Annotated in this window: 43 protein-coding genes and 1 tRNA gene (1 of these 44 running past the window's edge); 12 read left to right on the top strand and 32 right to left on the bottom strand. The window is 37.4% G+C overall.

The features are described 5' to 3' along the window. Nucleotides 1-916: 916 nt before the first annotated feature. The 3 genes from PALPR_RS03035 to gcvT all read left to right on the top strand — a co-directional run bounded on the left by PALPR_RS03035 (nucleotide 917) and on the right by gcvT (nucleotide 4,333). Nucleotides 917-1,654, top strand: a complete 738-nt coding sequence (locus PALPR_RS03035; RefSeq protein WP_013444141.1) for a DUF6261 family protein — start codon at nucleotides 917-919, stop codon at nucleotides 1,652-1,654. Between the two features lie 284 nt (nucleotides 1,655-1,938). Then, a complete protein-coding gene (pepT, locus tag PALPR_RS03025; RefSeq protein WP_013444140.1) occupies nucleotides 1,939-3,162 on the top strand; it encodes a peptidase T in 1,224 nt (407 codons plus the stop codon). Nucleotides 3,163-3,262: 100 nt separating this feature from the next. Next, on the top strand, nucleotides 3,263-4,333 hold the full coding sequence (gcvT, locus tag PALPR_RS03020; RefSeq protein WP_013444139.1) for a glycine cleavage system aminomethyltransferase GcvT: 1,071 nt from the start codon (nucleotides 3,263-3,265) through the stop codon (nucleotides 4,331-4,333). A 77-nt stretch (nucleotides 4,334-4,410) separates the two neighbouring features. Here the strand turns inward: gcvT and PALPR_RS03015 are convergent, their stop codons facing one another. Next, the gene (locus tag PALPR_RS03015) at nucleotides 4,411-6,711 is read right to left on the bottom strand and encodes an NADP-dependent malic enzyme (protein ID WP_013444138.1); all 2,301 of its coding nucleotides are present in this window, start codon (nucleotides 6,709-6,711) and stop codon (nucleotides 4,411-4,413) included. A gap of 115 nt (nucleotides 6,712-6,826) precedes the next feature. Continuing rightward, complete coding sequence (locus tag PALPR_RS03010) at nucleotides 6,827-7,471, bottom strand: M15 family metallopeptidase (RefSeq protein WP_013444137.1); 645 nt, start codon at nucleotides 7,469-7,471, stop codon at nucleotides 6,827-6,829. Between the two features lie 300 nt (nucleotides 7,472-7,771). On the opposite strand from PALPR_RS03010, the gene recF reads away from it, so the two are divergent. Both recF and PALPR_RS03000 read left to right on the top strand, forming a co-directional pair. Continuing rightward, a complete protein-coding gene (gene recF, locus PALPR_RS03005; RefSeq protein ID WP_013444136.1) occupies nucleotides 7,772-8,863 on the top strand; it encodes a DNA replication/repair protein RecF in 1,092 nt (363 codons plus the stop codon). A gap of 308 nt (nucleotides 8,864-9,171) precedes the next feature. Then, complete coding sequence (locus PALPR_RS03000; protein ID WP_013444135.1) at nucleotides 9,172-11,727, top strand: adenosylcobalamin-dependent ribonucleoside-diphosphate reductase; 2,556 nt, start codon at nucleotides 9,172-9,174, stop codon at nucleotides 11,725-11,727. A gap of 68 nt (nucleotides 11,728-11,795) precedes the next feature. On the opposite strand, the gene PALPR_RS02995 is transcribed toward PALPR_RS03000, so the two are convergent. From PALPR_RS02995 to PALPR_RS02980, 4 genes are all read right to left on the bottom strand, one after another. After that, nucleotides 11,796-12,815, bottom strand: coding sequence for a glycosyltransferase family 2 protein (locus tag PALPR_RS02995; protein ID WP_013444134.1), 1,020 nt, complete (start codon nucleotides 12,813-12,815; stop codon nucleotides 11,796-11,798). Between the two features lie 34 nt (nucleotides 12,816-12,849). Next, a complete protein-coding gene (locus PALPR_RS02990; RefSeq protein WP_013444133.1) occupies nucleotides 12,850-13,716 on the bottom strand; it encodes a lysophospholipid acyltransferase family protein in 867 nt (288 codons plus the stop codon). 167 nt (nucleotides 13,717-13,883) lie between these two features. Beyond that, a complete protein-coding gene (locus PALPR_RS02985; protein ID WP_013444132.1) occupies nucleotides 13,884-14,216 on the bottom strand; it encodes a hypothetical protein in 333 nt (110 codons plus the stop codon). A 179-nt stretch (nucleotides 14,217-14,395) separates the two neighbouring features. After that, a tRNA-Pro gene (locus tag PALPR_RS02980) sits at nucleotides 14,396-14,470 on the bottom strand. A gap of 140 nt (nucleotides 14,471-14,610) precedes the next feature. On the opposite strand from PALPR_RS02980, the gene hemW reads away from it, so the two are divergent. The 3 genes from hemW to PALPR_RS02965 are packed head-to-tail and all read left to right on the top strand — an operon-like array spanning nucleotide 14,611 to nucleotide 20,159. Continuing rightward, nucleotides 14,611-15,738, top strand: a complete 1,128-nt coding sequence (gene hemW, locus PALPR_RS02975; RefSeq protein ID WP_013444131.1) for a radical SAM family heme chaperone HemW — start codon at nucleotides 14,611-14,613, stop codon at nucleotides 15,736-15,738. 48 nt (nucleotides 15,739-15,786) lie between these two features. Beyond that, a complete protein-coding gene (locus PALPR_RS02970; RefSeq protein ID WP_013444130.1) occupies nucleotides 15,787-18,102 on the top strand; it encodes a transglycosylase domain-containing protein in 2,316 nt (771 codons plus the stop codon). Between the two features lie 23 nt (nucleotides 18,103-18,125). Next, nucleotides 18,126-20,159: a tetratricopeptide repeat protein gene (locus PALPR_RS02965; protein ID WP_013444129.1), complete on the top strand. Its 2,034-nt coding sequence runs from the start codon at nucleotides 18,126-18,128 to the stop codon at nucleotides 20,157-20,159. Nucleotides 20,160-20,188: 29 nt separating this feature from the next. Here PALPR_RS02965 and PALPR_RS02960 read toward each other — a convergent pair whose 3' ends face one another. Further along, nucleotides 20,189-21,115: a hydrogen peroxide-inducible genes activator gene (locus PALPR_RS02960; protein WP_013444128.1), complete on the bottom strand. Its 927-nt coding sequence runs from the start codon at nucleotides 21,113-21,115 to the stop codon at nucleotides 20,189-20,191. A gap of 156 nt (nucleotides 21,116-21,271) precedes the next feature. On the opposite strand from PALPR_RS02960, the gene PALPR_RS02955 reads away from it, so the two are divergent. Further along, entirely contained in the window at nucleotides 21,272-22,126 is an 855-nt protein-coding gene (locus PALPR_RS02955; protein ID WP_013444127.1) for a TraB/GumN family protein, read from the top strand. Nucleotides 22,127-22,165: 39 nt separating this feature from the next. Here PALPR_RS02955 and PALPR_RS02950 read toward each other — a convergent pair whose 3' ends face one another. The 10 genes from PALPR_RS02950 to PALPR_RS02905 form a co-directional block, all read right to left on the bottom strand. Continuing rightward, a complete protein-coding gene (locus PALPR_RS02950; RefSeq protein WP_013444126.1) occupies nucleotides 22,166-23,029 on the bottom strand; it encodes a bifunctional methionine sulfoxide reductase B/A protein in 864 nt (287 codons plus the stop codon). Between the two features lie 203 nt (nucleotides 23,030-23,232). After that, on the bottom strand, nucleotides 23,233-23,700 hold the full coding sequence (locus PALPR_RS02945) for a DUF4293 domain-containing protein (protein ID WP_013444125.1): 468 nt from the start codon (nucleotides 23,698-23,700) through the stop codon (nucleotides 23,233-23,235). A 2-nt stretch (nucleotides 23,701-23,702) separates the two neighbouring features. Then, nucleotides 23,703-24,731, bottom strand: a complete 1,029-nt coding sequence (locus PALPR_RS02940) for a Gfo/Idh/MocA family protein (RefSeq protein ID WP_013444124.1) — start codon at nucleotides 24,729-24,731, stop codon at nucleotides 23,703-23,705. A 25-nt stretch (nucleotides 24,732-24,756) separates the two neighbouring features. After that, a complete protein-coding gene (locus PALPR_RS02935; protein WP_013444123.1) occupies nucleotides 24,757-25,338 on the bottom strand; it encodes an acyltransferase in 582 nt (193 codons plus the stop codon). Nucleotides 25,339-25,437: 99 nt separating this feature from the next. After that, nucleotides 25,438-26,577, bottom strand: coding sequence for a DegT/DnrJ/EryC1/StrS family aminotransferase (locus PALPR_RS02930; protein WP_013444122.1), 1,140 nt, complete (start codon nucleotides 26,575-26,577; stop codon nucleotides 25,438-25,440). A gap of 30 nt (nucleotides 26,578-26,607) precedes the next feature. Continuing rightward, entirely contained in the window at nucleotides 26,608-27,600 is a 993-nt protein-coding gene (locus PALPR_RS02925) for a CdaR family protein (RefSeq protein ID WP_013444121.1), read from the bottom strand. Nucleotides 27,601-27,609: 9 nt separating this feature from the next. Beyond that, the gene (yajC, locus tag PALPR_RS02920) at nucleotides 27,610-27,930 is read right to left on the bottom strand and encodes a preprotein translocase subunit YajC (RefSeq protein ID WP_013444120.1); all 321 of its coding nucleotides are present in this window, start codon (nucleotides 27,928-27,930) and stop codon (nucleotides 27,610-27,612) included. Nucleotides 27,931-27,971: 41 nt separating this feature from the next. Next, on the bottom strand, nucleotides 27,972-28,922 hold the full coding sequence (nusB, locus tag PALPR_RS02915) for a transcription antitermination factor NusB (protein WP_013444119.1): 951 nt from the start codon (nucleotides 28,920-28,922) through the stop codon (nucleotides 27,972-27,974). A 182-nt stretch (nucleotides 28,923-29,104) separates the two neighbouring features. Further along, nucleotides 29,105-29,500, bottom strand: coding sequence for a phosphoribosyltransferase (locus tag PALPR_RS02910; protein WP_013444118.1), 396 nt, complete (start codon nucleotides 29,498-29,500; stop codon nucleotides 29,105-29,107). An 85-nt stretch (nucleotides 29,501-29,585) separates the two neighbouring features. Then, entirely contained in the window at nucleotides 29,586-30,095 is a 510-nt protein-coding gene (locus tag PALPR_RS02905) for a hypothetical protein (RefSeq protein ID WP_013444117.1), read from the bottom strand. A gap of 467 nt (nucleotides 30,096-30,562) precedes the next feature. Here PALPR_RS02905 and PALPR_RS02900 point away from each other — a divergent pair, with 467 nt between their 5' ends. Together PALPR_RS02900 and PALPR_RS02895 are read left to right on the top strand one after the other, a co-directional pair. Next, entirely contained in the window at nucleotides 30,563-30,937 is a 375-nt protein-coding gene (locus tag PALPR_RS02900; RefSeq protein ID WP_013444116.1) for a DUF3276 family protein, read from the top strand. Between the two features lie 100 nt (nucleotides 30,938-31,037). Further along, nucleotides 31,038-32,054: a threonine aldolase family protein gene (locus PALPR_RS02895; RefSeq protein WP_013444115.1), complete on the top strand. Its 1,017-nt coding sequence runs from the start codon at nucleotides 31,038-31,040 to the stop codon at nucleotides 32,052-32,054. A 36-nt stretch (nucleotides 32,055-32,090) separates the two neighbouring features. Here the strand turns inward: PALPR_RS02895 and PALPR_RS02890 are convergent, their stop codons facing one another. The 11 genes from PALPR_RS02890 to PALPR_RS02840 form a co-directional block, all read right to left on the bottom strand. After that, the gene (locus PALPR_RS02890; protein ID WP_013444114.1) at nucleotides 32,091-32,921 is read right to left on the bottom strand and encodes a GNAT family N-acetyltransferase; all 831 of its coding nucleotides are present in this window, start codon (nucleotides 32,919-32,921) and stop codon (nucleotides 32,091-32,093) included. Nucleotides 32,922-33,012: 91 nt separating this feature from the next. Next, the gene (ybaK, locus tag PALPR_RS02885; protein ID WP_013444113.1) at nucleotides 33,013-33,489 is read right to left on the bottom strand and encodes a Cys-tRNA(Pro) deacylase; all 477 of its coding nucleotides are present in this window, start codon (nucleotides 33,487-33,489) and stop codon (nucleotides 33,013-33,015) included. 5 nt (nucleotides 33,490-33,494) lie between these two features. Beyond that, nucleotides 33,495-34,895, bottom strand: a complete 1,401-nt coding sequence (locus tag PALPR_RS02880; protein ID WP_013444112.1) for a hypothetical protein — start codon at nucleotides 34,893-34,895, stop codon at nucleotides 33,495-33,497. A gap of 365 nt (nucleotides 34,896-35,260) precedes the next feature. Next, nucleotides 35,261-35,947, bottom strand: a complete 687-nt coding sequence (locus tag PALPR_RS02875) for a hypothetical protein (protein ID WP_013444111.1) — start codon at nucleotides 35,945-35,947, stop codon at nucleotides 35,261-35,263. A 52-nt stretch (nucleotides 35,948-35,999) separates the two neighbouring features. Continuing rightward, nucleotides 36,000-36,674 carry a hypothetical protein gene (locus tag PALPR_RS02870; protein WP_013444110.1) on the bottom strand — a complete coding sequence of 225 codons (675 nt, stop codon included), beginning with the start codon at nucleotides 36,672-36,674 and terminating at the stop codon, nucleotides 36,000-36,002. 65 nt (nucleotides 36,675-36,739) lie between these two features. After that, nucleotides 36,740-39,232 (bottom strand): alpha-L-arabinofuranosidase C-terminal domain-containing protein, encoded by a 2,493-nt coding sequence (locus PALPR_RS02865; protein ID WP_013444109.1) that lies wholly within the window; start codon nucleotides 39,230-39,232, stop codon nucleotides 36,740-36,742. 103 nt (nucleotides 39,233-39,335) lie between these two features. Beyond that, on the bottom strand, nucleotides 39,336-39,749 hold the full coding sequence (locus tag PALPR_RS02860) for a hypothetical protein (RefSeq protein ID WP_013444108.1): 414 nt from the start codon (nucleotides 39,747-39,749) through the stop codon (nucleotides 39,336-39,338). A 551-nt stretch (nucleotides 39,750-40,300) separates the two neighbouring features. After that, nucleotides 40,301-42,442, bottom strand: coding sequence for an alpha-L-arabinofuranosidase C-terminal domain-containing protein (locus PALPR_RS02855; protein WP_013444107.1), 2,142 nt, complete (start codon nucleotides 42,440-42,442; stop codon nucleotides 40,301-40,303). 92 nt (nucleotides 42,443-42,534) lie between these two features. Then, complete coding sequence (locus tag PALPR_RS02850; RefSeq protein WP_013444106.1) at nucleotides 42,535-45,135, bottom strand: hypothetical protein; 2,601 nt, start codon at nucleotides 45,133-45,135, stop codon at nucleotides 42,535-42,537. A gap of 27 nt (nucleotides 45,136-45,162) precedes the next feature. Then, nucleotides 45,163-46,359, bottom strand: coding sequence for a thioredoxin family protein (locus PALPR_RS02845; RefSeq protein ID WP_013444105.1), 1,197 nt, complete (start codon nucleotides 46,357-46,359; stop codon nucleotides 45,163-45,165). Nucleotides 46,360-46,921: 562 nt separating this feature from the next. After that, complete coding sequence (locus PALPR_RS02840; protein WP_013444104.1) at nucleotides 46,922-50,674, bottom strand: beta-galactosidase small subunit-related protein; 3,753 nt, start codon at nucleotides 50,672-50,674, stop codon at nucleotides 46,922-46,924. Nucleotides 50,675-50,990: 316 nt separating this feature from the next. Here PALPR_RS02840 and PALPR_RS16150 point away from each other — a divergent pair, with 316 nt between their 5' ends. Then, on the top strand, nucleotides 50,991-51,047 hold the full coding sequence (locus tag PALPR_RS16150) for a hypothetical protein (protein WP_419185428.1): 57 nt from the start codon (nucleotides 50,991-50,993) through the stop codon (nucleotides 51,045-51,047). A 459-nt stretch (nucleotides 51,048-51,506) separates the two neighbouring features. Here the strand turns inward: PALPR_RS16150 and PALPR_RS02835 are convergent, their stop codons facing one another. The 4 genes in view from PALPR_RS02835 to PALPR_RS02820 are tightly spaced (at most 8 nt apart) and all read right to left on the bottom strand, a layout consistent with a single transcriptional unit that may run on beyond the window. Continuing rightward, the gene (locus PALPR_RS02835) at nucleotides 51,507-53,333 is read right to left on the bottom strand and encodes a radical SAM protein (protein WP_013444103.1); all 1,827 of its coding nucleotides are present in this window, start codon (nucleotides 53,331-53,333) and stop codon (nucleotides 51,507-51,509) included. An 8-nt stretch (nucleotides 53,334-53,341) separates the two neighbouring features. Continuing rightward, the gene (locus tag PALPR_RS02830) at nucleotides 53,342-54,829 is read right to left on the bottom strand and encodes a hypothetical protein (RefSeq protein WP_013444102.1); all 1,488 of its coding nucleotides are present in this window, start codon (nucleotides 54,827-54,829) and stop codon (nucleotides 53,342-53,344) included. A 6-nt stretch (nucleotides 54,830-54,835) separates the two neighbouring features. Then, the gene (locus PALPR_RS02825; RefSeq protein WP_013444101.1) at nucleotides 54,836-56,389 is read right to left on the bottom strand and encodes an ATP-binding protein; all 1,554 of its coding nucleotides are present in this window, start codon (nucleotides 56,387-56,389) and stop codon (nucleotides 54,836-54,838) included. Then, nucleotides 56,382-57,671, bottom strand: partial view of an ATP-binding protein gene (locus PALPR_RS02820; RefSeq protein WP_013444100.1) — the 3' portion only. Its footprint extends 378 nt past the window's final position; the window shows 1,290 of its 1,668 coding nt (coding positions 379-1,668); its start codon lies beyond the right edge, outside the window — the gene reads right to left on this strand; it ends in the stop codon at nucleotides 56,382-56,384. The genes PALPR_RS02825 and PALPR_RS02820 overlap by 8 nt, the downstream gene beginning before the upstream one ends.

Genomic DNA, 57,671 nt, shown 5'->3' with positions numbered 1-57,671 from the left:
CCTAAATCCCCTGAAGGGGACTTAAAGAGTGGTATGCGAGATTTATACTGGTTGTGCGTACCACATTTTAGGAGTCAAAAGTAACTTTAAGCCCCTTTAGGCTTCGGCGTGAGCTCAGTCGAACGGGGTTTGGGGCGGGTAAATAAACATTGAAGAAACTCCACAACCGGGTCACGCGAACCAGCGGTCATGACCAAAGGGAATAATTTCAATCGCGCATGTTTATATTTCAATTTCCGCGATTAGAAATCGCGAGACCCAAATTATTCCCTCTTTGCCCGCTGTTTCGCAAGACTCCATCCCTCCCATTTCCCCAAACTAAACAATTTATTATCCTATTCATTTTTTGGACAGTTCGCCGCATGTCTCTACCATCAATAAAGCGATACCTGTTAATGGATTTTAATTAATAAAAATAAACTATAATAAGCATACATGCATATATTTAAACTTATATATTTGCATAGTTAACTTTAGAGGCTAAGTGAACTTATATACAACGCATTAAATAGTTTTGGAGAAAGCTATTTTTACAGGTTTTATCAATGTTTTGAGCATTTCGGAGAGGCTTTTGGGTAGATAAACAATGCCTTTTTTGGTGCTGCAAAACTGCAGGAACACTTCCGGCACGCCTGAAAGCTTGCAGTAGTTTTGTAATAGAGTGTCCGGCACACCTTAAACCCTGCTGCAGTTTTACAACAGTGCTTCCGGTGTCCCCGAAAGAGTCCCGCAGTTTTGCGACAAGACATACGGCACGCCTGAAACCTTGCCGCAGTTTTGCAACGTTACTTCCGGCACGCCGGATGTGTTCCCGCCTTTCTGCACTGCGTGAATACGCCAACTGACTTGTAATTCGTAACTCGTAACTCGTAACTATCCTGCTAACCCTAATTGTAAATTAAAAATAAATGAATCTATGAAGAAAATTAAAACAGTGGATTTCTCTGATTTCCAAAACAACGAACATGGTCAGTTTCATTCGGTAATAAGAGATGAAATATCGGCTCAAGATCCAAACAGACTGGGAATAATGAAGTTCTTTCCGTCCTATGTGGCTGATGTGACTACCGAACTGGCTTCTATCGAGGTGGAGCAAGGCAGCCAGCACACCATAGGGATAGGCAAAGCAGATTTGCTTCGGGATCAACTTTATCGGTCGTTTGTATTGCAAATTCGGTCGGGTCTTATCGATTACGATCCTGCCATTCAGGCTGCTGCCGAACGTATTATCCGCATCGTCGATCAGATTGGCGATATGCGTCGGGAACCATACAACAAAGAAAGCGAAACCTTAGCCAGTTTGACTAACCAGATGAGAAACAATTATGCATCTGATGTAGCCTTATGCTCGGCTACCGATAAGTTGAATAAACTGGTTGATGCCAATAATTCATTTATTGCCAACTTTGGTACACGCACTGCCGAAGTAGCATCGCGCATCAGTGGCGATGTACGGGCAGCACGAGTTGCCACCGATGGAGACTACAAAAACATTGTCAGTGTTATCAATGCCTTGGTTCTGCTCAATGGCGAAGATCTATACAGTTCGTTTATCGACAAGGTGAACTATCAGATAGATTATTATAAAAATACCATCAACGCTCGTCGTAGCAAAGGCAAGGACGAAAGCAAGAGTACTCCTCCTACGGCTTAATTAAGAAAATAAGTTGGTGAATAATAACTCCCGCAAATGACACAAATACAGGCAAGCATTATGCTCTGATTTGGTTCATTTGCGGGAGTTTTTGTTTAGAGAGCGAATAACTGCTTCTAGCGATTTGTCGTATCAAAAAACCGGTTGTCTTAATTACCACCAAGACAGGTCGCAACCTACCCCTACCCGCCATAAACATTCTGTCAATAAAAAACGTCTCAAAACTGAATTTGTATACCATTTTTTGAGTATTTTTGCGTCGAAATTTAAAAATGAATATCATGATGAATATTACCGATCGTTTTTTGAAATACGTTGGTTTTACTACTACTTCCGACGAAAATACCAATATGACCCCCAGTACACCTGGACAAATGATTTTTGCAAAACATTTGGTAGAAGAACTTACTTCTATTGGATTGAAGGATGTTGATCTGGATAAAAACGGTTATGTAACAGCTACTTTACCGGCTAATACCGACAAAGATATACCTACTATCGGCTTTATTGCACACATGGATACTAGTCCGGATATGAGCGGGCGTCATGTAAAGGCAAGAGTGGTTCGTAATTACGATGGAAGCGATATTGTTTTGAATCAGGAAAAGAATATCGTTTTTGAAACTGAGAAATATCCCGAGATACTTCAGTATAAAGGGCAGGACATTGTGGTGACTGACGGTACTACCCTGCTTGGAGCCGACGATAAAGCCGGACTAGCCGAAATAGTTACGGCTATGGAATACCTGATAGCACATCCCGAAATTAAGCACGGCAAAATCAGAGTCGGCTTTACCCCCGATGAAGAAATCGGTCAGGGTGCCGATCATTTTGATGTGGCAAAATTTAATGCCGACTGGGCATACACGATGGATGGCGGTGAAATTGGCGAACTGGAGTTTGAGAACTTCAATGCGGCCGGAGCTAAGGTTTATTTTACCGGAACAAATGTTCATCCGGGATATGCGTACCATAAAATGATAAATTCTATGCGTATAGCTCAGCAATTTATTGGTATGATTCCACGTCATGAAACTCCGGAACATACGCAGGGTTACGAAGGTTTTTATCACCTAACCAACATTGAAGGAACAGTTGAAAAAACAACGCTGAGTTATATTATTCGCGACCATGATCGCGATAGGTTCGAACGTCGAAAAAAAGAAATACAACATTTGGTCAATAAGATTAATGCTGAGTTTGGTGAAGGTACTGCTACCATCGAGATTAAAGATCAGTATTTCAATATGCGTGAAAAAATTGAGCCGGTTATGCACGTGGTCGATTTGGCTTTTGAAGCAATGGAAGCTGTTGGCGTTAAGCCCAACGTCAAACCTATTCGTGGTGGAACCGATGGCTCGCGATTATCATACATGGGTCTTCCCTGCCCCAACATTTTTGCAGGCGGACATAATTTCCACGGACGATTTGAATATGTACCCGTTCAATCTATGGAAAAAGCCATGCAGGTGGTGGTAAAAATAGTAGAAATACTGGCGAATAAATAAAAGCTCCCTAAATTCCCCGAAGGGGACTTAAAATGAATATAAATAATTAAATAACAACAATACTAACCAAATCCTTTTTATGCGGTTTGGGGTCATGATTATGAAAACAACTCCATTTACAAACAAACACATTGCTCTGGGAGCAAAAATGCACGAATTTGCAGGTTATAATATGCCGATTGAATACAGCGGAATAACCGATGAACACATGACGGTTCGTAACGGTGTAGGAGTCTTTGATGTGTCTCACATGGGTGAATTTTGGGTAAAAGGTCCTAATGCATTGGCTTTTCTCCAGAAAGTAACTTCAAACGATGTTTCCGTGTTGCCACTCGGTAAGGCGCAGTATTCTTGCTTCCCTAATGGTAAAGGGGGTATCGTTGACGACTTATTGGTTTATCATTTCGAAGAAAACAAATACCTGTTGGTGGTAAATGCCTCTAATATCGAAAAAGACTGGAATTGGTGTGTTGAGAATAACACCGAAGGTGCAGAACTTGAAAATGCTTCCGATTGGATGGCGCAGCTGGCTGTGCAAGGTCCTAAAGCAACAGAAATGTTGCAGAAGCTGACCGGCACTGATCTTTCGCAGATTCCTTATTACGGCTTTGCAGTTGGTGATTTTGCAGGTGTCGAAAACGTTATTCTTTCTAACACAGGTTATACCGGTGCGGGAGGTTTCGAATTATATTTTTATCCTGAACATGGGGATAAAATTTGGGATGCACTTTTCGCTACTGGTGCCGAATTCGGAATTAAACCAATCGGCTTGGGAGCGCGTGATTCGTTGCGCCTCGAAAAGGGTTTTTGCTTGTATGGAAATGATATTGATGATACCACATCGCCTATCGAAGCCGGCTTAGGTTGGATTACCAAGTTTGCTGACGGAAAAAACTTTATTGACCGTTCGTTGCTTGAAAAGCAAAAAGCCGAAGGCGTAAGCCGTAAGTTGGTACGTTTTGAATTAAAAGAACGTGGCATTCCCCGTCATGAATATAGCATTGTAAATGAAACTGGAGATGTTATAGGAGTAGTAACTTCGGGAACTATGCTGCCTGATACCAAAAAAGGAATCGGAATGGGTTATGTTCAGGCTGCCTACAGCAAACCAGGTTCTGTGGTTTACATTCAGATAAGAAATAAAAATCTGGAAGCAATAGTAGTAAAATAAGAGCTTGAAGCAAAATAAATAAAAAAGGTCATTAACGATTGAGTTAATGACCTTTTTCTATTTATTGAGGACGCTGATTACAAATTGATTTTCGTATCAGAGTTTACTTTGATTTCTTCAACTATGGCATCAAGTACCGCAATGGCAGTCATGTTTACGATGTCACGCACTGAACTTTCAACATCCAAAATATGAACCGGTTTGTTCAATCCCATTTGAATTGGTCCGATTGATTCGGCCAGACCCATTTCAATCAACATTTTATAAGCAGTGTTGGCTGAGCTTAAGTTAGGGAAAATCAATGTATTTACATTTTTACCGGCTAATTTTGAGAATGGGAACTTTTTGTCGCGAAGTTCTTTGTTCAAAGCAAAAGTTACCTGCATTTCTCCATCAACAAGCATTTCCGGATACTCTGTATGCAAAGTTTCTACTACCTGATGTACACTGGCCGGACTTCCTTGCTTGTCTGATCCAAAGTTCGAATAAGACAACATTGCCATTACTGGTTCGTGTGCAAAGAATTTTACGGTTTCGTGTGTCAGTTTAGCAATATCAATCAATGCTTCAGTCGATGGGTGACGATTAAACAATGTATCTGCCAGGAAGAAAGTTCCTTTCTTGGTATTCATGATTTGCATGGCAGCCATATGTTTCAAACCAGGACGTAAACCAATTACATCTTTAGCAGCCTGAACTGAGTCGGCATATTTAGTATACACACCGGTAATCAGCGCATCGGCCTCTCCGGTTTCCACCATCATCATACCAAAGTAGTTTCTTTCGTACATTTTCTCGTAAGCTTCGTCGAAAGTCATACCTTCGCGACTTCTTTTCTCTGAAAGTTTTTTAGCGTATATATTCCTGCGTTTTTCTTCTCTGTCGTGACGAAGATTGATAATTTCAATTCCGGTTAAGTCAATGTCATTTTCTGCAGCAATATTGGCTATTTTTTCTTCATTTCCGATCAAAATAGGGAAACAGATACCTTCAGCATAAGCCGATTCGGCTGCCTTAATCATATTTAGGTGATTGGATTCGGAGAATACAACACGTTTGGGATTTTGTTTCGCAGTTTCGTAGAAGTGACGTAGCATCTTGTTGTCGTTGCCCATCAATCCGCGAAGTTTATCGCAATATGCGTTCCAATCGGTAATGTCTTTGCGGGCTACTCCTGATTCCATAGCAGCTTTAGCTACAGCAGGAGCCACAATGGTCAACAAGCGTGGGTCAAGTGGTTTTGGAATAATATAGTCGCGTCCAAATGTAATACGTTTCAGATTATAAGCCGCATTTACAACATCAGGAACCGGTTTCTTTGTCAATTCTGCAATAGCACGAACAGCTGCCACTTTCATTTCCTCGTTAATACATTTGGCGCGTACATCCAAAGCTCCACGGAAAATGTAAGGGAATCCTAATACGTTATTGATTTGGTTAGGATGATCAGAACGTCCGGTAGCAAAAATAATGTCTTTACGTGCAGATAAAGCATCTTCATAAGATATTTCAGGATTAGGGTTAGCAAGTGCAAATACAATCGGATTAGCGTTCATAGATCGAACCATATCGATAGATAAAACTCCGGCTATAGATAATCCCAAAAATACGTCAGAGTCTTTTACAGCTTCGGCCAGTGTTGTGATAGTTCTGTCAGTCGCAAATGGTTTCTTTCTTGAATTTAAGTCGGTGCGTTGTTTGTTAATAACACCTTTAGAATCCACCATAACGATGTTCTCTAATTTAGCACCAAGCATCATATACAGTTGAGTACATGAATTGGCGGCAGCTCCTGCACCATTTACCACAATTTTTACATCTTCTATTTTCTTTCCAACCAATTCAAGAGCATTGATTAACCCGGCGGCAGATATAATAGCCGTACCGTGTTGGTCGTCGTGCATCAACGGAATGTCCAACTCAGCTTTCAAGCGCTCTTCAATTTCAAAACATTCTGGAGCCTTAATATCCTCAAGATTAATACCTCCAAAAGTCGGTGCAATGGCTTTCACTACCTGAATAAATTTCTCAGGATCTTTTTCATTTACCTCAATGTCAAAAACATCAATACCTGCAAAAATTTTAAACAATAAACCTTTTCCTTCCATTACCGGTTTTCCGGCCAGCGCACCTATATCTCCTAATCCTAGTACTGCTGTACCGTTAGAAATAACGGCTACTAAATTACCTTTTGAAGTGTAATCATAGGCTGTACTTTCATCTTTTTCAATTTCTAAACATGGCTCAGCAACTCCCGGAGAGTAAGCCAATGATAAATCACGTTGAGAACTGTAGGGTTTGGTAGGAACTACCTCGATTTTCCCAGGCTTCCCCTGAGAGTGATAGAGAAGAGCATCTTCTCTGGTTAACTTTGCCATAATTTTAATTCTAATGTGAGTTGTATATTATATTTGTATATATTTTTTTAATTTATCGCAAAAATACAAATTATTATGTCAATATGAAAGAAAATGTCGAAATATTCTTACAATATTATTTTAACTCGAAATGGTGGTCGTCATACTTTGCTGTAAAAGTGTGACCCCAGCGAAACCCTAGTTTTTTAAATTGCTGAACTACTGGATGATTGCTATAAAAAGTTCCGGGAACCTTAGCATCGTACTTTGCTCCTATAGGTCTGTCAATACGGTTTTTCTGACTCTTTTTCCAACGTTGAGGATTAAAGAAAGGATTAATATCAATAGCTAGTCCTTGAGCATGTTTAGAATAACTTACATTTCGGTAACAAAAACTATAAGTATTGTTTGCCTGCATTGATGCGTTATCATCCCAATTGTATTTTACTATCGGAATTACTCGCGCTACCGGAAATTTATTCTGTAGGATAAAACTAAATATTACTTTTATTTCAGGAGATATTTTTTTATTTGTGAGTACTTGCCCTCTATGGATTTTACCATCGGTTGAGTAGTATTGCACATCAATTAACTCCAGTTGATTAAGAACAGATTTCGGAGCTTTCGATCCCGAGATTGCCTCCTCCAGCGAGTAGTGGCAGTCAACTATAATCGCCTCACTTATTATATGCTTGTTGCTGGTGGTATTTGTTTTTCTTTCCGGATTACAAGATGTGAAAACGATAATAATAAAAATTGAAAGCCTGAAATATTTTATCATGTTGGTAGATAAACAATTATTTCTAACTAAACTATGCAGGTCTAAACTTCGTCGTTATATACTATGCGAATTAATGCAAAATATTGACTTGTAAATATCTGTTATTTAGTCGTTTGAATAGTGTTTTTTGTGATTTTTTCTGTTCTACGCAAAGTTACAATAATTAAAATCAATCATGATAAACATAGCGAACTTATTTTGCCTGAATCACTTAGTTTAACGTTTTGAAACGAAAAAAAAGAATTGGACATGATTATATTTTACGTACATTTGTATTAAAATAAACACCTCCACCACTTCATGCGTCTCAATTCTCTATCCATACTCAATTACAAGAATATCCGCGAAGCTGAATTGGTTTTTTCGCCTAACATAAATTGTTTTATCGGAAATAATGGTATGGGAAAAACCAATATTCTGGATGCAATTTATTTTTTATCGTTTTGCAAAAGTCATTCTAACTCTATCGATTCTCAAAATATCTTGCATGGTGCCGAATTTTGTCTACTTCAGGGGAAATATACTTTGGGCGATCAAACCGAAGATATTTACTGTGGTATGAAGATGCGTCAGAAAAAACAATTCAAGCGCAATAAAAAAGAATACGAACGTCTGTCGGATCATATCGGATTGTTGCCGTTGGTATTGGTTTCACCCGATGATTCGGAGTTGATCCAGGGAGGCAGTGAAGAGCGTCGCAAATTCATTGATGGGGTTATATCTCAATACAATAAAACCTACCTGAATAATTTACTTCAATACAACAATGCGTTGAAACAACGAAATGCATTGTTGAAATCGGAAAAACCTGTAGATGATTCTTTACTTGACATCTGGGAAGAGCAAATGGCTGCTTTTGGTAATTATATATATGAGCAACGCAAACTGTTTATTGATGAGTTCATCCCTGTTTTTCAAAATTATTATTCGTATATATCCGTTGGAAACGAACAGATAAGTCTTTCATATCACTCGCAACATCATGATCGGGATATAAAAACTAAAATGCTGGCCACACGCGATCGTGATCGAATACTTGGTTATTCTACTCAGGGAATTCATAAAGATGATCTTGAAATGTTATTGGGAGATTACCCAATTAAGCGAGTTGGCTCACAGGGACAAAACAAAACATATCTTATATCATTAAAACTAGCACAGTTTGATTTTTTAAAACGAACACACAATCTATCCCCTCTTTTGTTGCTAGATGATATATTTGATAAGCTCGATTCTGTTCGCGTAAAAAAGATAATTGAGCTGGTATCAGGCGATACGTTTGGTCAAATATTTATTACTGATACCAACCGGGAGCATCTGGATCTACTTCTTCTTCAGTTAGAGCAAGATGCAACTATTTTCACTGTTGAAAATGGTGAAATATCTTGCTAACTCTCCTTTATTCATTTCATCATAACTTCTGTATTGGAATTTACAAATGTTTTATTTGTTTTCCGAATAATTCTTCTGGTTTACTTATTAAATTTCATTTTTGGAAATATTTCGTTGTTTTGAATTTTTTATAGTCTTTATATACAGAATGATACAAAATATTTTGGAAAACTTTTTATTTTGTTCAATAAAAATTGATATATATTATTGGAATTATAAAAATAAATGCCTAACATTGTAGTCCGATTTCATCGGAACAAATTACGATCTCAAAACACTTATACTAATCTTTTTAGAAAACTTTTATCGTGGAAACAAAAACATTCACTGCAGAAGAAATAAAAGAGTCAACTCTCAAATATTTCAAAGGAGATGACCTCGCTACTAAAGTATGGGCAACTAAGTATGCACTCAAAGATTCATTCGGTAACACTTATGAATTAAATCCTGACGATATGCATCGTCGATTGGCCAAAGAAATTGCCCGGATTGAAAAGAAATATCCAAATCCTCTTTCAGAAGATGAACTTTTCGAATTATTTCGTGACTTTAAATATATTGTACCGCAAGGTAGCCCAATGACGGGTATTGGAAATGATTTTCAGGTAGCATCGCTATCCAATTGCTTCGTTATTGGATTTGATGGAGATTCTGACTCATACGGTGCTATCATAAAAATAGACGAAGAACAAGTGCAACTCATGAAGCGTCGTGGTGGAGTTGGTCATGACCTCTCTCACATACGTCCTAAAGGTTCGCCTGTAAAGAACTCGGCACTGACTTCTACCGGTATCGTACCGTTTATGGAACGTTATTCAAATTCTACGCGCGAAGTTGCGCAAGATGGACGACGTGGTGCACTTATGCTTAGTGTTTCAATAAAACACCCTGATTCAGAGACTTTTATTGATGCTAAAATGGAATCAGGAAAAGTAACCGGAGCTAACATATCTGTGAAGCTGCACGATGACTTCATGAAGGCTGCCATAAACAACGAAACTTACACACAGCAATATCCTGTAACATCCGAAAATCCTTGGTTTACTAAAAATGTAGATGCCAACGCTATCTGGAAAAAAATTGTACACAATGCGTGGCAATCGGCTGAACCCGGAATCTTGTTTTGGGATACTATTACGCGTGAATCTGTTCCAGACTGCTATGCCGATTTAGGCTATAGAACAGTATCTACAAATCCTTGTGGCGAGATCCCGCTTTGTCCTTACGATAGTTGTCGCTTATTGGCCATTAATTTGTATTCGTACATTAACAATCCATTTACTCCGCAAGCATCGTTCGATTTCGAGTTATTCCATAAACATGTTGGGTTGGCTCAACGCATTATGGATGATATTATTGACCTTGAAATGGAGAAAATTGATAAAATTATCGCCAAGATAGAGTCAGATCCTGAAGATGAGGAAATAAAAAATACTGAATTCCAGCTTTGGGAAAAAATTAAAACAAAAACATCTCAGGGGCGCAGAACTGGCGTTGGAACAACAGCGGAAGGTGATATGCTGGCAGCTTTAGGTTTCCGTTACGGAACAGAAGAAGCAACAGATTTTTCTGAGAAGGTACATAAAGCTGTTGCATTAGCTGCTTACAGATCGTCGGTAACGATGGCGCAGGAACGTGGAGCTTTTTCTGTTTATGATGCTAAACGAGAAGAAAACAATCCTTACATTCAACGTTTACGTGAGGCTGATCCGCAACTTTATGAAGATATGGCTAAGTATGGTCGTCGTAATATTGCTTGTTTGACGATTGCTCCTACCGGCACCACCAGTATAATGACTCAAACGACTTCCGGAGTAGAACCTGTATTTATGCCTGTGTACACCAGAAGAAGAAAAGTAAATCCAAACGATAAAAATGTTCGTGTAGATTTTATTGATGAAAACGGAGATTCTTGGGAAGAATATGTTGTATTTCATCATAAATTTGTTACCTGGATGGAGGCAAACAATTACTCCACAACCAAACGCTATACTAAAGAAGAGGTTGACGAAATTGTAGCGAAGTCACCATATTATAAAGCAACTGCTAATGATGTAGATTGGCTCAAGAAAGTTCAAATGCAGGGACGTATTCAGAAATGGGTTGATCACTCAATTAGTGTTACTATTAATCTACCCGCTGATGCAACTGAAGAACTGGTAGGAAAACTGTATGAAGAAGCATGGCGTTGTGGTTGTAAAGGAGTAACTGTTTATAGAGATGGGTCTCGTGCCGGTGTTCTTATTGCAGTTGATGAGAAAAAAGAAGAAAAGAAGGAAGAAAGAAAAGAAAATTGTTTCTGCTACGAAGGTGACCTTGTAGTAAGACCAAAAGAGCTTAATTGCGATATCGTTCGTTTCCAAAATGCTAAAGATAAGTGGATTGCCTTTGTAGGTTTATCCAGCAATGGTCGTCCATACGAAATTTTTACCGGTTTAGCAGATGATGAAGAAGGTATTTTACTTCCAAAAACAGTTACGGAAGGAAAAATCATAAAAACAGTAGATGAAAACGGTAACAAGCGGTATGACTTTCAATTTGTGAATAAGCGTGGATATAAAACTACAGTTGAAGGTTTATCTCATAAATTTGATAAAGAATTCTGGAATTACGCTAAACTCATCTCGGGTGTATTGCGTTACGGAATGCCTATTGATCAGGTTATTAAACTGGTTTCAGGTTTACAACTGGATAGTGAATCTATTAATACGTGGAAAGTCGGGGTAGAACGTGCTTTGAAGAAATATATCCCGGATGGCACTCAAATTAAAGAACAACCATGTCCTGAATGTGGACAGAAAACGCTGGTATATCAGGAAGGATGCCTGAAATGTAGCAGTTGTGGTTACTCAAAATGCGGTTGATATTTAGAGATTAATACAAAAAAAACGAGCTGTTAGGCTCGTTTTTTTTTGTATTCTGTATAAGCATTTTATTTTAATAGGGAGTTATAAGTTTTCCGACCTTTAAAGAAATATTCAATTACAATACTTTCTTGTAAAATGTCAGTATAGTTATCTGAAGTTGAATATAATATATTTTCTTTTCGTTTGCTTTCGAAATTAGGCTTCATTTGTTTAAAGTCAGATCGGGCTTTGAGAATGCTTCTGGCATTTTTTGGTTTTCTAGTAATAAAAAATTGAACAGCAGCAACATAATCAAATATTGTTCTCCAGAACATAGTGTCATCCAATAGTTTTGTGGGTAAGTTCTTATAAAGCATCAAGAGGTTATTCCTGAAATTCAAATAGGTTTTAAAAGGGCTTTCTACATTTAAAGTTCCACCTCCGACATGATAAACCACACTTTCCGGAATACACACCAGACGATATCCCCTACTCTTAAATCGCCAGCAAAGATCAATCTCTTCCATATGCGCAAAGAAATCATTATCCAACCCTCCTACTTTCCAAAAAATCTTTGATCGAACTACGAGACATGCACCGGTTGCCCAAAAGATGTCGGTAATTGTATCGTGCTGACCGTTGTCTTTTTCAGCAGTTCCTAAAACTCTGCCACGGCAAAATGGAAATCCAAACTTGTCTATAAAACCTCCTGCGGCACCGGCATGTTCAAAGTATTCCCGATTAAAATATGAGCGAATCTTGGGCTGACAGGCTACTACATCGGTATGTTCATTCAGATACGATATCATTGGTTCTAACCAACCCGGTGTAACTTCAACATCGGAATTTAGCAACACATAATAGTCCGCATCTATTTGACTTAAAGCTCTGTTATATCCTTCGGCAAAACCATAATTCTTATCCAAAACTATCGTTTTTATTTCAGGAAATTTATTCTTCAGCACAAGTAAAGAGGAGTCTGTCGAAGCATTATCAGCCACAATGATTTCAGCTCCTGAAAGTTGAGTGTTTTCAATGAGTGTAGGCAGAAACTGCTGCAGATATTTTTCTCCATTCCAGTTGAGAATGACAATAGCCGTAGTCATAAAATTACTTGTGGGTTTTTGTGTTGTTTTTCGTTTAGCTTCGGGTGTATTTCCAGCGTTTGTGAGACCAAAGCCAATATTGAGGTTTAGCTTCAATCGTTTTTTGAAGCATTTTCATGTATTTCTCGGTTATTTCAAATTCAGCCGTTTTAGCCGATTCCATTTCCAAAGGAATCATTTCACACTGATAGTAACCTCTTTTAATGCATTTTGTTTCGGCATAAAAGACAGCGTAATCAAATTTTCTGGCTAGTTGCTCCGTACCGGTTAATGCAGGAGTATCCTGATGTAGGAATTGAGTCCAATGATGTATTTTTTGAGCAGCCGGTGTCTGATCTGAAATCATAAAGTAAATACCTTTATCAGCGTCAGATTGAAGTTTGATCATTGTTCGGAGTAAATTACGCTTTTCTACATTTATTCCTCCAAACTTAGACCTGAGATTGTATATAAACTTATCAAATTTCTTGTTTGATAATTCTTTGTAAATCTGACATGCATTTATCTTTTCAGAAACAAACAAAGGGAAGTTTACGCCCCATTCCCAATTTCCGTAATGAGCCGTCATCACTAGTATTCCTTTTCCTTTAGCGTGTTCTTTTAGTAGCCCTTCGATATTTACAAAAGCAAATCTTCGCTTTATTTCGGCTTCACTGATATTGATTTCGTAGATGGTTTCAATGAATAGATCACAGAAAAAACGATAGAACCGTCGTTCAGTTTTCCGGAGTTCTTTTTTTGTTTTGTCTGGAAATGATTTTTCGAGATTACGGCGAACAACAGCTCTTCTGTACCGAATTAGATAATAAACAATAGGATAGCCTATGTCTGAGAGAATGTATAGTACTCTCAGAGGAAGCAGAGTGATAATCCACGCCAATGCATATAAGATATTGAACATATGAGCTTTTTCCTACAAAAATACAGTTCCAGTTTGTTAAAAATTACTGACATATTATCCATAAATTGAAGAAAACACCAAGGTGGTTTTTACAAATCCCGGTGTTTTCTTTAATTTATCGTTGTTGGTTTTCAGATTTTTCTATACTAAGCAACCTTTACATTTTGTTACTTTTCTTCGGTGTATATACCGAGCGATTTTCCATATTCATATTCTCCATCCAATATTAACTGAATGTCATCTTCACTCAGTTGCATCTTATCTTTCTTAGCACATTTCTGAATGTATTTGAACATTTCTTCTTCATCGATACTTGCCTCTTCTGTAGAGTCTTCGTCAATCAGGCCATTCTCATCGTAATATTCATATACCACATCCAACACATATTCAATTTTTTCATCATTGATTCTGGCTTTGTCTTCAGCTGGTATATAATTAAGAATAAATTTTACGGCGTCATCTTCATCGTAAACTAATAAGTCGTCTTCTTGTGTTTTCATAATGGTGTGCGTGTTAAGTTAGAATTCAATGAGTTTTATTTATAGTTCAAAGATAGATTATTTTTTATTATACAGGTTTCTTATTCTCCTTTTTTTGAGAATTTAAACATTTGTCGTTGAAAAATATCAATTACATACAAAAAGGACTTACCGAAAGATTCGATAAGTCCTTTTGTGTGTCGGGGTAGCGGGATTCGAACCCACGACCCCCTGCTCCCAAAGCAGGTGCGCTAACCGGACTGCGCTACACCCCGTTGCTATTCCATTTCCGAATTGCGAGTGCAAAGGTACGCTCTTTTTCGGATTATGCAAACTATTTGTTGTATTTTTGTAATAAAAATTTCGGAAAATTTGTCCGATATCAGGCAAATTACTGAAAAATAAAAACTTAAAAATGGCAGGCATTTACATTCATATTCCATTTTGTTCAAAAAGATGTACCTATTGCGACTTCTATACAGAAGTTGCACCAGATTTAATCCCTGATTTGGTCAAACATCTCGTTAAAGAAATCAATATTCGTAAAGATTATTTGAAAAATGAAACGATAAGCACGATTTATTTTGGCGGAGGTACACCAAGTATTTTGTCGCGAGAGCAGTTTTCCGAGATATTGGATGGTATTTTCGCAGTTTACACCGTTGAGGAGAATGCCGAAATAACATTCGAGGCAAACCCCGATGATTTGACCGTGGATTTTTTTGATTCGATAAAATATTTACCGTTTAATCGTATTAGTATTGGTATACAATCATTCGATGATAATGATTTAAAGCGAATAAACCGAAGACATACAGCAGATCAGGCAATAAAAGCAGTTAAAAATGCTCAAAATGCAGGTTTTGACAATATCAGCATTGATTTGATCTACGGACTGCCACTTCAAAGTATTGAGGATTGGGAAAAACAACTAGATATTGCACTAAGCCTTAATATTCAGCATGTTTCGGCTTATGGGTTAACGTACGAAGAAGGAACTGCTCTATGGAAACAGCGTGAGAAAGGCTTAGTAAAACCAATAATTGACGAAACAATGAATGAAATGTATTTATTGTTGGTTAAGAAAATGAAAGAAAAAGGTTTTGAAGCCTATGAAATATCTAACTTTGCCCTCGATGGATTTCGCTCAAAGCATAATTCATCTTACTGGAAACAAAATTCGTATCTGGGAATCGGCCCTTCAGCACATTCTTATGATTTGGTTTCCCGTCAGTGGAATGTAGCCTCAATAAAAGCTTATATAGCTGCTTTAGAGAATAATACTCCCTACTTTGAAAAAGAAGAACTGACTTTATACGACAGGTATAATGACTATGTGATGGTGTCACTTCGAACATCAGATGGATTGGATTTTGATTTCTTGTCAAGTGAATTTGGGCAAAATCTTGCAAGTTATTTTCTGGATAATATTCGGATTTATATTGAAAACAATTCTGTGATTCAGAGTGACGGGAAATACTCATTAACCCCTCAGGGAATAATGATTTCTAATCAGATTTTAATACAACTAATAAAGGTGTAAATTACAGAAAAAAATGTACTTTTGTGGCTTTAATATTACAACGTTATTATGGAAAAAATAAATCAGAAAGGCTCTCCTCGTAAGAAGTTTAAACGGATATTTTGGGGGCTATTTGCATTTGGTATTTTTTGTTTAAGTTTGATGTTTTTATTCATAAACCTCGGGTGGATTGGATACTTACCTCCTATTGATGAGCTGCAAAACCCGAAGAACAAATATGCTACAGAGATTTTCTCTTCTGACATGCAATCACTGGGACGCTATTTTTCCAACAAACAAAACCGTGTTGGAGTAAGCTATAATGAAATATCCAAAAATGTAGTGAATGCGTTAGTGGCAACGGAAGATGTTCGTTTCTATGACCATTCGGGTATTGACGGTGTTGCACTGTCACGTGCTGCCATTCTTACCGGTCTGTTTCAGCATAAGAGCTCCGGAGGAGGAAGTACTATAACTCAGCAGTTGGCAAAATTATTGTACTCAGGACATGCTGAGAATAAAATAGAACGTTTTTTGCAAAAACCCAACGAATGGGTAATAGCTATAAAACTTGAAAGACTATATACCAAAGAAGAGATTTTAACCATGTATCTCAACCAGTACGACTTTGGTAATAATGCTGTAGGTATAAAATCTGCCGCCCAAATATATTTTAGTACCACCCCTTCAAAATTAAAGATTGAAGAAGCTGCCACTTTGATAGGTATGTGTAAGAATTCTTCTTATTACAATCCCGTAAGACGAAATGAAATTACCCGCGACCGCAGAAATGTTGTTCTCAACCAAATGAGAAAAGCTGATTTCATTACCCGAGAACAATATGATTCGTTGAAATCAATTCCACTCACACTTAAATATCAGAAAGTTGATCACAAACTAGGTCTGGCAGCTTATTTCAGAGAGTATTTACGTATGCTGCTCACTGCTAAAGAGCCAAACAAAAGCGATTACGCCAGCTGGCAGCAAGGCAAATATGAAGAGGACATGAAAGAGTGGGAAACTAACCCGCTTTACGGATTCTGCAATAAAAACAGAAAAGCTGATGGTTCACCGTATAATATTTATACCGATGGTTTAAAAATTTACACTACCATTGATTCCCGCATGCAACGATATGCTGAAGAAGCGGTAGACGAGCACATGCATTCGCTTCAAAAGACTTTTTTTGCAGAAAAGAGAGGACGAAGCTATGCGCCATTTTCGAGAAATATGAAACCTCAGGAGATTGAAGATGCAATGAATCGTTCTATGAAGCAGTCCGACAGATATTTCAGGATGAAAGCAGCCGGAAGCTCTGAATCTGAAATAAAAGATGCTTTCAATAAAAGAATAGAAATGCAGGTTTATTCCTACAGAGGAAGCATTGACACTATTATGTCGCCCATGGATTCAATTCGCTATCACAAGTATTTCCTGCGTTGTGGAATGATGTCCATGAATCCGCATACGGGTGAGGTAAAAGCGTATATCGGTGGTCCCGACTTCTCTCAGTTCCAATACGATATGGTCAATCGTGGTCGTCGCCAGGTAGGTTCTACTGTTAAACCATATCTTTATACGCTTGCTATGGAAGAGGGTATGTGGCCTTGCGATAAGACTACATGGCAACCCATAACGCTTAAGGATGGAAATGGTATTCCTTGGACTCCTAAAACTACAACTAAAAATAAAAGAATTGGAGACATTGTTTCGTTGCGCTGGGGATTATCCAATTCAGACAACTGGATTTCAGCTTATTTGATGAGTCAGTTTTCACCCGAGGCATTAGTGAAACTTATGCGTTCATTTGGTATTAAAGGGGCAATCGATCCTGTTGTTTCACTCTGTTTAGGACCATGCGAAATATCTGTTGGCGAAATGGTTGATGCTTACACCGCTTTCCCCAATAAAGGAATACGGGTTGAACCGCTGTATGTAACAAGAATTGAGGATGCTAATGGAAATGTGATTGGTAAATTTACCCCACAAATGCACGAAATATTCAGTGAAACCACTGCATATAAAATGATTTATATGATGCGTGCCGTAGTAGATGGTGGTACTGGTCAAAGAATAAGGAGTAAATATGGTTTAAATATGCCAATGGGTGGTAAAACTGGTACTACGCAAAACAACTCCGATGGTTGGTTTATGGGTTATACGCCTTCGCTAGTATCGGGTGTTTGGGTAGGTGGCGAAGATCGCTCTATTCACTTTGATAACATTGCTCAGGGACAGGGAGCTAGTATGGCATTACCTATATGGGCAATCTATATGAAAAAAGTATTAGGAGACAGAGATTTAGGATTCTCTGCTTCTGAAGAGTTCGACATTCCGAGTTCATTCAATGCCAACTCGGGATGTGAGGCAAATGCATTTGAATAAATTATTCATTTAAAAATTTCACCTTGAAAAAAGTATTATTAATTACAATCTGTCTTTTGACGCAGCTTTTGGCTATGGCACAATGGAATACTGATCGTATCATGGCTATTGGCCAGAATGCTCTGTATTTCGAAGACTATGTATTGTCTATTCAGTACTTTAATCAGGTGATAAAAATTAAGCCGTATTTAGCCGAACCATATTTAAACAGAGCCATTGCAAAAATACAACTTGGAGATTATCAGGGAGCTGATAAAGATTGTTCTACAGCGATAGAAATTAATCCTTTTTTGCCTCAGGCTTATTATGCCCGAGGTTTTGCTCGCAGAAAAATGAATTTCGACAAGGAAGCTATAGTCGATTTTTCTAAGGCTCTCGAGTTCAGTCCCAACAGTTTGTACCTAATAATGAACCGGCTTGATGCCAGAGTCAATATTAAGGATTATGATGGTGCTATGAAAGATGTGGAGGAATACCAAAAATTAAGTCCCAAAACACATTCTATTTTATACGAAAAAGGAAGAATTCAACTTGAACAAAAAGACACACTTGGAGCTGCCAAAACATTTGAACTTTTTATTCAAAAAGATAGTGCAAATTGTTTGGCCTGGAGTTCACGCGCCATTCTGCGTATGCAAATGAATGATTTGGATGGTGCATTGAAAGATTATTCTGAAGCAATAAAGCGAAACTCTACGTATGTAGGCGATTATATTAACCGAGGAATTATTAATGTCGAAAGGAAGAATTATAATCAGGCATTAAAAGATTATGATTCAGCGGTTAAGCTAGACAAAAGTAATGCGTTAGCCTATTATAATCGTGGTTTATTAAGAGCCAATCTGGGAGACAATAATAATGCTCTGACAGATTTGAATACAGTACTCAAACTCGATTCAGCAAATACAGAAGCTTTACTCCGTAAGGCTATGCTGGAACAGACGATAGGCGAATACAGAAATGCAATAAAGGATTACAAAACAATTATTTCCAGATACAATTATTTTATTCCTGCATATCTGGGCGTGGCTGAAGCTGAAGCTGCGCTAGGCAATCAAAAGGGAGCATTTCAATACAGACAACTGGCAAGCAATATTGAAAAAAATAAAGATTATATAAACAGAAAGAATAAGGAAAATATTCAAGCCAAGAATAAGTTGGCCGAGAATTCACAAAAAAGCTCTACAAGCCGTAAAACCGAACTGTTTAATCGATTTGCTGTTGATAATAATGCAGATAATACAGACAGTGAATCAAAATATTCAACCGAAACGCGTGGAGCTGTTCAGGATAAATACACTGATGTGGTTAACGAACGAGGTTTTGTGTTGAGCTATTATGCAAAAGCAGATGAAACCCGCCATACAAACCTATATCATCCTGCAATTGATTCATATAATAAGAAAAACAAGCTTAGCTCGATTCTGAAAATTACTAACAATGAACTGGTACTGACAGCCGAACTGATTGATATGCATTTTAATATTATCAATCAGTTATCGCAAAAGATAGCTTCGGATGCAAATAATGCTGATTTGTATTTCAGTCGTTCACTTGAGTTTACGCTAGTTCAAGACTATAAAAGTGCTCTTGATGATTTAAACAAGGTGTTGTTACTCAGACCTGATTTTATGCTGGCCTATTTCTGCAGAGCTAATGTACGGAATAAATCACTTGAATTTAATAAAATACAGGAATTCAATAACAATCCGTCGGTAGATAATTCAAAAAAGAAAACAGCTTCAGACAATCAATCTGTGTTTGAAACAGAGATGATTTTGCGTGATTATGAGAAAGCTATTGAACTGAATCCTGATTTTGATTTTGCCTATTTTAATAGAGCGAATGTATTATGTACACAGAAAGATTTCCAGAATGCTATCGCCAACTACACAAAAAGTATAGAGATAGATCCGGATTTTGCTGAAGCTTATTTCAACAGAGGCTTGACTTATTTGTTTATAGGCGAAGACACCAAAGGGTTAAGCGATTTGAGTAAAGCCGGTGAATTAGGTATATACAAAGCTTATAACCTGATTCAACGTTTCAAGAAATAGATACCAGTTTATAGCTTGACAGAAAGAAATTAAAGTCTTATAGCAAATTTCTTCAATCTGGCATCGAGCATGTGACTGGGAATTATTTGTTTAATGCACTCTGCTACAGCATTAATCATTCCTTCTCTTACAAAGTCGTGTCTTATTACAATCGAAATTTCGCGTGTGGCTTCGGGTTTTACTATTTCACGCAAATTGGATTTCTGACTTTCATTCAGCAAGTCTATATGCAGTTCCGGTATCACAGTGTATCCACCGTTTAAATCTACAATTTTTACCAAAGTATCAATACTTCCGGCTTCGTATGTGGAAGATTGAATCGGTTTTTCGTGACAGAAATTGAATACCTGATTGCGCAAACAATGTCCTTCTTCCAAAACCCATAGCTTGTCGAGCGGCATATCGTTTGCCGAGAGCTCCGCCCTTTCATAAATTGGTTCATCCGGCGAAATATAGGCCACAAACTTTTCATAATACAGTGGAACTTCCAATATTTTAGGATCATCAAGTGGTGTTGAAAGTATAGCCAGATCAATTTCAGCTACTCGAAGCTTTTCAATAATGGTGGATGTATGCATTTCGCTGATTTTTAGCGAAATATCAGGGTAAGAATTTTTAAATGAAGCTATAAATTTGGGAAGTAAATATGGAGCAATAGTTGGAATAATAGCCAAATTCAACGTCCCGCTAACAGCATTTTTTGTTGATAAAACACTTTCTTTCAATTGGTTCGATTGATATATAATTACCTGAGCCTGAGATATTATTTCTTTTCCTATAGCTGTTACTTCTATTGGCTGTCTGGAGCGATCGAAAATTTTACAGTCAAGCTCTTCTTCCAGTTTTTGAATCATGGCACTCAGGGTTGGCTGAGTAACACCACACAATTCGGCTGCACGTACAAAATGACGGGTTTTTTCCAGTGCTAATACATATTCCAGTTGCTGTAAAGTCATATCTTAATTCATTATAGTTTTTATCTATGCAAAGATAATAATTATATAACGATTTTTCAATACAAAACTAACTTTGTCTTATATTTAATTATGAAATATGAATACTTAATAATTAATTACTTAACTATCTTTGTACTACAAATAAAACAATAAATTATGAAGAAGATTATTCTTACATTTTCTATATCTTTAGTTGGATTCATAACCGTTCAGGCACAGCTTTTATGGAAGGTTACTGGAAACGGATTGAAACATCCGTCCTATATATTTGGAACACAAGATCTTATTTCGATTCAATTTTTAGATAGTGTCCCCGGATTATTTAAAGCATTTAACGAATGTGATATCGTTGTGGGAGAAACAGTTCTGAATAGAATAGATGAAACAGCCAGAATTCAGCAAGCAGCTATTATGCCGAGTCATATAAATATTAAAGACTTGTTATCCGATGAAGAATATAAGATTGTTGATAATGAGTTGAAGTCAGTTCTGAAATTCGGATTAAAAGAAGTTTCAATTATGAATCCGACATTAATACTGAGTTTGTACAAAACAGAGATATTTAAACAAAAAACAGGATTCAAAGATGGTACACAATCTGATTCATACTTTCAACTTGTTGCATCAGAAAAAGATAAAAAAGTAGTTGGGTTGGAAAACGTTGAGCAGCAAATAAAGTCGCTTTATGGTTTCGGAACTTTAGAGCGCCAGGCCGATTTACTGGTGGAAGCAATTCAGGATAAGGATAAAGTTATAAATGAAATGATTCAGTTGAATAAACTCTACAAAGCCGGTAAGATTGATGAATTAATAAAGCATTCTACAGCTATGACACAAGAAGAATATGCGAAAGTAATTGATAACCGAAATATAGACTGGTTGACAAAGTTGCCTGAACTGCTGAAAAAATCGTCTTGCTTTGTATGCGTTGGAGCCATACATTTGGGTGGAGATATCGGAATAATTAAGCAGTTGGAAAAGAAAGGATATAAAGTAAAAGCTGTAGAATAAAAATAATCCCTGATATGGTTTGATATCAGGGATTGTTTTTTAGAAAATTTTCCGGTAAATATGACAATAAGGCGTACCGTTTTTCTTTTCGTAGTATTCCTGATGATAATCTTCGGCTTTCCAGAACTCAGGCGCCTTCTGTAGTATAGTTGCTACTTTATAGCCCTTATCTGTCAGAATGCGTATGTATTTTTCTGCTATTTGCTTTTGAGCTTCGGATGTATAAAAAATTACCGATCTGTACTGATCTCCAATATCAGGTCCCTGCCCTCCTACTTGTGTGAAATCATGCGTTTCAAAATATAGCTTTACCATATTTTCATACGATGTTTTGGTGTTATCAAAAACTACTTCAGTTGTTTCAGCATGACCGGTTTCACCGGTACACACTTCTTTGTAAGTTGGATTCAGAGTATGCCCACCCATATAACCTACAGTAGTCGAGATTACTCCGGCAGCTTTCATAAAGTGATATTGCGTTCCCCAGAAACAGCCTGACGCAAAATAAGCAGTCTCGTGCGTGTTGTTTTCTTGTTTCATTTTTTTAGCTGGAATAAATTTTAGTGATATAGAATTTACGCAAAAGCGTGTGTTCTTAGGTGTAAAACCTTCATTTAAAAATACATGACCTAAATGCGCTCCACAATTATTGCATATTATTTCGGTGCGTTTGCCATCAGCATCAGGAATTCTTTTTACTGCGCCGGGTATTTCGTCATCGAAACTTGGCCATCCACAGTGAGCATCAAATTTATCTTCGGATCGATACAAAGGAGCATCACATTGCCTGCAGACGTATGTACCTTTTGCAAAATTAGTCTCATATTCCCCTGAAAATGGTCTTTCTGTGGCTTTATGCAGAATAACTGCCTGCTCTTCGGGTGTTAGTGTATTTAATTTCATTTTCTTTACTTGTTGATTACAGGCACTTTGGCTAATCAGTAGAAATATACCTAAAATTATTGCTGTTAGATTTGTTTTCATTTTACCGGTTCCCTCAATTTCAGGACAAAACAGTTGAAACCTTGCCTTTGTTCAATAAATGCAAACAACAAACGCCTTCTGAGTAAAAGGCGTTTGTAAAGCTGTGAAGTAAAACGATAAAACTAGCGTAGACGATCAGCCGATTTTACCAGGTTTTCATCTTTACCAATAGCTCCGATCGTAAGAAAATTCAAAATCAGATTTACGATAGGAAATACTGTTGTTATCTTTAGATGCCAGTCAGTATGCAACCGGTTACAAGCAGACCAAATGTAGAAAAGCAAGAAAGCATAGTAACCAACCATAAACAGCATATTAATAACACAATAACGTATTTGTTTAATCCTGTTCTTATAGGAGAAAATGGTTATTAGTGAAAAAACCGCCACCACCATCGAGATAGCAGTCAATCCCCATATATTCGATTCGAAAATATTTCCTGTAGGTTTTACTAGCGAAATACCATTAATATCAACGAGATAAATCAAATTATCAGCGCGGTTAATCAATTCGGCAATTGGCGAGAATATTACAAATCCCGACAGAATAACTATTATTAATAAGTAAAGAGTTTGAATTCGTTGTATCATAATTATTTAATTTGTTTTTTCCATTGTGTATCCCTGACTGCATAGATTCTCTCTATAATATCCACAACATTCAGTCCTTCAAGAGCGTTTGTGGTGATGTTTCCTTTGTCGTTCAATTTCTCAATAACATTTTCAATAACCAAATGATGATTTTGGGCAGATCCTTTGTATGAACCATAATCATTTGGTGGATTTGATGCCGGAAGTTCAGGCATTTCATAATCTTTTATATGGCAATAGGTTACTTCATTCATATATTGTCCCGAAACCTTTACAGTCCCTTTAGAACCGATAATCGTGATACTGCTTTCTAAATTAGAGTTCCAAATAGAGGTCGAATAGCTCAAACAACCCATGCCACCTTTTACAAAACTGAAATTCACGATACCACTGTCTTCAAAATCAGTCAGCTTCTCATGATTAAAATCTGCAAAGCTTCCATTAATATGCTGAATATTGCCAAATAGCCAATATATAATATCAATAAAGTGCGAAAACTGTGTAAAAAGAGTTCCACCATCTAACTTCGCATCACCATGCCATGTATCTCGGGTATAATATCTTTCATCTCTGTTCCAAAAACAATCAAGTTTTACCATAAATATATCACCCAGCGTTTTGTTGTCAACCAGTTTTTTCAGCCAGATTGATGGCGGAGAATACCGGTTCTGCATGACACAAAATACATGGCATGATACTTCAAGCGACTTAAAAAGAATCTTTTCTGCATCTAATTTACTCAATGCCATGGGTTTTTCTATTACAACATGCTTTTTACACTCAAGAGCTTTGATAGCATATTCTGCATGATAACCATTCGGAGTGCAGATATTTATTACATCAATATCCAAATTTGCAGCCAACAACTCATCGTAATCGGTAAAAAATCTTTCTTTTATATCCGTCAGATTTAGTTTCTCTTTTGGCAAAACATCGCAAACGGCAACTAATTCAGCTTCCGGATTCCGACGAATCATTTCAGCATGCCTTTTTCCAATGTGCCCCTGCCCTATTACTGCAAATTTTATCATATAGTATTGATTTCCAACATTAAAATTATAATTCGGGAATAGCGTATACAGTTTCGTTATTCAATTCGTATTCCTGACCTGTCTCAGGACACCGGGCTCTATTATTTTCATCAAATATCAGCTTATGCCCATTAATACTAACCCAGCCAGTTTGTTTTGCCGGATTTCCAATAACCAACGCATAGGCTTTCACCGGTTTAGTGATTACAGCTCCGGCTCCTATCATTGCATATTTCCCGATTTCGTTACCACATACTATTGTAGCATTGGCACCAATGGTAGCTCCTTTGCGTACATAAGTTTGTTGATATTCATCCTTCCTGACCACATGACTTCGCGGATTGATAACATTGGTAAATACCATCGATGGTCCGAGAAAAACATCATCTTCGCAAATAACTCCGGTGTAAACAGAAACATTATTCTGAACTTTTACATTGCTTCCAAGAATTACATTAGGCGAAATTACTACATTTTGCCCGATATTACAAGCTTCTCCAATAATACAACCGGACATAATATGCGAAAAATGCCAGATTTTGGTAGCCTTACCGATTTGGCAATCCGAATCAATAACAGCTGTTTCGTGAGCAAAGTATTCTTTCATATTATCTCTTATTTGGCTATTTAGTTTTAAATCAGAGCACGAAGTTGAATAGCAATAAATTATTCAGAAAGCGAAAAATGAATTCCCGATTGAGAAAAGCTATTCTGAATGTTTTTCAATAAATTCCAATACACTTCTTGTAATATACTCCAATTGATCTGTATCCAACTCAGTATGCATCGGCAACGATAGTACACATTCACAGAGTTTCTCAGCATTGGGGAAATCACCCAGCTTATAGCGGTCATTTTTATATGCTTTCTGTAAATGCAACGGCACCGGATAATAAATCATGCTAGGTATTCCTAGTTTAGCAAGGTAATCTTTCAGAGCAGAGCGGTCAATACCATTCAGTTTTAAAGTGTATTGATGAAACACGTGTGAGGAATTTACTGAGCGCTTCGGAACGATTAACCGTTCGTCGTTTGCAAAAGCATTATCATAAAATGTTGCAACTTCCTGACGACTATTGTTATAACTGTCCAAATATTTTAGCTTTACATTCAGTACGGCAGCCTGAATGCTGTCTAATCTCGAATTTACACCTACTATATCGTGATGATATCGTTCAATCATTCCATGGTTGGCTATAGACCGTATCCTGAGTGCTAACTCATCGTTATTGGTAAAAATTGCACCTCCATCTCCAAAACAACCCAAATTTTTTGAAGGAAAAAATGATGTACAGCCTACATCTCCCATGGTTCCCGATTGGAATGATTTTCCATTAGCAAATGTATAAGTTGAACCAATTGACTGGCAGGCATCTTCTATAACATACAGGTTATGTTGCCTGGCTAGTTCCAAAATCTGTTCCATTTCAGCATTTTGTCCAAATAGATGAACAGGGACTATGGCCTTTGTGCGGGGTGTAATGGCTCTTTTTATAGATTCAATATCGATGTTGAATGTATCAATGTCAACATCGACTACAACGGGAGTTAATCCCAGCAACGCTACCACTTCGGCAGTGGCTATAAAAGTGAATGTAGGCGTAATTACTTCATCGCCGGGCTTTAATCCTAAAGCCATTAAAGCAATTTGTAATGCATCTGTTCCATTGCCAACCGGAATAACGTGCTTCACATTCAGGTATGTTTCCAGGTTTTGTTGAAAATCTACGACTTTTCCTCCTTTTATAAAAGCTGATGAATCAATAACCTCTTGAATGGCAGAGTTTATTTCAACTTTAATCTTTTCGTATTGACCACGCAGGTCAACCATCTGAATAGTCTTCATGGTGCAATACTCCTTCGGGTTTGAATAAGGTTATTTTTGTTCCAAAATGAATTCTACTTCCACCGGAAGGATTCGAATGTTTGAGATATTCAAACTATTGTTTCTTATTTTGAGAACACCCTTACTGGTTTTGGCATTCTTTAATTCGTTATAGTCCAAATAAACCTGAATGTCTGAAGGAGAAAGTGTATTAAATTTACTGAGACCTACAATGTAAGTTGAATTAACAAAAGCAGGAAAAGTGCGGATAGACAAATTCTCCGGACAATTTAATGCTGTAATCGGAACTTGTACCTTTCTTTCGGTAAAAGGTTCGACGAATATGCTCACTTTGATAGATTCTGAAGACAATCGGACGTGATTAACCGGTTTTAATTGAACCTGAAGATGAGTTGTGTCACTCAGATTATTTATTGTTAGTAATTCAGTCGGAATTGATTTTAATTTTTCTACAGCCTTCTTAGTTCCAAAAATCATAACACTATCCGGACTGAGCTGAATTTTATTACTCAGCATGTATTGGTGGGATAGTTCAATTTTCGCATTAAGTTTAACCGGAAGCTTAGCCGAAACAAGTTTTTCGTATCTAATCAAAAGCGAATCGGGATGCACTTCGCTAACAATTGTTGTAGGTTGCAGATGCAAGTATTTAGCTATTCTGGTGGTAAGTTTATCAGAAGTAATCAGAATTTCTCCTTTGTGATGAAAGTTTTGCCGAAGGTCAATAGTCAGTGGACTATTATGCTTAGCTGTATAAGTAAACAGACGCAGACCCTGGTCTTTTAAATTTATAGAAATTTCTGTCGGAGGATTATTCGTGATAGCATAATTCATCGGCAGACCTACAAATTTAATAGGTACACTTATCACTATTTCGTGTTCTTTACCAAGCGAATGGACAAACCAGAAACCTGCAGAAAGAGCAAGAAAAAGCAAAAAGCTCAAAATATCCTTTGATAAAAAGAATAGTTTAAGCTTTTGCAGGTAATACTTTAGAAATTTTATGCCGCTGCTTTCTGCCATAGAAACGATTTATTTAGCAGGAGCTTGAATATCCTCAGGAGTTGCAAAAACAGAGTTTTTGTCAACTTTAATGCGAACATTGTCAGCAATTTCAATAGTAACAGTAGTTTCTTTTACATCTTTTACTTTTCCATAAATACCACCTGAAGTTACCACAGAGTCACCGGCTTTCATTGCGTCACGTTGTTTTTTGATTTCTTTCTGACGTTTGCTTTGTGGACGTATCATGAAGAAATAAAACACGACAAATACCAGCGCCATCATTATCAACATTCCATAATTGCCACCTGCAGGAGCGGCTGCTTGTAATAAAACACTCAAAAGACTCATATTCTTTTCTTTTTAAAAATTATACTTACAAAAATAGTTTATTATTTTTTATTATCACTAAACATGACGACTTTAATCAATTTATTTTCGCTTTTTAATTGACCAACGATATTATCGAGTACTCCATTGATAAATGTACCGCTCTTTTCAGTGCTGTAAGTTTTTGCTATTTCGATATATTCGTTTAATGTAACATTCACCGGAATAGTAGGAAAATCCATAAGTTCGGCAAGTGCCACCTCCATAATAACAATGTCCATGAAAGCGATACGATCCAGTTCCCAGTTTTTTGTGTTTACGTCTATCATTTCACGTAATTTCGGACCTTTGGTCAACACACTGCGCATTAGTTTTCGTGCGAATTCTGCATCTTCTTCGTCTTTGAACATAGGAAGAAGCGGTTGCTCATCACCTTTGCTCTCATCAAATCGCTTAATTGTTTTGATAATGAAGCTGACCACCATTTCGATATCGTCTGTCCAGTAGATATTCTGATCCTGTATCGAGTCGTCCAGCTCTTCGCTCTGCAGAATGATTTTTTTGAAAATTTTACGCCAAATATCTTTATCTGCTGCATAATCTGTAGCAGGAGCATTCATATATTCTGAGTAGAATTCAGAGTCTATGATCTTTTCGAATAGAACTTTGATAATTTCCGAATCGTTCACCCATGATAGCTTATGAGCTTGGAGATATTCATTGAACTGAATGTTATTCGACAGCTGAGCCACGAATGCATTGTCAATAAAACGGGTGTTAGGATTTAAATCTTCCGGGGTTGGACGAAGCTTGTTTCTCTTTGTTTCAATTTTGTCAGCTGCAAATCGGGTGATTTCTATTGACAACTGAAGTAAGTGATAGTAAAGATCGTATGTTTTCTCTATACTGTGAAACAATTCTTTCTCGGCTAAAGGCAACGATTTGCCATCGCTTTTATAGTAGGAATATAAGATTTGAACAATCTTAATACGCAATAATACTCGATTAATCATAAAATACGTTGAACGCTTTTTTTATTATACATTTCACATAATGTATAATTCGTTGTTAATGAAATTGATATACCTCAACTCAATTTCTAATTTGGCTGCAAAGATAATACTTTTTCCTATTAATTTGTAAGAATATACAACAAACTAGATTACTGAATAAAATTTATGAAATGTATATTTATTTATACAATCCAAGGAAAACGGAAACACGCTTCGTCATATAAACAATAGTCGGCTTTACCATTTACAGCCAAAGTTTTTACTATCTCAGCATCGGACAATAATGCTTTGGCAAACTCAAGTGTAGTACCGGTTTTAACACGGTCATCCACCAACAATACTTTTTTACCTTTGAAATCAAAATCTATTTCGGCCAATAATTTGGGTTTGTCATACAATTTGTTTTGCATAGCATCGCGTAGATTCAGCTTCAACAGATAATACTCACACCCCAAACGTTGATTTATCATGGCTGCCGGAATAATACCTCCATTAGCTATTGCCACTACCATATCAAACTTTTCGGGGATATCGATAGTTCTTACCCGCTCCAATACTTCATCAAAAGATTTTTCCATATATCCATTCTATAGTGTATGTATTTGTTATATCAACGATATGTTTTTCCCGAATGCCCAAACAATTACACGTTTATCAGACCAATCACCATTTAGCAATTGCTTTTAGAAAATAATATCCACCAAATAATTGGAGAATAATTCCGGGAAATCCTAATCTTACATCCTGCATTGCGGCCATAAAACTACCAGTGATTAAAAATTCGGCAATCATACCCACTCCCTGATAGAAAGCAATCACCAATAAAAGGTGTTGAAGTTTTATTTGTTGTGTACGTTGCGCTATATAACCGGCTGCAATGGCAATAAGAGACGATTTAATGAGTATGATTGGGAGCATTTCCATTGCAGGCATACCGAAAAGCAAGTGATTGACCAAAGGTGAAACCAACGCAGTAAGTAATCCGGTGAAAATGCCATACTTATATGCTGCAATAAGTGTGAAAAAATATATAGGTAATAACACTTGTCCGCCAAATGGCAGTAAATGTGTAAGCTGAGGCAATAGTATATTACCTGCTACAAAGAGTAATGCAAAGATGTAAGATTTAATTTCAATGGCTTTGAGCGAATAAAGTTTAATTGTTGATTCCATGATTAGCTTGTATTAGCGTTATTTGTATATTATTGAATTTCTCCTTTGTATGAAAGAACTTAGTTTTGTGTCATTATCTTACACATATCATCTTAGTTTTGACATACAAAAATAGCCATTTATTTTATTTATCCGTCTATTAAACGAATGATTATTCTGTATTTATACGTTTAAAAAGGACAGAATTCTCAGGTTATTATCTGTTGAACACTTTTGGCTTTTCATTCATAATCTAATTACATCCTTTTTTTAGACGCAATTCAATTCAAAAAGTTTAATCTGAATAAATAAAATGAAGTGAAATACAGTAAATATATTACATTTGAAAAATTTATTTGAAAAAAAACAACAAAAATGCCGGTTTTATTTGATATATTCAAAAAAAATACAGAAATTTGAAGACTCATAATTAACTCATAATTAATAATGGCGAAATTAACAACAGTACGATAAATATTTGCGGTATTATGGAAGTAGAGAAAAAGAAATTTGAGATTGAGAAAAAGGATAACGAAATCATTTATTCAAAGGCAATCAAAGCGGGAAAGAGAATTTATTATCTGGATGTGAAGAAGAGCAGAAACGATGATTTATTTTTAGCCATTACAGAGAGTAAAAAGAAAGTGGTTGGTTATGAAGAAACTTCTCAGGTTACTTACGAAAAGCACAAGATTTTTCTGTACAAAGAAGATTTTGATAAGTTTATTGAGGGACTTGAAGATGTAGTAGGCTTTATCAAACGTGAACAAGGCGAAGCAATACAACGCTCTGAAGAAGTTGTAGAATCGGTTACAGCAGAAGAAGGTAAATCCAAAAGTTTTTTTGATAAATTCAAGTTTTAAGAATCTGTTTTAGAATATAATATACAAGGAACCAGGATGTAAGAATTTTAATCTTATGTCTTGGTTTTTTGTTCATGCACCAATATAATTAAAGAGAAAGATGAAGTCCTTTGCAAGTGATAATTATTCCGGTATTCATCCGGAAATTTTTGAAGCTATTCAACGTGCTAATAACCAACACCAAATTTCGTACGGTGAAGATTTTTTTACAGAAGAAGCCAATGAGGTTTTTGAGAAGGTGTTCGGACCGGTTACCGTGCTTTATACCTTTAATGGTACCGGTGCCAATGTAACTTGCCTTAAATGTTGTACTTTGCCTTTTCAGGCAGTTGTTTGTTCGGAATATGCTCATATACTGGCCGATGAATGCGGTGCACCTACACAGAGTATTGGATGCTCTCTCCTACCCCTCAAAACTGCCGACGGCAAACTGACACCCGATATGATCAAGCCCTTACTCAATCGTATTGGTAACGTGCACAACACGCAGCCACGTGTTATCTCTATCAGTCAAAGTACTGAAGTGGGGACAGTATATTCTATTGCAGAGCTGAAAGCATTGTGCGACTTTGCTCATGAAAACGAAATGTATGTACACCTTGATGGTGCACGTATATCCAATGCTGTGGCTGCTTTAGGTGTTGGTTTAAAAGAAGCTACGGTAGATTGTGGCGTAGATATTATGAGTTTCGGAGGAACGAAAAACGGGTTAATGGTTGGAGAAGCTGTATTAATTTTCAATGATGAATTAAAAGCTAATGCGCCTTACTTTCATAAGCAAACAGCTCAATTATTTTCCAAAAACCGTTTTATATCTGCCCAATTTACAGCATTGCTTAGCAATAATTTGTGGTGGCGCATGGCAACTCATGCCAACGAAATGGCTCAATTATTGGCTTCTAAAGTAAAGAATCTGCCTAACGTAAAAATTACAAGAAGTGTTGATGCCAATGCCGTGTTTGTAATAATTCCCGAGCATGTTATTCAACCTTTACGGGCGCAATATCCGTTTTACGAGTGGGATGCCGAATTGCATGAACAACGCTGGATGAGTTCTTTCGATACTACTGAGGAAGACGTAATTGAATTTACCGAAGTTCTGAAAAAGCTACTATAGTTTGGAATATGGAATTGATGCTCTTTGCGTAAGATTTTACTTCAACAGTCTGAAAAATGGCCAATAAACGGTAGGTTCAAACCCAAGTTTCTGAGCCAACAGATACGAAGCAGTATTTTCGAGTTTACAACCCCATACAGGTTCGTAATCGTTTTCCAGACAGTAATCAATCAATGCTGAACATGTAATTGCTGCGTATCCCTTTCCGCGATAGTTATCTGAAGTTTCGATTCCTATTTCCAACTGATTACCAATTACAAAAGCGGAAAAAGCGGTACAAGCTACAGTAGAACCATCCATCACACTGAATGCCATAGCTTTTTCAATAAAATCATCGGCATTATTCCAAAATCGCGCAGGAATAACGCTTCCCTGCATGCTTTCAAACATTTGTCTGTCAGTAGGAAAAACGGGTACATTATCCCGAATGTGTTTACTTTTAAATTCGAGATACTTGGCCTTATTGAATCTGAAATTTACACGCGTATTTTCTTCTATTTTATCGTTGTGAATCGCAGTTTCGTTGTCTTTTTGCTTGATAAGATGATTCGCCAATTCGGTAGTAATAAGTTCATTCCATGCGTTTGGAAAAGCTTGTAGCCACTCAAAACGGTTCCGAATTTTAGGGGTATTGAGTGCATGCTGAATCAGCCATTTGTTGAATGATTCATTTGTAGTACACCCAAACAAAAGCGACATTCCATAAGGGTGCTCCACGTAAAAAACTTCAGGTTTAAGGGTGTTATCAACATAAATCTGCCCATCTATATGTCCCTGTACAACAGCATCCGCAAATAAATGATTTATTTCTACCTGTTGAAGAGGTTCTGATGCCTTATAGTATTCTTTCTTATCTAATAAAATCATCTTCGTATTTTAAATTCGTTATAATTCTTATGCACTAAATACAGAAGCACATATTCTCGCATTGAGCTTACCGATTGCAAAATTACAACACTTAGACGACTAAATAACCTACGGTGGCTTTTATTTCATTAATTAAATCCTGTGGAGTAAGGTATAGTTGCAGTCCTCTTTTGCCGGCACTGACATAAATTTTGTCGAAATTACAGCAGGAGTCATGAATGTAGGTAGGGAAATGTTTTTTCATGGCTATGGGTGAGCACGCTCCACGAATATAGCCGGTGACTGGAAGCAGGTCTTTCATCAAAAGCATCTCACAATTTTTGTTTCCCGAAATTTTCGCAGCCTTTTTCAGGTCCAGCTCCTCTGCTCCCGGAATGATACACACAAAATGACCTGTTTTATCTCCTTTCAGCACCAATGTCTTGAAAACGCGCTCCACAGGCTCATTCAGTTGCGATGCTACATGTACAGCACTCAGGTCGGTTTCATCTACCTCATAACTTATCAATTCATACGGAACAGCGGCTTTGTCGAGCAGTCGGGCAGCATTCGTTTTATCAGTTGCCATAGTGATCAGTTCTTATTGTTTCTGTTGTAGCCAAATAAGCCGTTGTTTTTTATGTGTTGAAATACCTTATCAGGTACGTAGTTTGCAAAGCTATCATCGCCGTTTTCAATCAATTCCGAAATATGCTCCGATCTGATTTCAAGGTTTTTGGGAGCAATACTCTTGAGTACGAGAATCTTTTTTATTGCATTGAGGTATTGCCAGAGTAGTTTATTTTCTTTTGAGAAGTGGTCGTCGTCGGGATATACCACCTCGCCGCTACGGGCATCGATATAAGGATATAAATATATCTTCACATGTTCCTGAAACAAAGCACCCATGGACTCGAGCAATCCTCCACGTAAGTCGGTATAGTTCTCGCTATCCAGAATCTTGTCAAAAGCAGGTAACCCAACCACAATGCGGAGTTTGATGAGCTTAAACTGACCGAAATATTTCACTAGTTGAAAATATCGATAGAACTTTGAAACCATAACGCTTTGTCCCATCATATTGAGCAAATCCACCCGGTGCAGAAAGTCTTTTTCATCCACTTTTTCATTCTGCATAAGGTATTTCAGCGATATTTCGCAAAATGCTATGGTATTATCGGGTTTGTAATTTTCATCCCGTTTGAAGAAATCCAGGCTGTCTTCTATAAATTCCATTCCCAGATTATTGATGGGTCTGAAATAACCTCTCAGCACGATTACATTCTTTTTGTATAACATATCGCTCGGCTGCTGAACTTTGCCCGATTGGTCGAACATGATAGCGGGAGTCATGTCGTTATTCACCAACATTAGGTTGAGAAGTCTGTTATCTACCAGTTTCATATCCGGCCCTTCGACGTATATATAATCAACTTCCACACGGTCGGTATCCAGGTTGTCCAGCAACGAAAGCAGAATACTCTGAGGATCCTGCCATTGGAACAAGCCTCCGTAAATCAGATTAATGCCCAGCGTGCCCAGCGTGTATTGCTGCAAAAGTGTATCATTTTCATGCAATTTTACATGAATGAACATTTTGTTCGGACTATAGCGGTCGGTGCCTTCCACTGCAATGCCCAGCCAACCGTTTCCCTGATTGGTTTTTGAGAAATTCAACGTCTCTACCGTGTTGGCAAAAGCGAAGAATTTTTGGGTATTTTTCTTGTCAAGGATTTCTATCAGCTCGTCATATTCGTAGTCAAGCATTTTTCGCAGACGGTCTTCAGCCACGTAGCGCGAAGATGTTCCCTGATTATAAAAATGGTCACTGAACAGCTTATCATAGGCTGAAATTGATTTGGCTACTGTGTTTGATGCGCCTCCTGCCTGAAACAGATGGCGTGCAGTTTCCTGACCACCTCCTATTTCAGCAATGGCACCGTAGTAGGTTGAATTGATGTTGATATGTACCGATTTTTCTTTTGTGCTCAGCATGTCGATTTCTTTTGCTGTTGATGGGATTTCAAATTATTTTATAGTTCTAACACCGTAAAAGCATTTCTGTTTAATGTTTGAATGTCATTTTTTCAATTTAATGTATTACCGTGAGTCCGATATGAGGCTTCATAAATTCATTGAAATTCATTTGCCAATATTCCCAGAGGGAATTTATATCCATAGAATATGTTAGTTTTTGGCATTTTATTCCCCGTTAGGGGATAAATAGGTAAATCCCCTAACGGGGAATTAATCCACTCTACACCATACTTCTATTGCTATTTAAGTCCTAACGGACTAACGCATATATCGAACTCATGTTGTATTAATAAAGGACAGTATTCATTCTGAATTGTCTTTTACTACAGCCCGGGATAAGTAGTTTTCACTGTATCGGGATCATCACTCATATAGACAGGCTCGTTGTCGGCACCCGTTATAAGCAGTACTCTGCCAAATGATTCGGGTAACTGAACCGAGACTGCTGTTTTCCATTCGCCCCTACCCATAACGGCTATGCACTCGTCTTTTTCCAATATGCCTTCTTTGTATCGTAGCTTTCTGTTTAATCCCAATAATCCTTCAGCCGATTGTCCGTGTTTTTTCAGAAACAGTTCCAGGTTTTCGGTTGGGTTATTCATAAACCCCGATGAATATTTTCGATCCATGATTATATAGCTTTTCACGCTGCTATCTGTCGCGATGCATGCTCGGTATCTGCCGTCACGAATAACAAATTTTCCTCCTACTTCCCGTTCTATCATTTTTTGCCAGTGAGAGCTTTTACCAGTTGATATAAGTTCTTCCACCAATACATAGTAATACGCACAAGGTCGTCCGGATAAAGGAGCAATAAGGGGTTCTCCGACAAATTCAACGGTACCTACAACTTTAGCGATATCACCCGATATAAATTCTGATATTTTCCGATCGACTGCTTTTTTGAGTTTTCGTTTTACTACCGCTTTTTTGCTAAAGTATATTGTAAGGAATATAATCGTTCCAACAATCAGCACAAACAGTGCGGGAATTAAAATTTCTAAATCCATATTTTAAATTTTGTGGTGTATTCGGTGATGCTTCTCTATTAATTCTTGTAAATCAACTCTGACGAAGTAATTTCTCCGCTATTTTTCTCAATTCTTCATCCTCATCAAAACTCGCAACATGCTTTATGTCTGATTTTGTTTTGAGCATAGTAAGCGCCAGTTTACGGACTTTCTTTTCATTATCGAAAAAAGCTACATGACGAATATTTTCCTGTTTTTTTAGCATTGAAACAGATAACAGACGGATATTTACGTCATTATCAAAGAATGCCACATGTTGAATGTCGCTCTCGTTTTCAAGCATAGTGACAGCCAGCTTACGCACTTCAACATTAGCGTCGAAGAATGCTACATGCTGCAAATCCGATTGATTTTTCAACTGAGTCACGGCCGATTTTCTGACCTGAACATCCTCATCAAAAAGAGCTTTTTGCTGTATCGTGGAGTTTAAATCCTGAACGTTAGCTTTATGATTTGCAGCTGTGTCTGTAGCTGATGTGGTTTCTTCGTGCTTTACAAGCACGCCATTTACATAATAATCAGTTTTACGTATATAGTGTTTTTTGTAAGTCAGCACCCCTTTTCTAATGGAAGCTGTATCCAACGAAGAGATCTGCTTAACAACAGTAACAGTGTCTTTTGATTCAGAATGTTTAGTAGTAGTCCGTATATCATAAGTACATGAAGCAAAGAACAGTAAAACCAGCACAAAATAAAGATTTTTCATATTATTGTATTTTTGATTTTCAGTTTACAATTATAGCTTTGGCCAAAATAAGTCCTTATCAACATTTACTTTGTCAGATTAAGCACTCCGGCCGATAAAGGCGCTAAGGTGATGGTCACTTTTGCACCTACAGGAACTACATTCTGTTTTTTTACTGCAACGGCGTTTGGAGCTTCCATCGAATTGGCAGCCGTCAATGAGCCGGGAGCTAAGTATTCATATCCTGCACCGGTAAGTTTTTTCCAGTCTCCGGTCACGGTCAACTCATAAGGCTTGTCGGTAGGATTGACAATTTTTACGATTACTTTCTGACTGTTTTCAGAAAGTGTGGTGCTGATATTTAAATCACCTGTTTCGCCTGTAAAAGCTAAGCGGTTTTTAGAAAAATTGTCGTGCCACAGTTTAGTAACAAGGTAATTAGGCGCAACAAACAATCCTTTGTAATCGAAGTTGATAAAAGCATTGTTCCAGGCAGGCGCGTCGGTGCGACGAATAAACAAAGCTGCCGCACCCATCTCAACTACAGGTTGCGATTCGCACACATTCAGGAAACCTCCGGCAAATAGACCTGTACGCCAGTCGATGCTGCTCAGGTTCCATTCCGAAATGTACAACTTGATTTTTGGATTCGGACTTTTGGCAATGATGTCGGCATATTTTTTATATTGTTCAGCCAGTTTTGTCGGACCGTTGGCATATCCGTTCGGATTTTCGTAGTGGTGCAGACTGATATAATCGAAATAGGTCCCCGAGCGGTTAATCATGGCTTTATCGTTGTCATCAAATCCACCACATACGATAATTTTGATGCCCGGATCCACTTTGCGCATGGCAGTAGAAAACTCACGAACCGCTGCTTCATAATTGTCCAGTCCGAATTCCCACATTTCGTTATCAATTTCCCAGTATTTTATATTGTAGGGTTCCGGATGTCCGTTGGCAGCACGTTTACTACCCCACTTGCCTGTGGCAGGTTCGTTGCAATACGCCACCCAGTCGCAGGCTTCCTGCAAAATCTCGGCATGTTCTGAAGCCGGACGATCAAAACCAATGCGCACCACCATAACCGGCTCTGAGTTAATCTGACGGCACAGTTGGATAAACTCATCCGTTCCGAAGCTATTCTGGTCGTAGTTCATCCACATATAGTGCGGCCAGCGAACACGTGCTTCCTGTGGTCCAACTCCCCATTTCCAGCTATATTGAGCGGCATATCCCCCACCCGGCCAACGCATATTGGTGGGTCCGAGTTCTTTTACAGCCTTATAAATGTCCGGGCGGAAGCCGCCCAGGTCAATGCCTGTTTTAGGCATCATGCTTACCTGATCTACCTGTAGTGTACCCCCTTTAGCTCCGATAGCCAGTTCGGCATCGCCTGTATATTCACCGGCATCCAATACAAATTCATATTTTTTCCATTCCGCACCCGGCTTACCCAACACCTGAACGGCTTTGTTTTGACCATTAGCTGTGAATGCAATGCTCAATTCTGCCGCTCCATCACCTTTTGCCCAAATGGAACCCACGTATTTCTCTCCTTTTTTGATGGAAAACGGACCTTGTGTGACTCCGGCAGTTTCTGCACCAGCTTTGATTCTTTGAGAATAAGCCATATTAACAGCATTGCCTTTTTCCATAGAAAATTCAGCTTTCCCAAACGATTTCCACTGAGGTGCAACAGCAGGATTCACCACCACTTCGGGTAATCCGGTCATGTAAACTAAAAATCTGTCCAGCGATGAAACCTGAATGTTTTTGTATTGCGCTTCGGTGTAATTTACCCCCAAAACAATATCATTCTTTTTGGCATTACCTTCTAATCCATTGTAAGTAAGTACGGTTTGCTCGTCCCATTTTACCGAAACCTGTTTACCTGATACTGCGATAAACAAATTGTGCCATGCTTCGGCTTTGTCTATCTGACCCGGTTTTACCGGTGTACTTGCTACCACTTCCCAGGTGTTCACTTTCATAGGTTTACCATCCCGTCCCTGACGCTCTGTAACCGATTGTTTTTCGATGGCAAATGTAGCTTCTTTGGCAACCGGTTGTGGATTTCGTGGATTTGCGGGTTCGTATTGCGGGTCGTGCAGGCGGAAGCGGTATTTTAATCCGTCCGAGATATTTTTGAATTCAACACGCATATCGGCATATCCTCCACTCCACATGTGTCGGGCAAGTTTGTAGGCACGCCATTTTACATCGGCAGTTAAGACGTATTGATCAGTCTCTACACTGGTTAGGGGGATGGGTTGTTCGAATAAAGTAGGCGAATGTAGTATTTCACTGTCATCGGCGTACCAGCCATCGAAGAAACCTTCACGAGGCGATATACCGGGGTATTGTTCCGGTTCGAATGAGCGCTCTGCAATCATTTCGCCCCACAAACCGCCGTCGGCTGAGAAATAGATGTGTTCGAAAAGTTGTCCGTATATTTTAGTATCGATAGTTCCCGATGGGGTGCGGGACTTTACATTGATATTTACTTTTTGGGCTTGCTGGGCATAGGACGCACTACAGACGGTCAGTACGAACGCTATTACGAAATGTTTACTCATTGAAATGTTATTTATTAGATAGTAAGATTAAATTGAATAAGCTGATAATTACCTTTCGGTCGTTACAGGCTGATGTTTAGATTATAGCTCCGATATCAAACCTTTACCAAAAAAGTATCACTTTTATGTACATGGTTTCAGGTGCTTCGGCCACAAAATCCGAATTGGTTACATAGAAGGTCATTCCTCCTTTTTCCACTTCGTAATCTATGGTAGTAGTCCACAGATTTCCTTTTGCATCCGCACGGTGACGGACAAAAGGCAAGACCTGCTGATAATCATCGTAATCGATATAGGCAATAACGCCTCCGTGGTTGTAGATGGTGGACGTTAGTTCATCCATTCTGACGTGGGAGGAATAGTATTTACTAATGCCATCGGAATACAATGTCCATTTGTCCTGATTAATTTTCAGGTTTACAATTTGTTTTGTCGTGAGATCTTCCTGATACGAAAAGTTTCCATCGCAGGAGCTTAACAACACTGCGGATAAGAACAAGAATAGTAGTTTTTTCATATGATATTATTTATTCAATTTAGCTTGTAAGTAAGTGGAAGAATATAATGTCGTATTGTCGGAAAAGAATGGAACGCTGATTTTACGGATTGAGCGGACTTGCCTGCGGCAGGCAGGTAAAAACGGATGATAATTAAACGGATTTAAATCTGATTTTAGTCATGCAAGCATGACAGATAAGAGTTTAAACTATTGAAAATCATCTCGACTTGTCGAGATTAAAATCCGTATAAAAATCCGCTATATCAGCGTTTATCCGCGTTCTAATCTTTTTTCATTGCTAGATTTACTTGTATGACATTATATTTATCTAAGTACTTAAATCGCATTGTACTCTATGTTTATAGTTATATCATAAAAAAGTTCTCATAATTTTTTAATGTGTAAAGGTAAATAAATTATTGTATAACTTTGTGTTTATTTACTTCAATATTCGTTCCAAAATTTGAATATTAAAAAAAATCTTCAATCGAAGTTGATTTTTATTTATCAGCTTCAATTGAAGATTTATTGTCGGATCTATATTCCCTTAGCTTTTGGTATACGTTTTATTATTTACCTGTTTGCAATTGATATACATTTACGGAATAGGGTGCCAGTTTTTGTTTAAACACTGAGGCTATACCTTTTATTTTAGTTGTAACAGGTACAATTTTCACCGGATCGGTAATGGTGTTCGTATCTTCTGCTTTTTTACCGCTTATCACTACCAGTGTGGCGTTTTTCGATACTTTGCCTATACCTTTCAGGTTGATTTCCACCGGCTGAACTTTGCCCAGTGTATTTACTACTTTAAGATAGACTGCACCGGTTTTATCGTCTTGAGTGGCAGCATAGAAAATAGTAGGAACTGAAATTTGTTTTACTTTGTTGATACTATCCCTTTTCGATAATGGTTTCAACTGTGTAGGGATGTTTTCGGCACTCATTGGTATAATTTTGTTACCAAGGTTTTCGCTGAATACTTTTTGAACGTAGTACGATGGTGATCCAAACGCTGTGAGGGCATTGTATCCGATTAAGTCCGAATCCCACTGCCATGCTTTAGGAGCAGTGCTTGTAGCTGTGTTTACGTTTACAAACAACGGAGCATAACACGACATAATGATAAGGTCTGAATTGCGTTCCATTCCGGTCATCCATGCAGCATCTCCCAACGCAGCATTGAGATTGGTAGTAGGTGCACCTTCGCGTGTAGCCCATTCGCCTACGAAGATTTTAGGGCCGTTACGATCATACTTATCGTATTGATGTGCGTTTTCCCACATATCCCATGAACTGCGGTAGTAATGTTCGTCCAGTACAGCCGGTGATTTACCGGTAACTTTTTGTGTTGGATACTGTGCATCGGCAATCGTTGAAACACAGATCAGGTGAGGATATTTTTTCTCAATAGCTTCGCGGAATTGCTTAAAACGTCCATCGTAGCTGTTCGAGCGGTCGAACCAGTCTTCGTTACCGATTTCTACATAGCTCAGTTTAAACGGTGCAGGGTGTCCATCGGCAGCGCGTTTAGCTCCCCAATAGGTATTTACATCCCCTATCACATATTCTATTTCGTCTAATGCATCATCCACATAAGGTTTCAGTAGCGGACCGGCATCAATGTGGTCGCCGTCCAGCGAGTAACCTGCATATACACCCAATAACGGTTCAGCACCAATTTCTTCGCACCACATCAGGAATTCATACAATCCCATACCGTCGGTAGGACGATAACCCCACGAACCTTTGTGTCCGGGACGATTGTCGATAGGACCCAGCGTTGTTTTCCAGGGGAAAGCATCCGCAAAGTTAGGACCTTCGAGGTAATTACCTCCGGGAAAACGCAGGAACTTAGGTTTCATATCAATCAACATCTTGGTCAGGTCAATGCGGTTTCCGTTCGGACGGTTGTTGTAGGTAGGAGGAAATAACGATACCAGATTGAAGTAATAAAGCCCGGTACGATCTGTAGAAATAACAAAGCGCGCATCAGCCGTAGGTTTTACATCGGCTGCTGTTGTCAGTGTCAATTCATATTTTTTCCATAATGTACTTTTAGCAAGATCAATGGTGCCCGAAGCATACACTGTTTTTCCATCGTTACTTTCAATGCTTACTGTTATCGGTCCAGCCGTATTATCGGCAATTACCGGAGCAGCGGGAGTTTGTGCAGGAGCAGCTCCCTGCGGTCCAAAGCGGCGTGGAGGAGTACTTCCCGTACCTTTCAGATAGAATGAAGCTTTATAGGTTGTGGATGGTTTTACGGGAATACCCCAGTAACCTTCGTTAGCCAAACCTACCTTGCTGCCACCTTTGGGAACTGTAAGTCTCAGGCAGGTGGTAAGTGCACCATTAATGGCATGTCTTCTTTCGTCAAATGGAATATTGTCCGGGTCGGCAGCAATCAACTTGATAGATGCTTTTGTGGTAGTGTCTTGTTGTACCAGACTCCATCCTTCGGGTTTGGTTTTATTGTCTTTGAAAATGCGGTTACGTATAAGTTCTGCATACAGCCCACCGTCGTAAGCGTGATTAATTTCTTCGGTCATCAATCCGTAAAGTTTCGGACTGACAGCAGGACCGTTTTTAGTGAAATCCAATGTCAACTTCGTGGTTTGAGCATTGGCGGACGAATTTACCAGAAACGGTAAACCCATAGCAAAGAAACATATTTTCAGAATATGCCTCTTTAATGTTTTTGTTTTCATGTTTTTTCTGTATTTATTTTGAGATTTAATAGTATAAAGCACAAAAGTATGAAAATACGAACAATTACAGTATAAAAAATACCATAATTCACTTATTTCTTCAACACTCCCATCACTCCTTGCGGCGTAATGGTTTCGGCACTGATGCTAAAACTCTTGCAACTGCTGTTATTATAAAACTGTATCAGGGCTTTACCTTCTTTATTTGTTTTTACCGAAGGGTTCCAATACAGTGTACGACGATAATCTGCCTCAGGTGGTAGTATGCTGTAATTCGGACTATAAAACTCCTTAACCTGACTGTAACCATCCATCCATGTTTTGCGTACGCCCTTGGCGGGTTCGGTAGGTGTTACCCAGTCTGGGAAAATTTCAATAAATACTACACAGCTGAATGCAGCTATCTTATCCATTGGTTTCCACATTGGGTCACCATAATCAACTTTAGCTCCATTGTCTTCGCTTACATAAACTGACTTGATATAACTCATCCTCAAATAGAGAGGTATTTTTAAAGTTTCTTCCCAAGAGATTGCTTTATAATCCACTACTACAAGAGCTAGTCTGTTTTTGTATATTAATTTGCCTTCTACAGAACCCATGCTGGGTGACATAAAAAAGTCTTTATTAGTTTTGATTAAAAAGTCATTCAGGTATTGTTCACCAACATCTCCTTTATCTCGCATTTTGTCCTGTTCAGCATATACATCATAATGTACTGCTGATTTCTTTCTGGCATCCAGAATATCTTTCTCTTTGCTGTATTTCTTGGCTTGTACCACCACTTCTTTCAAATGCAGCATTTTACCTTGTACGCCTTTCTTAGCTATTGAGTCGTAATTGATTTTCGGGATAGCGATTGGAGTTGAGTCTTTTGCAGCACGAATCAATGAATCTTTTGTAGCGGATCGAGCCACTTCCTGCGGAGGAATATTGGCAAACAAATCGCTGTAAAGATAGCGCTTGGGCTCGGGGCTGAACAGTTTGTCAAGCACCGTACGATAATCTTTGGTTTTGCCCTTTTCCTTTACTGCAAACACCAAATCCCATCTCCCCTCCACATCGGCTGCAAATCGGAAGCGACCCAGACTATCGGTGACAAAGTTTTCCATAAAACTACGCGCCACCTTGCCGCTGTCATTCTTCTGGGTAATCAGTGTCGATACATTCACTTTGGGCTTGGGTACAGATTTGACAAACGATACCACCTGTCCTTGGACTTCTATGGCTTTCTCCGGTCTATGCTTCAGCTCAAAGGGTTTCTTCCCGCTTACCCAATCCCAATCGAAGCGATGCCATCCCTGTACCATCAGCAACTGGTCGAGTGCCTGACGGTGAATGCTGTCCGTAGATTCAAAGTAATAATCCGGGTTGTGTACATAGCCTCTTATCTCCGACATAAGCAGCAGATTGGACTGAATGTCCTGATTGGGTTTTACATCGTTTTGTTTGTCGCGTATGGATACCGAGAAAGTGGTCTCTACCGGAATCGTATCCTGTTCGGTAATGGAAAACTGCATATTGACCTGTTCGTGGGGTTGGTATGATGCTTTATCCGCCTTCTCTGTAATAGTCAGTTTTTCATTCTGTGTAACAAACAGCAAGCGGTCGGCTACACTCTGTCCTGCAGAATTAAAGAGTACAATTCTGGACACTCCGGCTGGCAGGTTTGTCTTATCAATATTGAAGCTTATGGGTTTACCTGCCGATAAATCAATCATCACATGCTTTTGCAGTGTGCTACCACTCATCAGTACCAGTCCATACAGTTTACCTGCTGTGCTCCCATAAGATTGTACCCGTATGCCTATGCTGTCGGGCGAAGACAGGTTATCCACACTCAGCACCACGCCTGCCGGCTGAACTGCTGGTAAATCGAACTGATACGTTCTGTTCTGATAGTTCACTGAAATTTTGGGTGCTTTATCGTCGGACTGGACTTTGTTAGCCGGAGTGTATGTGAATACCCCGCGCCCCGCGTGCGTGGTTTTGAAGTAGACTAAGCTTTCTTTGTTTTCACCGATAATCTCTCCTGTAATGTCAATAGGATTACCATAAGCATCCGTTGCTTCGAAAGCTACGCGCGAGGAAAGACCCTGAACCAGATGACCTCCTTCGGGAAAGAGTTTGACAGTGACCTTCTTTTCCTTCACGGGTTTGGGGCGGAACATGGGGTATTTACCCCGTCCGTATTCCAGCAGACTTTTCTCCGCATAGTCACCCTGTTTCTTTGGTTTGTCGTACACAGGAAAAATGCGGGAGAAAATGGTTTCTTCTCCAAAGTTGAGCATGTATTTGGTGTAAGCCCGTACTTCATAGTAACCCGAATAGAACGGCAACTTGTTGAGCGAGAAATTGCCGTGACACCGACTGTTCTCCACCTTTAGTATTTGTGTTTCCACCACTTCCCCTCCCGGATTAAGCAGTTCCACGTACAGGGTTTTGCTGAGCTGACCAGCCTGATGCTGACCCGAATTTACAAGATAGCAACTGAACCAAATATCATCGCCCTGATAATAGCAAGTGTTGTCCATGTGCACATAGACTTTTTCTTGCGGTAGGTTACGCGAGAAATGATTGATAACGCTCAAGTATCGCGTCAGCTTATTCAGCGTAGTGTCGTTGACCTGAGCAGCAAGCTGCGTTATCAAACAAAAGCTCAGAAGCAGAAATCCGGTTGTCTTTTTATTCATATACTATCTCATGTCAATTATTCAGGCTTATTTTGCTTTTCTAAATCTCTCTACTTCATCATGGTAAAACTTTAAATCCGTGTCGCTCTTTTCTTCGGTAGCTACTTTTATGGCCAGTTCTTCATGTTCGATAGCTTCTTTCACGTAACCCAGGTCGAATAAAATATGTGCATAGGTATCGTTTATCGGATGATTATTCGGTAGCGCATTGTGTGCTTTTTCTTCCCATTCTTTAGCCAGCTTCAGTGAGGCTATATCATCAAACTTGCGGTAATTTTCGTAAATAGTCCAGCATACACCATTTATGCTCATTGGTTCTGAATCATCCGGGACGATTACTAATTTTGCTTTAGCTATAAAATTATTCCATTTTGTTTTGTCTGTTTTGTTTGTTTGAAACTCATAACTGACTAAATTAAAATCGCGTAATACTAAAAACTTTGCATATAGCGCCGGATCAATTGATTTTACTGATTCCGCTTTGGCAGGATTATCTTTGTATTTTTGCAGGTAGTAAGCAAATCCGTTAACTATTTTGCTATCCACCTTCTTTTTATCGAATTTCTGTTCGTAAGCTGAGCGATGTTTCAGAAAATACTGGAACTGCTCGTGGTCAATATCGTTGATGAAATTCACAAAAAGGTCCCAGGCTTCTATAGATAGCTTTTCCTCATCGCTGGCTGTTTTAAAGTATTCTGTTACCAATGCATTAGCATCCGGGGAATAATGATTGGCTTTGAGATAAAGCAATAATGTCTGAACGCTTTTGTCTCCCGCTTTCATTTTAGCAGTTATACCACGTAAGTTTCGGGTCTCATCCAGTGCTGCTTTACCAAGATCAATAAATGCAAAAGCGGGCATAGAACCTAGCCCCATATGCACCTTTTCGCCTTCGGCATTTAAAAACAACAGTGTGGGAAAAGCCTGAACACCGTATTTTTCCCGAATCTTTAGTCCTTCACCTTTTTCCATATCAAACGTAAGATTGATAAAGTGACTGTTGTAGAAATCACCTACTTCCTTTTGTGGAAAAATCTCTTTGGCCAGGAATTTACAAGGGCCACACCAGGTGGTGTAGCAATCGATAAACACCAGTTTACCTTCTTTTTTAGCTTGTGTCAATGCTTTTGACAACAAAGTGTCTTTACTGAACTTAATGCCGACTTCCTGTGCGTAAAGCGAAGCACTGAATACTACGAGAAATAATAACACTGTTTTTTTCATACTGATTTTTTTGGTTGATTAGCTATTTGGTTGATTAGTTGATTGGTTCTGAACCCCTCCGCTGCGCTCGTCCCCTTTGGCTAGGGGACAATTACCCGGTGCGGTTTTTCTTATAATTAATTATCAGAAGCTATATTCACAAACCTGTATAAGCCCTATTTCAACATCCACAAAGCCATGCACCCGGATGATCTTCCCTTTTTAAGGGAAGTACCCGATTTACCGGGGAATGGGTTTCTTTTATTTCTTTTTCTTCCTACTCCACCTCACAACACACTTTATCCCAAACTCTTTCTGGTTGTTCTTTAAAGCCCTAACAGGTTTAAAAAACTGTTAGGGCTTGTTTGTGAATGAATGCGAAAGAGTTTATTTCTGCAAACAGGGAATACGGTTCAACCGATGCTTCCTTGCTGCGTCGCAAATCCGGCGCTATCGGGAGGCGTTCCGACGGCGCGAAGCCCCGGGTATTGTAGACAGTTATTTTTTCAAATATTCCATTCTTGATTTTGTCAGCTGGAAACTTTGTTTCAATCTTACATCAATATTTTCCTCCGAACCATAATTACTTATTGATTTTAAATGGTTTTATCGAACTTGTGAACTGTATGGCCTGAGGAAGGGTTTGATATTTATTAAGCACCCCTATTGCCGTGCATCCTACCCCTGTAGTTTGATAGTCGAAATTAAATGTTACACCATCCGATTTTACCAACTGATAGGTGTACTTCGCTTTCGATAAATTCTCGGTTGTGTAGTTGTAGCAATTGAAATTAAACGATTTATCTGCCGAAAATTCTATGCCAATGCCATCTTTGTTTGATAGTGTTACCCACTTGTTGTCAGTACGCAATCCACAATCCTGAGGAATCAAATAAGGCATAAACATTTCATCCACCGTAGTTTTATAGCGACCAATCCGATAGCCGGTTTTGCGGTCGGGATAATTCTCCTGTGGCCCACGTCCAAACCATTCAACATTTTGCATTTGGTCATTGAAAACCCATTTTGTTCCGATGCGTGGCAACGACGGGGGCATTCTTCCATTCGGATTAATCGTGTGCTGTAAACTAATTTCACCGTCGGGCGTAATCGTATAAATCATCTCATTTTCGAAGCCGGCATTTCCAGCATTTCCAAAAAGGTCAATAGTACGAATACTGACAATTACATTTTCTGTCTTATTTTCAACCCGAAATGATTCAAGTTTTGACTTCATCTTATCCAAACCAATGGCATACCATGAATTAGCAACCATCCTTCCGTAGCCCTCGGCTCTGCCTGAACCAGCGGTCCAGTCGTCCTGTTCGTTTGCCAGAGGGGCACGCCAAACATTCAGTTGCGCTCCCTGTTTCAGCAATTCTGTACCCATGTATTTCATGGAGTACAGTTGTCCATCGGCTTTATTAAAGGAATAATCGAAATTTACTCCGGATACAATCAACTGTTGCTCATTATTTGTTACTTTCAACGAATTGGTCTGATGCTGCACCAATTTTTTATCGGCAGGAACAATCCATGGCATTTCCAATTGATCCCAATACAGTTCAAAACCCTTTGGCGCCCATTGTGCAGCTTCTTTCGAATGAAAACTAACTGTTACCAAATAGGTTGCACCGGCTTTTAGCTGAGGCTTTGTGATAGGAAGAACGTAGATTTTTTTTGCTTCCGCTTCGACATCCACCTCCAATTTTCCGGAAGCAATCGTGATTCCATTTTCTTCCAAATTCCAACGTGCATCAAAAGCATTCGTATTGGTAAAAAAGTTTCGGTTCTGAACTTCAATTTCCATTTTTTCGGCATTGCTCCACTTTACAGAAATGGGTTGAGCCGACTTTTTCATTTGCCACATTTCAGGCTCTACACGGCGGTCGGGCCAGATGCTGCCGTAGGTACGTGCTCCAATTCCATAGCTGAAAAACTCGCCTTCTTTTTGCTCCTGTTCAAAATCGAGCCACAAAGCAGCACTATTTTTCAAGTCAGGTTTTGCTGCAAATAAATCATTGATTTCAATCGCTTTTGGGAAAATGCCTACCTGATCAATAATGGCATCGCATAAATAACTGGATAAATGCTGACCTTGTGTCTCGGCATTCTTACCAATATTAAGTGGGAAAGGAAAATTGGTAATTTTCCCGGTAACCGGTTTTTCAGCCACCTTTTTATTGTCGATAAATAGTGATATAGATTTCCCGTCATAAATACCTGCCACATGATGCCAGTTTTGTATCCAATCTTTGGGTAATTCAGCACTGACAACTGTTTTTCTCGAAGTGTAGATATAGAAATCGAGTGATTTGTCACCAATTTGCTGCAAGCCAAATTGATAGTTTCCTTTGGTGAGCAGTGTTCCACCCGTTTTCATTAAATCGCGTGGAAAAATCCAAAACGAAACCGTTAGTTCATTACCCGAGATTTCAATATTTTTATCCTGATACACTTCCACCCACTGATCGTGACCATTCAGATCAATACCTTTGCCATCGTGTCCGGCAACTAGTTTGGCGCGTCCCATGATGTTAGTTGGTACATTGTTTGGTGAGGAATCTGTCAATTTGCGAACGGGCTCGTGCAAGCCCGGACTCACGAAATCCCAGATTGCTCCGCCCATAATGCGTGGATACTGGTAAATCACATCCCAATATTCGTCCAGTCCACCACCGGCATTTCCGGCCACCGAAAGGTATTCGTCCATAAACGAGGGTCGCGGATCAACACTTTCAGGAATCATCCCCACTTGGTTTTTGAGTTCAAAAGGTGAAGGGTAACGTGGCCCGATAATCTCTTCGCAAGGGTGAGAAAAAGCATTTCCTCCATACATCCAGCTACGTGTACTGTCGTATTTCTTTCCTTCATCAATCACGTCACAAATATTTTTCCCTTCGCCACTTTCATTTCCGGCGCTCCAAAACAGAATACTGGCATGATTACGGTCGCGCAACACCATTTTGCGAACCCGCTCGCGGTACATGGGCACCCATTCAGTTCTATCACTTAGATATTCAGTTGCATGAGCTTCATCTCCTGCTTCGTCAATTATATACAATCCATATTCGTCGGCCAACTCCAGATACCTTGAAACCGGTGGATAATGTGAAGTTCGCACACAATTGATATTGAATTGTTTTAGTATTTCAAAGTCTTTCCGAATGGTGGCTTCGTCCATGGTGTGCCCCAAATCGGGATGTTGCATGTGCGAGTTAATACCGTTCAGTTTAATGGCTTTTCCGTTCAGATAGAAAACCTGATGGCGAATTTCAGTCTCTTTAAACCCAATGCGACCGGCAATTACCTCTTCGGTTTTCCCTTCGCCATTGATTAATTCCAGCGTTAACTTGTAGAGATTAGGCGTTTCAGCGGTCCACTTTTTAGGATTTAATACTTCTGATGAAATATTAATAATTTGCTTATTATCAGCAGTTATTTGAACTGCATCAGAAGTAAAGTTCTGAACCAATACATTTTGTGCATTAAACAGCGAAGTGCGAACCTTGTAGTTCTGTTTATCGGTTTTCGATTGATTATTTACCGTAATCTGCAAATTCAGTTTTGCGTTCTTATAGTTTTCGTCTAAGTCGGTAGTGGCATGCCAGTCAAAGATATGTACATCCGATTTTGCAAACAACCAAACATCGTCGAAAATACCAGCCAGGCGCCAATAGTCCTGACTTTCGAGGTACACACCATCTGAATATTTAATTACGTTGACGGCAATGGTATTTTTTCCCGGTTTCAGGAAACTAGTCACATCATATTCGGCAGGCTCTTGTGCACCTTCGTTGTAGCCCACTTCCTGTCCGTTAACCCAGACAAACGATGCCGAAGCGGTTTTCTCCATGCGCAAGAAAATGTGTTTGCCTTTCCAGTTCGCCGGTAACGTAAACGATTTGCGATAGGATCCGGTTGGGTTGTATTCGCGGGGAACAAAAGGCGGATTGGAGCGAAACGGTTGTGCAACATTTCGGAAAAAAGGATCGCCAAAACCCTGCATTTCCCAGTTGGACGGAACTGTAATTTCAGACCATTTCTGATCATTAAAATTGGATGCGAAAAAGTTGTTGGGTGTACCTTCGGGAGTATTGGCAAAATGGAATTTCCACTTTCCATTCAACGAAAGCACATTTTCTGACTTCGATTTCTGAAGATTTAATGCTTCACCAACCGATTTCGAAGGAATACAAACCGTGTGACCTTCAGTCTGGTTGATTTCAAATACCGCTGTATTTTCTATGAAAGAATAAACGTTCGAAAATTTCGATTGCTGTGCGGAGGCTGTAAAACTTGCTAGCGTGATAACTAAACCAACTATTTTTTTCATTCTTGATTATGTTTTTATTTTGATGGAAGACAATATTTTTTCGCAAAGATAAAAAAATAGTGCAAAGGTTTGCACTCGTAAAAAGTGTTTAGGAACATTCTTTCATGAGTGTCCACTTAAATACTCTAAAGTTCTTTGAAGTCATTAAATGTCTGTATTTTATAAACATTATTGTTGCGTATCGACTTTAATTTTTTATCTTGCTCTAAATAGTTAAACTTTCTAATTAATTTTCTTCCTAAACGTGTTTTTGGTGGTTTGGCTTCTAAGTATTCTGGAGACAAATATGTAAAAACACTTCAGTTGTTGGAATCAATTGTTAGTAATAATGTTTGGTCAACTTACAAATCGTTATAGCCTTAAATGCATTTAATCTGCAACTCTTTCTGTTTGTTTTGGAACGGGCTATTTGTTTTTTGAAATATAATTCCAACCCCTCCGCTGCGCTCGTCCCCTTTGGCTAGGGGACAATTACCCGGCGCGGGTTTTTTATAATTAATCATCAGAAGCTATATTCACAAACCTGCACAAGACCTATTTCAACATCTACAAACCCACGCACCCGGATGATCTTCCCTTTTTAAGGGAAGTACCCGCAGGGGGAAGGGTTTTTACCAATTATAAGTAATCAGTTACCAGTATTTTTTGATTTATCAGTTGCATTGCTTCCCAAATTGTGTTTCATAAACGTCATGGGGTCATAAAACAATTCGTTCAGTTCGGTTTTATTCATCGTCAACCAACTGGCACATCCATAATCGTAGAACGATTTACGGATTTCAAGATGCAAATAGTCGTAATTTCCTTTGTATTTCTTTGTTTTATGATTTTATCAAATGAGGTAATGTTTTAAAAGTCTTATGATCTTTGAATTATTCGTAATTGTATCACAATGCTTAAAATCATTTTTTTCAATGATGTTTTTAGCTTCAATTAATTCGAGTTCATTCAAAGAATTAAAATCATTCCACCAAGTATCAGTTTTTCCATTTTTTTCATAATATGATCTATAAAGGATGTAAGATTCTGGCATATATAGTAGTTTTATGAATTCTTCTTCGTTTTGTCCAAATGCTCGATTAAAAAAACTTCTACCTTTTCCAACTTTTCCTTTTGTTACATTTAAAATTGCTTGCACCGATCTAATGAATTTTCGATTCCAATATTTCCCCAAATAATTTCTATTAAATCTATCTTCGCCAACAATAGGATGAAATTTCATTGGAAATGAATAAATACTTATATTTAAGCTTTCACTTAAGTCAATATTAATTTTTAATCTGTAATATAATTCCAGAGGTGTATCTGTATCATTATATAATATGTAATTAGATAAGTACTTAATATCATACTTTGCAGCTAATCTTATGGCGTTACAATACTGTTCTTTATATTTTATACTATCAAAGGCAATTCTCAAAGGATGAATAGGAATTTCACTCAACAATTTTATATTGGATTCATTAATTAGTCTAGCATCTACCCCCTGATTGAAATCAACATAACGCAAACGGTAAGAATGTTTATAGTGATTTGTATATAGTTCTGAAATCAGAGGATAGATATTTAATAATTTATCTTTTGTTACAGTTTCAGGTTTTAATAAATCATTATCCTCTAATAAATTATAAAAATTTTGTTGTTCATTTCCTTTGATTTTATTTAGTAAATTTCTAAGCAATGTGTAAGATCTTCTTATGTAGGCTTTATCATTTAGCCCTAGTTTGAGATTTCGAATTGAGATTTCGAGCTGATTTGGTTCAGTATACTTGCCACCTTTTATAAATCCAAGTTGCTTGATCTCTTCAATTATATTGGGAAAACTTGGTGATGCCAACACATTATTATCAAGTAATAAAAGGTTCCGTTTCTCTCCAAAGTTTAATTTTGTTTCTTCTATATATTGAGATATTGGTATAAATTCATCGTATCTAGGTTCAAGAGTTGGTACTGCACAAAATGAACATTTACGAATACAACCACGTGTCATATAACCATAATAAGCTTCATTTTCAGGATATTTATAATCAATTTCATCTAAAATGGAATAATCCAAAGGTAAAGTATCAATAATAATTTCGTTATCTTTATCAAGAATACCTGGTTTATCTAATAATCCTTTGTTGGGTGTTATGCCAGTTTCTTTTATTATATCATCAGAAAGAATTGTTGCCGAAATGCCGCCGACTTTTAACTCGTTGAGGTCTTTTACTAATTTCTTAGAAAAATTTATTGTTTCAATTGTAATTTTCCAATAAAAAGTAAATAAAGTAGTAACATATATTCTATCATAATATGGTTCTTTCTCGTATAACTTTTTTGAATAGTAATTTTTATAGTTTTCTATGCAGCTATATATAAGTATCTTATAATCTGAGTTGTCAATATTTAGTTGTTCTAAATGTTTATGGTTTTTAGTTCTGATGAAAACCGAAATTGTATTTCGGTTTTCGAACCAATTGATTGAATTATCTATTTTTTTTAATTTATCAATACATAAATCAGTAATATTTTTGATGACTAAGTCTTTTAAATTTCCTTTGAAAAAAGTTATGTTATCACCTAACATCCTATGATAAGTGGCGATTTTCATTAATCCTATAGGAGGATATTTATTTTTATAATTTGGTTCTAATAGTAAGATATTTCTATTTGTCATTATAGTGTTTAGCACAATGTTTTTAATTGTTTATAAATATCATCCCAAGTTTTTACTCTGATTACATTCTTAGGAAAATCATAATACTCTTTTTGGTTATATGGTTGGTCAAACATAAAAATATAATCGCATAATCCAGATAACTTTATTGCATTCTCAGGTGTGTCTTCAACAAAAAACTTAAAACCTTTATTATTTGCATATTGAAATCTATTTTTATTTATAATTGCATATCTATTGTGTCTCATAAATCTTCTGTCAGAAATATAGGGATTTCCTTTTTCTATTAGTACCTTTTTCTTACTACTAAAAAAGATCTTCTGAAGACAATAATATACAGATTTTGAATAGTATACTATTATATTTTCTTTTACAAGAGGCTTTGAAGTGTTAAATGCGTTATTTATCCATTTTGAAGTAATATGCGATATTTCTTTTTTATTTAAAGGAGTAAATCCTTTTTCAATTATTATTTTTTTTATATACGTTTCATCGCTCCCATATTGTGGCCAATCACGATATGAAAAAAACTTAATTTTATATCCGAATCTCTTCTGAAGATCATTAATCCTTTTTGCTGCATTATCTTTAATAATTAAAGATTCCCAATACTCTTTTGTATTGAAAACAAGCCTTTCTTCTAAATCACTTATACCAATTCCTAGGTTTAAACTAACTGGAATTTCTTTAATTGCATTAGCTTCAATGTCTTTTCCCGTTAGAGTTTTAATCCAACTAATAAAATGTTCTGTCTGATTATTTAAAACTCCATCAATATCAATACCTATTGAAAAGTTTTTTAGATAGATATTCTGTCTTCTATATGAAAGTAATACATAAAAGCCAAAATGCAATAATAAAAATAAAGATATAATCAACATTGTTAGTTGATTCGTTATAGGTATATCTCCTATATATGAAAAACCAAAAACATATGGAGATACACACATATGCAAAGCAAAAGCTGTATGTAAAAAACCGCAATTAATTAATGCAAAAACTATCAGTAGAGGAAAGAAAAAAGTCTTTTCATAGTATTTAGGTTTTGATGATGTTGTAGGTAGTTCCTGATAATTCATATATTCCTTAAAACTAAGATTAGATTTTTCATAGAAATATCTTCTAACTTTGTTCACAGCTCTAGCATATAATAAAGCATCATGTCTTAAGTTTACAATATATAATAATATAAAAAATCCAATTATGGAAATTGCTGAAAAGTAAAAGAAAGCAACATCATAATAGATTTTCGGTTTTAATCCAGTAAATAGATCAGTTAATCCTTTTCCATTATCAGATAATAGCGTTAGTAAAAATACAGGAGCAGCTAAAATTAATAAATAATACCTGAAGAAGAGTGATACTTGTTTAACGGATTCAAAGTGACAATTTGATAAGTTTTTATATTCATCTAATTGGAACTTATAGAAATTAGATCCTTCACCATCTTTTTCAATCGGTTCATTTTCAATCGATATTTCATTTATATCTTCCATAATAAACTATTTAAGTTCTTCTTCTATTTTTTGTATTACATTTTCTGCCGTCTCTTTATCTAATACATCACTTATTACTCCAAATATTCTTGCAATTAGTTTACGTTGTTCTTTGTTTAAACCACTTAGATTATCTGTACGAAATTTCGTTTTACCACACGGATCATTTATTTCAGGCTTAAGTTTATATATATTTATTGAATCTGAACTGACGACACTTTGTAAAATTTTATTTACTGGATGATTTTCAATGTTACTAAAACCTGTCTTTATTTTATTTATTTTATTTTGTGCTTTTTGAGCCTCATCTAATTTTTTTTCAAATTTCTCTTTATACTCCTGATGTTCTGTTTTGTTTGTAAAACCAATTTCCTTCTTTATCTTATATTCTTCATCAAATGTTCTTAGCTCTTCAATTTTTTTCAAGGAACTATTTAAATCGGAAGCTGTGCGACATAGATCATTTATGTTTTTATGAAAAAACTGTTTTAGTTTTTGGTCAAATTCTAAAGATATTTTATTTTCGGAAAAGTAGTCTCTTCTTGAGTTAGGAATTAAATCACAATGAATTCCATGAATTTCTCCAAAAAAATAAAATTGAAACCTTTTATCCCTTTGTAGTTTAATTAATGTGAATTCATCCCCAACTTGTATATTTGATTTTCTTAAGCGAAATCCTCTTGAATAATTAATTTGATTTAGCGATTGATTTTTTCCTGAAATACTATGCCAACCCCAAAATAGCAGTTGTCCATCTTTAGCATATTCCTTAAAGAATTCTATATATAAAATTTCATCTTCTTTTCTTTTGTCATTATCCTCCCCTTTATAAATAGTTGTTGAATAACCTTTATACAGTTGTTCCGTATTCAAATAAATTCTATATTCATCTAACAATAATCCTTCTTTTTTTAATTCATCATAAATAAGGGATTTATAAATAAACCTGCTTGGAAATGGTAGAGGTGCAACCATTGATAAATATTTGTCAACACTCTTCTTATCTAATAAATCTTCATTTGTAACTCCTTCAAGAATTACTTTAAAATAATGTTTATTGGAGTCTTCTTTAGAAACTACCGATGTTGTAACTTTTTGAATAACTGAAACAGCATCCTCTTTTTCATTACGGTCATTTATTATTTCTTTGAGCAAAGTAGCATCCCATATTAATGTTGTTTTGGTATCTTCTCCTTTATAAGAAGTTTCGAAAATTAGTTTTTCACAATATGCTAGCCCTCCTAATCGACCAATTCCTCTAAACCCTTTGTCAATTCCTCTTTGTTTAGTAGATTGAGCAATATTAAGAAGTATTGGCAATGCTTCATTTTGAGATATTCCTGTGGCATTGTCATAAATTTCCACATTTTTCTCATCCTGATTAATTGAAATGTGAATTTCTTCCTGTTCTTTTTTAATCAAACCCTGCGCAACAGCTTTATCTATTTGATCTGCTGAATTCTGAATATATTCGCGATAGATAAATCTACTATCTTCGTACATTCCAATCGTTAAGGATTCAATTACATCTTTTCCTATAATTGGCGTTGTATTATCCATTTTTATGTTGTTTATATATTGGTTTGGGGAATTTGATATTAATTAGCGAACGAAATATTGGATTCTGCAATATGTATTCACCTTGTTTTAATCTTGTAAGCATAGATTTATAGACATGAGGTACAAATTGAAAGTCACTTTTAGATATTTCTATAACATTAGTTCTTCCATAGGCTAAAGTAGAGCAATTTCCTTTCACACGTTTGTGTATATCACTTATAAATTGCTCTGCACCAAATAAGATTATTCCTAAAGAACGCCCCCTTTCAGTAATATCAAGTAACTGCTTCAATATAGGTGAGCTTTTCGGGATCTCGTTGGATGCATATTTATTTAACTCATCAATAAATATGACAATCTTAGAGGGAATTTCTTTTTCTTCTCTCTCAGTTGTTCCTAGTTTGAGATCATAAATTGCCCTCATAACATCTCCAAAAACAAAACCTTGTGTTTCTTCATCTAATTTTGCAATATCAATTACGAAGACATCGTTTTTCTCAATATTTTGAATTTGATCTTTTAAACGTACTTCATGCTGGTCACAGCAACGATTAGCAAAAAGAGATTTATTTTTCTCATAAGATTTATTAAATAAACGATAGAATTTTCTCCAACTTAATACAGTTATTTCTTTTCCACTATTATCTTTATTCCCTGTTTGAGTCTGTTCGTATAGTGTTTTCTTTAGCTCTTCCCATGAAGTAATGTTGCTAAATTTACCTTGACCAGTTGATATATAGTTTACAATCGACTCCATTGTTTCATTTGGGTCATCAACATTTGAAAACAACAAATCTATGCTTTCTCTATCATCTTCAAAAACATATTTATATTGGAACGCACTCCCTCTATTTATTTGGCTTTTGACATCCGAAACTTGTGCATAAGTAGTTGGCGCTATTTCTTTAGAATATGGATAAAAGTACTTAACATTTTCAAAAGGTTTTTTCTCTAAATCCAATAAATCGTATACCGGAAATATTTCATTTTCGACTAACTCCTTATCTGAGTTAAATTCGTCAACAGAAAGCAGATCTCTACCCTTGACATTTAGCATTACGAAAGCTACAGATTCTTCACTTTTATCTTTTAAGTATTTGTCTTGAATTGCTTTCATTAGAAACATCGCATAAGACGTTTTTGATGCAAGTCCAGAAATCCCTGATATATTTAAATGAGCTCCCTCAGGACCAATTAAAAAATGAGAATTAAAATGTACAGGAATTGTTTTTTTATTTTCACCCTCATACATTTCAATATAACCAGCAGGTAGTGGGTTTTT

It is taken from the genome of Paludibacter propionicigenes WB4, from assembly GCF_000183135.1.
Taxonomy (GTDB): domain Bacteria; phylum Bacteroidota; class Bacteroidia; order Bacteroidales; family Paludibacteraceae; genus Paludibacter; species Paludibacter propionicigenes.
This window is presented reverse-complemented; position numbering and strand designations above follow the sequence as displayed.

Coding starts and splice junctions, on each gene's coding strand:
- PALPR_RS03035 (WP_013444141.1), top strand. CDS start 917: ATGAAGAAAATTAAAACAGTGGATTTCTCTGATTTCCAAAACAACGAA.
- pepT (WP_013444140.1), top strand. CDS start 1,939: ATGAATATTACCGATCGTTTTTTGAAATACGTTGGTTTTACTACTACT.
- gcvT (WP_013444139.1), top strand. CDS start 3,263: ATGAAAACAACTCCATTTACAAACAAACACATTGCTCTGGGAGCAAAA.
- PALPR_RS03015 (WP_013444138.1), bottom strand. CDS start 6,711: ATGGCAAAGTTAACCAGAGAAGATGCTCTTCTCTATCACTCTCAGGGG.
- PALPR_RS03010 (WP_013444137.1), bottom strand. CDS start 7,471: ATGATAAAATATTTCAGGCTTTCAATTTTTATTATTATCGTTTTCACA.
- recF (WP_013444136.1), top strand. CDS start 7,772: ATGCGTCTCAATTCTCTATCCATACTCAATTACAAGAATATCCGCGAA.
- PALPR_RS02995 (WP_013444134.1), bottom strand. CDS start 12,815: ATGACTACGGCTATTGTCATTCTCAACTGGAATGGAGAAAAATATCTG.
- PALPR_RS02990 (WP_013444133.1), bottom strand. CDS start 13,716: ATGTTCAATATCTTATATGCATTGGCGTGGATTATCACTCTGCTTCCT.
- PALPR_RS02985 (WP_013444132.1), bottom strand. CDS start 14,216: ATGAAAACACAAGAAGACGACTTATTAGTTTACGATGAAGATGACGCC.
- hemW (WP_013444131.1), top strand. CDS start 14,611: ATGGCAGGCATTTACATTCATATTCCATTTTGTTCAAAAAGATGTACC.
- PALPR_RS02970 (WP_013444130.1), top strand. CDS start 15,787: ATGGAAAAAATAAATCAGAAAGGCTCTCCTCGTAAGAAGTTTAAACGG.
- PALPR_RS02960 (WP_013444128.1), bottom strand. CDS start 21,115: ATGACTTTACAGCAACTGGAATATGTATTAGCACTGGAAAAAACCCGT.
- PALPR_RS02955 (WP_013444127.1), top strand. CDS start 21,272: ATGAAGAAGATTATTCTTACATTTTCTATATCTTTAGTTGGATTCATA.
- PALPR_RS02950 (WP_013444126.1), bottom strand. CDS start 23,029: ATGAAATTAAATACACTAACACCCGAAGAGCAGGCAGTTATTCTGCAT.
- PALPR_RS02945 (WP_013444125.1), bottom strand. CDS start 23,700: ATGATACAACGAATTCAAACTCTTTACTTATTAATAATAGTTATTCTG.
- PALPR_RS02940 (WP_013444124.1), bottom strand. CDS start 24,731: ATGATAAAATTTGCAGTAATAGGGCAGGGGCACATTGGAAAAAGGCAT.
- PALPR_RS02935 (WP_013444123.1), bottom strand. CDS start 25,338: ATGAAAGAATACTTTGCTCACGAAACAGCTGTTATTGATTCGGATTGC.
- PALPR_RS02930 (WP_013444122.1), bottom strand. CDS start 26,577: ATGAAGACTATTCAGATGGTTGACCTGCGTGGTCAATACGAAAAGATT.
- PALPR_RS02925 (WP_013444121.1), bottom strand. CDS start 27,600: ATGGCAGAAAGCAGCGGCATAAAATTTCTAAAGTATTACCTGCAAAAG.
- yajC (WP_013444120.1), bottom strand. CDS start 27,930: ATGAGTCTTTTGAGTGTTTTATTACAAGCAGCCGCTCCTGCAGGTGGC.
- nusB (WP_013444119.1), bottom strand. CDS start 28,922: ATGATTAATCGAGTATTATTGCGTATTAAGATTGTTCAAATCTTATAT.
- PALPR_RS02910 (WP_013444118.1), bottom strand. CDS start 29,500: ATGGAAAAATCTTTTGATGAAGTATTGGAGCGGGTAAGAACTATCGAT.
- PALPR_RS02905 (WP_013444117.1), bottom strand. CDS start 30,095: ATGGAATCAACAATTAAACTTTATTCGCTCAAAGCCATTGAAATTAAA.
- PALPR_RS02900 (WP_013444116.1), top strand. CDS start 30,563: ATGGAAGTAGAGAAAAAGAAATTTGAGATTGAGAAAAAGGATAACGAA.
- PALPR_RS02895 (WP_013444115.1), top strand. CDS start 31,038: ATGAAGTCCTTTGCAAGTGATAATTATTCCGGTATTCATCCGGAAATT.
- PALPR_RS02890 (WP_013444114.1), bottom strand. CDS start 32,921: ATGATTTTATTAGATAAGAAAGAATACTATAAGGCATCAGAACCTCTT.
- ybaK (WP_013444113.1), bottom strand. CDS start 33,489: ATGGCAACTGATAAAACGAATGCTGCCCGACTGCTCGACAAAGCCGCT.
- PALPR_RS02880 (WP_013444112.1), bottom strand. CDS start 34,895: ATGCTGAGCACAAAAGAAAAATCGGTACATATCAACATCAATTCAACC.
- PALPR_RS02875 (WP_013444111.1), bottom strand. CDS start 35,947: ATGGATTTAGAAATTTTAATTCCCGCACTGTTTGTGCTGATTGTTGGA.
- PALPR_RS02870 (WP_013444110.1), bottom strand. CDS start 36,674: ATGAAAAATCTTTATTTTGTGCTGGTTTTACTGTTCTTTGCTTCATGT.
- PALPR_RS02865 (WP_013444109.1), bottom strand. CDS start 39,232: ATGAGTAAACATTTCGTAATAGCGTTCGTACTGACCGTCTGTAGTGCG.
- PALPR_RS02860 (WP_013444108.1), bottom strand. CDS start 39,749: ATGAAAAAACTACTATTCTTGTTCTTATCCGCAGTGTTGTTAAGCTCC.
- PALPR_RS02855 (WP_013444107.1), bottom strand. CDS start 42,442: ATGAAAACAAAAACATTAAAGAGGCATATTCTGAAAATATGTTTCTTT.
- PALPR_RS02850 (WP_013444106.1), bottom strand. CDS start 45,135: ATGAATAAAAAGACAACCGGATTTCTGCTTCTGAGCTTTTGTTTGATA.
- PALPR_RS02845 (WP_013444105.1), bottom strand. CDS start 46,359: ATGAAAAAAACAGTGTTATTATTTCTCGTAGTATTCAGTGCTTCGCTT.
- PALPR_RS02840 (WP_013444104.1), bottom strand. CDS start 50,674: ATGAAAAAAATAGTTGGTTTAGTTATCACGCTAGCAAGTTTTACAGCC.
- PALPR_RS02835 (WP_013444103.1), bottom strand. CDS start 53,333: ATGACAAATAGAAATATCTTACTATTAGAACCAAATTATAAAAATAAA.
- PALPR_RS02830 (WP_013444102.1), bottom strand. CDS start 54,829: ATGGAAGATATAAATGAAATATCGATTGAAAATGAACCGATTGAAAAA.
- PALPR_RS02825 (WP_013444101.1), bottom strand. CDS start 56,389: ATGGATAATACAACGCCAATTATAGGAAAAGATGTAATTGAATCCTTA.